Below are 57671 nucleotides of genomic sequence, written 5' to 3'. Positions count from 1 at the left end.
CTCTCTTTCCCTAAAAAACTGTTCCGCCAGTTCACTGGCAATTTTGTCAACGATCTCTTTAGATGGATTCTTAGCTTCGTTACGTAATTTGTCGGCCTGGTCAATGGCTTCGAAATTACCGGGGTAACGACTCAATATATCATTCGCTGCATCAAGGTACTGCTGAGAGATGATTGTTATTACCTCTTTTTTAACTTGTTGAATAATTGCAGATTTAACTATGCTGATAGCTTCTTGCTCAATCCTGTAGATGCGCTCAGGCTCAATAATACTGGTATGGAAGTATTTTTGTGCAAATCGTAATAAGCCCAGAGAGGTTATCTCTGTACTGTGTGGTTGTCTATTTTCAGGCTCCATACGAATAGACTTATTTATGCGGTGTGACGTCCTGAGCACTTTTTTCCTGAAGTCGAGACGTCTTTTTTTCTGTTCAGAATCGAACTCCATGGAGGTAGGCGTTAATTCACGATGATGCAACAGAGAGATGAATTTTTTATAATCACGCCGCTGTTTTTTACTGACAAGTTTTTTAAACACATCCATATTCAGCCATTTCTGACGAAGTTGAGATTTCATCTCCCCAACCACACGTTTGAATTCCTCGTAAGTATTGGTTTTACTTTTCGCAATGAAATCGATGGCGTAATCCAACAGAGAAACATAAGAACTGAAAAGCTGCTCGCCATCTTTGCTATCGATAATTCTTTTAATAAAAAACGAATTCTTATCAGCAAGAAAGTTGAAAATAGTCATGATGCCGTCACTACTTATTTTATTTTTGTTGGATGCAACTTGTAGTAGTCCAAGATATGTTGTCATCACGCCATAATTTTTTTTCTAACCTCAACATCTTCTGGATAATATCCTTCCTTAACATGACAGATAGTATTTTTTCTTGTATATCATTATTGTCCACATGGAAAATTCGTGTAGATAAATAAAGAAATTCGTAAAAATCAAGATCGCCATGTTTTGATTCGCTTTGCCCGGTAATTCTGGACATCAATACATCCAGATATGATAATTCATGATTATCAATACCAGATCTTTCCTCAATTAGCTTATCTATTACTTGTGGATTTATTTCAATATAATCAGAGAGCAACTTCGCGATCTGTTCTTCAGGTTTCAAATGGGCCAGAGTTTTTCCTGTCTTTTTGCGAAGTGCATCTGTTAATTCGCTATGTAACTTATCGGGTAATGCCGAGAGTAAAGCAGTAAAAAATGGTGCAGGCTTATAATCAGTATCTTTAGCATGCTGAGGAATATATCCTTCAGCAGTTTCAATGAGCTGTACTTTATCCTGATAATTTCCACCAACACTACGTACTACGTCATTATTACTAATGATAATATTACAATGCAAAATACGTCCAATCAATGATGGTGCATACTGGCGCATCTCTTCAGACCAAAAATCATTTAGCAAAAGATCTGTTCGTAACAAATTACGTTGAGTTGAGATAATATCATTACGGAGCCAATCGCTTTCTTTTACCAGTGTAGCAGAAGTATAAAACTGACTCAGTGCCAATTGCTCCTTTTCTTTCCTCGCTTGTAAACTTTGAGCCAACGTTTGAGGCGTTCGGATATTATTATGCTCAATACTCGCCAGAGGTTTTCTGACATCCCCATCAGCAAAAAGACGTGAAAACAAGGCCCCTAAAGATATGTATTGAGACGTTGTCACATCCGGAGCGACGTTTTTATGCTGTTCAATTTCATTACGAAGCCTGGTGGAATTGCTATATCGTAATATTTGGCTCCGTTCGGGTAAAAACTGTCGTGGTAGTTGTCTCTTATGGTCAGAAACAGGGCGTCTGAAGATGGTTTTATAAGCATTGTAACCATATGGATGGATAAGGCCTCGAATAGACTTTAACGACCCAATCATTTCATTACTATAGGTATTGGATAAAAGAATTTCTTTTATCTTATCAAGTGTCATATTTTCCGATTTATTCGTGGCATGGTACAATGCACTCCATATTGAGTGCATCCAGGGAGCAGAATTCCGCTGTAAAGCGATACGAATCACAGAAAATAGTTCATCCGGATTAACCAACGTATGAACAATTTTTTCTGCCATTTTCGGTTCCAGTAACGCGCTTCGACTCACGGTATCCAGAATACTCGCATAAAGCGCCATTGATTTATCATCCATTCCTGATAACGCTCCTGGCTTCATCAGTGGAGGCAGCAATAGTCTGATATAATAGTTAAATTTTTCCTTATCCTGACTATTTTCCGCATCAAGTAGGTACCCTACCACCTTAGACATCCGGGTTTCAGCATCAGGGATGAGCGCCAGTTCCCGAACTGTCTTTGACAGGGGGGACATATTTTCAACGGGCGTTAAGACACAGAACGCTATTCTGGCATATTTATCATTTAACCTGACACATTCCAGTCCAGCTTTGCTTGCTCTTAACTCTTCACGAGAGGGCAGAAGTTCAAGAGGCGGCAGATTTGCAGAAAATGAATCTTTGTGAACTGAAGAGGAAAATATTTTCTCATAGGCATTGACTTTTTTCTGCCTGAATGAAAAACCTATTTTGCCGACTGATGTATCGTGCCACAATCGGGATAGTAATATTTTTCTGATATTGTTTATACCCTCTACAGGATCCAATGCCTGAGCGGTATGCACCATGACACTCCACAACCGGGGTTTCCATTCATGCAAGGAATCATCACGATGATTGGTTGAGAAATGACCATCTATGAGAAGCGTAGTAACAATTGATGGCATTTTTTCATCTGAATGACGATGGAGCAATGCATCAAGACATTGTTGCAACGTCTCCGGCGTGAGATTGCCACTCGTCACAACCCGATCCAACATTTCGCAATAGCGATCCATCAGTGGAAAAGATTCGCGCGCCATCTTTTTTAACTCATAAGGATGGATATCAAAAAGTGAAGCGGCTAATAAATTGTACTCATCTCTCTTCCCCTCATGATCTAAATAAGACAACTCACTGTCTAGTTTCTCCAGTCTGGATTCCATCTGTCTTGTTATTTCATATCCGGTTACGCCAAAAGATTCCTGGTTCATTAAACGCAGTGATTGCTGCCGGTAATGACTTAAAATATCTTTTGCGTTTATCATTCCATCGACACGGGCAGGCAGCATGCCATCTCTTTCGGCTTCAGCAAGCACTGTCTCTGTCATAAGTTTACCGGCATAAGCAGCATGTAATGTCAATTTTTTGGCTTCAGGAAGACGTTTGGTTAAAGTTTTAACTTTTTGATCGTGTGCCGGTCGTTTTTTTAGCTGTACCTTATTTATCGATAATTTAATACCCTCATCATGTTCATATCCAACATTACGGGTGATAGTACCAGTATAATGAGTTGGTAAGTTCTGCTGAGCCTCATCCATTTGAGAATCATTAGCCGGGATGAACGAGCGTAAACCGGGGATTAAATGCCACAAAGATGGATCTCGAAGAATCTGATCGGCAATACGATGTCTTAAGTTCTGGATAGCTAAATCAATGAACGGCGTACCTGTTATCTTGATTTTCTGCTCTGCCGTTAATGCGTTATAAATTGCATGATAAAAACAATTTCCACCAGGAGGAATATCAATTATTTTGTTATCTGCAGTCAAAAGATCATAGTGGTCGCCATAATTAATAAGGTTTATTTCATGCCGGATAGACTGTTCTGTATTTTCTGGGTAACTAACGCAGTGATTATACTCACCTGACTCCAGTGATGGCGTAAATATATTAAGTTGTAAGCCTGTCTCCTGAAAATCTGGTAACTTCATCATCACATGGGGAATAAAATCACCTGCATCTGGAGTCCATGCGAGATTTTTCCTGATTTCCCTATCGATATAATTTCGTATTGACATTAAATCATCATTGGGTAGGATATTGTAATCTTCAACAATAAAAGCTGATTTATTATTTCCACGTATAGGCATCTGCCTGTCAATTGGTAAGTCTGATGTCTGAAGAGAATACTCATAAATGGAATCATCACGTGAAAAATAACTTCTTCGGCATGAACCAAGGATTATCCTTTTATATTGAGGGTTAGTAATCTGGATCACTCTTAAGAGTTCCTCCAGGGTTGTTACTTTATATTTTTCATCAAAAATACCTACTTTCGGTGCAATAGTCAGCATATCCATTTTATCAGGACAACTAATACGGTTTTCTAAAACAGAAAGTTGGCACAATGTCTGATCCACATCGTCGGAAGTAGAACTCAAAAGATAATTCACAACTTTCCCTGTTTCGTTTGTTCCCGCCGTTTTTTCATTATATTCTGAGTAAACAATACCGGGTCTCATAGCATCAGGCGCTGCCAGCCTGGAATAAATCTGGCAAGATTTACCGGTAGCGCCTAATGCTCTTTCTGTTATACCAACATGATTACCATCCTTCGATCCAGGTCCTTCTGTAAGGATAGTATCGTGTGGTGCTAAAAAATTCAGTTCTAAATTCTTAGGGATAGTTATTGTCTTAGTGAAACCTCGAGCAATAGCTTCTGGTTTCAGCATTGTGCCAGACTTCATATTCATGTATGTACCATGTACATCAACAAATAATATATCAGTTGGGCTGTTTTTAACACGAGTCAACAAAATACCTGTAGGTAACATTTCTGTTACGATATGACTAGCCAGATCCGGATGTAATTTAGTGAGTTCTGCAAACCGTTTTTGTTGATACCAGCGAACCCGTTTATTATACTCTTCTTTCCTTCTTATTTCTTCCGCATCAGGAACACGAGGGGGAGAGGGGCAAGGCGAAGAACAAGGCGAAGAGGAAGAAGAGGAAGAAGAGGAAGAAGAGGAAGAAGAGGAAGAAGAGGAAGTATATATGTCATCGTCATCGTCAGGTTTTATATCGCTGAGTTTTTCCGGCAAATTCTGTGCTGAGAATTCATATACAATAGTAGGGATATTAGCTTGTTGTGCCGATGTCCCCGGTACATCAACATCCATCATTTGTTCTGATGAAAGTTTTTCTCCCTCTGAATTATGTGTTAAATGCTCACATGGCAAATTACAGGGATGGTTAAAGCCATACTCTTTTTTTAAATTAGTTTCCAAATCACGTGTTGTAATGAAGTGAAAGCCAATGTTTTGGTTAAGATAATCCTGTAGGTTTCTAAGTTTCTGGTCATCTAATATATGAACATTCAGTCCCCCTTTTTGTAAAGGGAGAGAATGCATCCCTTTGTTTAATATTGCATCTATTGTAAGATTATTATTATGTAGAAATATAATTTCGCCATTTATAGTTTTATGCACATAGGCTGTGTGAAATATTTTACCACTTCTTAAATTCCTGAAATTTATTATTCCAGAGTCGACAATATGATCCTTGCTGATATGCATGAAGTAATTCCCTACAGTAATTCCCATAATTTTTTGATAGTTTTCAGAATAATTACCAGGAATAGATGAAAGGATATCTTCTGTTTCTTTGGATATCGTCCCGGCGACAACGCCAGCATTCACAGCCAGCCGGTAGCAGACTGGAATTGCAGGTCTTTCTTCTAACCTTACATTATCTATTTTTATTAATAATTGTTCTGTAGTAAGTGCTGTTATCGCGGAGGGGGCGCCATGCATTACATTTTGACTTTCAATACTATTGATAGCGGTTATTTGCGGCATGTATTCAAACCTTTTTATTGATATTTTCAATATTAATATTAGTGAGCTAAAGTCCGCAGGTGGCTGGCGGGCCCTCTGTACTGCTTAGCTTACTGAATGTCTTCTGACGGCTGATGCGGCACTTCCTTCAACCACTGATTAAGGTCGGCTTCGGTTTAAGTCCTTTAGTCAGTTCAGCAGCGAGCGCTTTGAGTTTATTTTCGTCCATAATTGCCTGTCTGCGTTGTTGGAATAAACATATCACTAACAGGTAATTACACAATTTTAATTCCCGTCTTATTTTAGATTAAGGGCGGCGATATTCACATCTCTTCCCTGCAATAATACGCTCCTGCCTTTTCAACTATTCCTGTGCTGGCTCGCCTCCTGTTCATTCGGGGCATACCACACTTCTTTCAGTGCCGTTTTCATCACATCGACTGTATTTAATGGCTGACTGGCTTCCAGTAACGCAGTGTTCATGTCCATATAGCTATTCACGCCGACAGGGTGGAGGTGTATCGCTGACGCTCAGGCAGCCAGTTGATTTTTTCGGTCATAATGCCGCAGGATGAGCAGCGTAAGCGGCGAACGGGTACATCCAGCGAGACCTTCTAACTGAGCAGGTACGTCGCAGGGAAGTATCGTGAATATGCGGAGCGACAATATGGGGTTAGGGAAGTCAGAGGCTGGAGGCGAATGAGCCGTGTATCGGGAGTAATTTTAGTGCAGGAAGAGACACTGAACCCTTTCCAGAAAGAGAAGTCAGGCTAGCATTCATAGTAACGGCAGTTTTGAAAGTTCAGGGGGTGTTCTGGCGAATACAAACCTAAACGTTCTGACTGCCGTTTTCTATTGGTTCACGCTAACCTGCGATGAACCTTTTTTATCCCTTGATCCGGGGGTGGGTGATCCGAAGTCCACTGACGATGGCGGCAAGGGTCGCCAGAAAGCCCGCCGCCAGCAGCGACACGTGGGTTCCGCTGTCACCAAACTGGTTCAACATCAGCGCTACCAGTGCGGCACCAGTACTTTGGCCTAACAGTCGCGCCGTGCCCAGCATCCCACTGGCGCCACCGCTGCGCTCACGCGGCGCGGAAGTAATAATGGTGTGATTATTCGGCGACTGGAACAGGCCAAACCCTGCGCCGCAAAGGATCATCGGCCAGATAATATTCACATCGGAGGGGGAGTCTGGCAACATGACCAGAGCAAACAATCCGGCTGCCATTATCACCATTCCCAGCGCCCCCAGCAAACCGGCATGAAGACGTTCTATCAGGTAACCGGCCAGCGGCGCCATCACCATCGTGGCCAGCGGCCAGGGCGTCAACAACAGGCCGGTTTCTACTTCGCTGCGGCCCAACACGGTTTGCAGGTAAAAAGGTAGCGAGACCATGGCCAACATTTGCGCACAGAACGAGCAAATTGACGTGCCGATCGAGAGTGAAAAAAGCGGAATGCGTAACAAGTCAATGGGTAACAAGGGGACGGTCAAAGAAAGCTGGCGGCGAACGAAGAAAAAACCAACCACGACCAGGACGAGCAGCTCTGCGCCAATCAACGCTAGCGACTGTCCCTGAGCAAAGCCGCTCAACGCAGTAATCAGCAGGCCGAATGTGAGCGCATTCATTACCGCGCTCGGTAAGTCAAAGCGAGGCTTAGCGTCATGGGCGATGTTTGCCGGTAAAAAGCGTATAGCCAGAATTAAGGCGATGATACCTAATGGGACATTAATCAGAAACAGCCATTTCCATGATGAGATGGACAGGATCGCCGCGGCGATTGTTGGACCAGCGGCGGAAGAGACAGCGACGATAAAAGAGTTAATTCCCATGCCTCGTCCCAGATGACGCTGGGGGTAGATAAGTCGAATCAGCGCCGTGTTTACACTCATTAGCGCCGCGCCGCCAAACCCCTGCGCAATGCGCGCCAGCGTGAGCATTTGCAGCGAGTCTGAAAGCGCGCAAAACAATGATGAAAGCAGAAATACCACTAAACCACATTTATAGATCCGGCGATAACCAAACATGTCGCCTAAAAAAGACAGGGAAAGTAGTGAGACGACAATCGCGATTTGGTACGCATTGACAATCCAGATAGAGCTGGCAGGGGAGGCGTGTAGATCAGTCGCAATAGTTGGCAGCGCGACATTAGCGATTGCGCCATCCAGAACCGCCATCGAAATACCGATAATAATCGTCAGGATAGCACCGTATCTCTGCGGGAGGGGCAGGCCGTCGGCCCGTGTTTTTTCCATAAGTATTTTGTAATAATGATAATTATGATCTGAATAATAATTTTAGCATCAATATTGAGGTGTTATGTCGCAGATTTGTAACGAAGTAAGCAAAGATGGATTGCGGGCGACCTGGCGTGAAATTATAATAAAAACTCGTTCTGAATTTTATAAAACACTCGTAATGAGGTGATAAATGGCAAACGCAGATCTGGATAAACAGCCTGATTCTGTATCTTCTGTGCTGAAGGTTTTCGGCATTCTGCAGGCGCTGGGTGAAGAGCGTGAAATAGGGATTACCGAGCTATCGCAGCGCGTCATGATGTCGAAAAGCACCGTTTATCGCTTTTTGCAAACCATGAAAACGCTGGGCTACGTGGCTCAGGAGGGGGAGTCTGAAAAATACTCTCTGACGTTAAAGCTGTTTGAACTGGGCGCGCGAGCCTTGCAAAATGTTGATTTGATCCGCAGTGCGGACATTCAGATGCGCGAACTGTCTCGTCTGACGAAAGAAACTATCCATCTTGGCGCGTTGGATGAAGACAGTATTGTCTATATCCATAAAATTGACTCTATGTACAATCTACGGATGTACTCACGCATTGGTCGTCGTAATCCGCTGTACAGTACGGCCATCGGTAAAGTGCTTCTGGCCTGGCGCGATCGCGATGAGGTTAAGCAGATTCTCGACGGCGTAGAGTATAAACAAAGCACCGGACGAACCATTACCAGTACTGAAGCGTTGCTGCCGCTGTTGGATAAAGTACGTGCGCAAGGCTACGGTGAAGATAATGAAGAACAGGAAGAAGGGTTACGTTGTATCGGCGTACCGGTATTCGACCGTTTTGGCGTGGTAATCGCAGGGTTAAGCATTTCGTTCCCGACGCTGCGCTTTTCAGAAGAGCGCCTACAGGAATATGTGGCTATGTTACACGCCGCCGCGCGTAAAATTTCTGAACAAATGGGTTACAACGATTATCCCTTCTAAGCAACGTTATTAGCATGACGTTAAAAAAAGCAGCCGCGAAAAATGTAGCTGCTTTTTTTATAACATCTGGTGAGATGGAATGGTCAAAGAGGATAATGACTGTCGGCTTATTTAACGGTTATTAAAACATTATTTAACGACGCTTATAAACAACAACTAATATAGGGTAATCATCCGTGATAGTTTCGCTGTGAAATTATTTATTATCGCTTAGCCATTATCCACGACAGTGGCGCTTTTTCTGAAAAGGGGACAGTCAGAAAAGCCAATGATGCCGCTATTGGTATGGACATATTGCGCCGTGGTGGTGCCACGTGCAGTCAGGTAATGGCACTGCAGGCCTAGCCCCGCAGCGTTCACTTTACTTCCCACCAGTACGCCATAGCCGCTCAGCAGCAGGCCTATCCACACCAGGGCAAACAATACAATTGCGCGAATGATCAAACGCATTACTACCTCTTTTCTTTTTTAGTTAGAATAAGAGTAGCGTGTACATTGATTGAAACAAGTGAATCATTCCTAAAAACATATAATGCCGCTACAGTTACTCCTGGTTTAGGTAACCCATGATAATTTAGCGACATAAGATGTAAGATCGGAGAGTGGAGTGAAAAAATTTCGATGGGTCGTTCTCGGCATCGTGGTGGTGGTATGCCTGTTGCTGTGGGCGCAGGTGTTTAATATCATGTGCGATCAGGATGTACAATTTTTCAGCGGTATTTGCGCCATCAATAAATTTATTCCCTGGTAAACGTTTTATACCAGAGATTTCCTTCCCGTGTAGCAGTGGTAGAATGACGTCTCTACATTGAGGTGGTGAAATGAACGATGTTTTAAACTCTGGTGCGTTTTCTCTTGCATCTTTAATAGTATCAATGGTGGTTCTGGTGGTCGGGCTGGCGATCTGGTTCTTTGTCAACCGGGCAAGTTCCCGCGCTAACGAGCAGATAGAATTGCTCGAAGCGTTATTGGATCAACAGAAGCGGCAAAACGCGTTGTTGCGCCGCCTTTGTGAAGCAAACGAACCAGAAAAAGACGCTGAACCCGCAATAGCGGCAAGCGAGCGGAAGGAGGATGAGGACATCATCCGTCTGGTTGCTGAACGATAACGCTTACCGGGGCGCAAGCAGCCAGATGCCATACGCCCCATTCCCCCTTCGGATTTGTCAGTGTTGCCGCTTGTAACTGACAATACAGTATCAACGCCTTAGATAATATATGGCTTTATATGAAACATAGTTTTATATCTATAACAAATGTGTATATGTCAATTTTGTGATATCGATCATTGTCTATTAAAAGCGAAACGTTTCTCTCTCTTTTTGTGGATTGTCATTGTTTGTTCATTATTTTAAGACATCCTGTAAAGGCGAGAAATTTCACAGGAAGCAGTGTCGAATACCTCTTTTCTTTTCTATTATTTTGATTAAAAGGTGTTTTTTAGCATTGTGATAATTTATGCATTAATCTGCATAAAAAGTGATATAAAAGATACAGCTTTTAAATGTGATTTGATGTACTGGAAGAAGCGAACTTATTGAGCTATGGTAAAAAAGTGGCAGTTCAGCAATGACGTTGTCAGGAAGTCCGCCAATTTGCAAGGATATATTTTCAGCAGTTTTGTTGCATAAACGTGCTGTCAATTTGTGAAGGTTCTCGTAATTTGTGCGACGGATCGAGACACGTTTAAAAATGGCTTGCCATAATTAACGTTGTATGTGATAACAGGCTTTGGGTTAAACGAGGTACAGTTCTGTTTATGTGTGGCATTTTCAGTAAAGAAGTCCTGAGTAAACACGTTGACGTTGAATACCGCTTCTCTGCCGAACCTTATATTAGTGCCTCAAGCAGTAATGTCTCAGTTTTATCTATGTTATGCCTGCGGGCAAAGAAAACACTCTAAGGAATTTTGCAAATGGCAAAGATTAAAGGTCAAGTTAAGTGGTTCAACGAGTCCAAAGGTTTTGGCTTCATTACTCCGGCTGATGGCAGCAAAGATGTGTTCGTACACTTCTCCGCTATCCAGGGCAATGGCTTCAAAACACTGGCTGAAGGCCAGAACGTTGAGTTCGAAATTCAGGACGGCCAGAAAGGTCCGGCTGCTGTTAACGTAACAGCTATCTGATCGACCCCACTGATTTGATGCGGTTTGTCGCGTCAGCCTCAGATATAAAGCCTCGCTAAAAGCGGGGCTTTTTAATTCAATATCCTTCAAAATGTGTCTGAATGCGCTCTCGTTAGCGATTTGTTGCAAAGGCGCGATATTATTAGCATTGTTTTTTCTGGTTTTTCCTGCCGTTTCCCGTTAAATCAATCACCTGAAAAATGATTCGGCTGGAGATCAGGTGAAAAAGAAAAGCGACGGCGATACCCGTAATTTTACGCCCATACGTTTTGCACTACTTTGCACTGCCATTCTGCTCAGTATGGCATTGCTGTTAGGGCGGGTGGCATGGTTGCAAATTGTTACGCCGTCGAAACTGGTGAAACAAGAAGATATGCGCTCGCTTCGTGAAGTGACGACGGCTTCTCCACGCGGCATGATCATCGACAGAGAAGGGCGCCCCTTAGCGGTGAGCGTTCCGGTTAATGCTGTCTGGGCCGATCCGAAAACTACCATAAGCAAAGGCGGAGTTGGCTACAATGAGCGCTGGCAGGCGCTGGCCAGCGCGCTACATCTGTCGCTCAGTACGCTTGCTGAACGGGTAAACAGCAACCCGGCAGGCCGTTTTATCTACCTGGCGCGCCAGGTTTCACCTCAGCAAGCCGAATGGATAGATAAACTGAATCTACCGGGCATTAACCTGCGGGAAGAGTCGCGCCGTTTTTACCCCGCCGGGCATGTAGCGGCCAATTTGATCGGCTTTACCAATATCGACGGGCAGGGAATAGAAGGTATTGAAAAGAGCTTTAACGCGCAACTGACGGGAAAACCGGGCTCCCGACTGGTGCGTAAAGATAAGTTTGGCCACGTTATAGAGAATATTACGGAAGTGAATCCGGTTCCTGCTCATGAACTTCAGCTTAGCATTGATGAACGTCTGCAAACGGTTACCGAAGATGCGCTGGATAACGCCGTCACCTGGAATAAAGCGGAATCCGGCGCTGCCGTATTGATTAACATCCCAACGGGTGAAATCCTCTCGATGGCGAGCTACCCGGATTTCAACCCCAACAACCGTGAAGGCGCGCAGTTGGATGATTTTCGTAACCGTGCCATCAGCGACACCTTCGAACCCGGTTCTACCGTGAAGCCATTGGTCATTATGACTGCATTACAGCAGGGCATCGTGCAACCGGACAGTGTTATCGATACCCATCCCTTTATTCTCGATGGACACCGTATCCGCGACGTCGGTTACTATCCTGAACTGACATTAACCGGCATTTTGCAAAAATCCAGTGATACCGGCGTTTCTCACCTTTCTCTGGCGATGCCGGTACAGAAATTAATGGATACTTATAAAAGCTTTGGTTTCGGCGTGCCTACCGGACTTGGTCTCACCGGAGAGAGCAGCGGGTTATTACCGAAACGCCGTTACTGGAGTGATTTGGATCGCGCTACCTTCGCCTTTGGCTATGGATTAATGGTGACGCCGCTGCAACTGGCGCACGTTTATGCCACGATTGGTAGCTTTGGTATTTATCGTCCGTTATCGATCACCAAAGTTGATCCGCCCGTGATTGGCACGCGGGTAATGTCGGAAGAACTGGTGCACGAGGTGGAACATATGATGGAGAGCGTCGCGTTGCCTGGCGGCGGCGGAACAAAAGCCGCAGTAAGAGACTACCGTATTGCGGTCAAAACCGGGACGGCGAAAAAAATTGGCGATGATGGTAAATACGTTGATAAGTATGTGGCATATACCGCAGGCGTAGCCCCGGCAAGCAATCCCAGATTTGCGCTGGTGGTGGTGATTAATAATCCGCAAAATGGGGCTTATTATGGCGGCGCGGTATCTGCGCCTGTATTCAGCCAGATCATGGGCGATGTATTGCGGCTGGAAAATGTTGAGCCAGACGGCATGCCAGCCGATTCAGATCACCTTCTGGTGATGCATGGCAGCCACGTTGCGGTTCCAGGCTCGTAAAGGATTTTCCCGGGGCGCAATTCGCGTTACACTTGCGCCCTTTAGCGCCCCCAGTCCGGAGTTGTCATGTCGTTTACCTGTCCGCTTTGCCATCAGCCGCTTACGCAGATTAATAACAGCTTTATGTGCCCACAGCGCCATCAGTTTGATGTGGCGAAAGAGGGCTATATCAATCTGCTGCCGGTACAGCATAAACGTTCACGCGATCCGGGCGACAGCGCCGAAATGATGCAGGCGAGGAGAGCGTTTCTTGATGCAGGCCATTATCAGCCGTTGCGCGATGCAGTGATTAACCTGTTGCGCGAGCGGCTGGATAAGTCGGCCACGGCGATTCTGGATATCGGCTGCGGCGAAGGGTATTACACCCATGCTTTTGCAGAGGCGTTGCCGGGAATCACCACGTTTGGACTGGACGTTGCTAAAACGGCGATCAAAGCGGCGGCGAAGCGCTATTCGCAGGTGAAGTTTTGTGTGGCGTCAAGCCATCGACTGCCCTTTGCCAATGCGTCAATGGATGCGGTGATCAGAATCTACGCCCCGTGTAAGGCGCAGGAATTGGCGCGTGTAGTGAAACCTGGTGGTTGGGTCGTTACCGCGACGCCGGGACCGCATCATCTGATGGAACTAAAAGGACTCATTTATGATGAGGTGCGTTTACATGCGCCGCATACCGAGCAGCTCGACGGATTCACATTGCAGCAGAGTACCCGCCTTGCTTATCACATGCAGCTCAACGCCGAAGCGGCTGTAGCACTGTTGCAAATGACGCCATTCGCCTGGCGAGCCAGACCGGAAGTGTGGGAACAACTGGCCGTCAGCGCCGGGCTTAGCTGCCAGACGGATTTCAACCTTCATCTCTGGCAGCGTGACAGTTAACCGTGAAAATGCGTCCAGAGGATCTGGACGCCAATCCCTATCAGTACGACCCCGCCGAGAATTTCAGCACGCTTACCCAGCATTGGGCCGATAAAGCGACCGATCATCATTCCGAGGGTGGACATGATAAGCGTGGCGCAACCGATAGCCAATGCGGTAGCGATGATGTTCACCTGCAAAAACGCCAGACCGACGCCAACCGCCATAGCATCGAGGCTTGTCGCGATAGCCGTCGTGACTAATAGCCAAAAGCTGTGGCGACGTAGCGGTGTTTCATCTTCATCACTACCGCCGCGGATACCTTCGATGATCATGCGTCCGCCCAGAAAGATCAGCAGAACAAAGGCTATCCAGTGGTTCCATTCCAGAACGAATTTACTCGCCAACATCCCCAACCCCCAGCCGATCAACGGGGTCAGCGTTTCAACCGCGCCAAAGATAAGGCCGGTACGCAACGCTTCTGAAAATTTGGGTTTATGGAGGGTGGCGCCTTTGCCAATCGATGCCGCGAAAGCATCCATCGACATGCCGAAAGCAAGAAGAACAGTAGCAGTAAAGTGCATGACAGCGTCCTGACCGGGGTATCCATTAAACACATCACCGCCCCCAGCAAACATGCATGTCGCCATCCTGTGACGAAATACACAGCAGTTGATGCGCCTATGGTCTCGCCTGACCAGCGGCGGCTGGTCCGTACGCGCCACGTTTTGCAACGAGTATGTTGACGCGTACATTTCCGGAGTCCGGAAATCGGCTACTCCCCAATTGACGGCGCAACATTAACATATTTTTAGAATATAAAACAACAGCGATAAAATATTATTTGCCTTTCAATTGAAAACGATTTTCATTTAGATTTATTCATCAATAAAACGTTAAATTAAATAACAATTGGTCAATAGAAAATATAGCCTTAGCTATATTATGATTCGAAATAAAATTCGAAAAACATAGTTGAGGCTATATCTTAACTTATTGAGTTGCAACAAGAAGCTTATATATTTTTTCCAGATCGTCGATATTGCGTACACGGATAAGCAAACGTCGTTGTTCTAAATGCATCACCAGTACGCCGTCCTCCGATAAATTCATCTCTTTAATACGGTTATATTCTATCCAGACATTGGCGAAGAAAAAGCCACGTTGTTTAAAGATGATCCGTGGCGTGCGGATCCAGAATATATAAAACCCCATTAATGCCAGCGCGCTTAGTAACCATGTGGTCATCTGCGCTCCGTGACTGGTCACGTTGTTATAGATAAGGATGGCGACCAGCCCAACAAAGATAACGCTGTCTACGCGACCACGGCGAAGCAGGGCTATAGAAAGCAGAGTGGGGCCATTGCGACGGGGCATGATGAACTGATCGTAGAGAGCATAAGCCAATAATGCGGCAATAAAGAGAATCAGCACCAGGTCCGTGATAGTCATTTATCCTCCAGAGAAATAAAAAAACGGGGCCGTTTGGCCCCGGTAGTGTACAACAGCCTTACTGGCCCAGCAGTCCGACGGAGTAGCCGGCGATGCCGATGATGAAGAAGCCCACGATAATCCACAGCGGGTTAACTTTCTTACGTAGCAGCCACATACAGGCAAAGGTCAACAGTAGTGGGACCAGACCCGGCATCAGCTGGTCGAGAATGGTTTGCACGGTGGTAACACGTGTCTGACCATCCTGACCGGTAATGGTGGAGACCACCAGCGGGATATTCACATGCGTCCACTTGTTAACCAGCGCCCCCATGACAAACAGGCCGAGAATTGACGCCCCCTCAGTCAGTTTTTGCAGGAAGCCGCCGCCCATATCTTTAACGATATCGACGCCCTTGCGGTAGCCATAAGCCACGCCATAATAACGGGTCGCCAGGCGCACCAGGTTAAACAGGATGAAAAACAGCAGCGGACCAAGCAGGCTGCCGCTCATGGCGATACCAGCACCCAGCGCCGCGAATACCGGACGGACGGTACCCCAGAAGATAGGGTCGCCGACGCCTGCCAACGGTCCCATCAGACCGACTTTGATACCGTTGATGGCACCATCGTCAATCTCCGCGCCGTTCGCACGCTTTTCTTCCATTGCCAGGGTCACGCCCAGTACCGGCGCCGCAACGTAAGGATGAGTGTTAAAGAACTCCAGATGACGCTTAATCGCCTGTTTACGCGCGTCATTATTCTCCGGATACAGGCGACGAATCGCCGGCACCATAGAGAAACAGAAGCCCAGCGCTTGCATACGTTCGAAGTTCCATGACCCCTGGAACAGGTTAGAACGAAGGAATACGCCGCGAATATCGCTCGGAGTGAGTTTTTTCTCGGTGGTAGTTTTAGTCATATCAACCATTTCGCTCACCTGTTAGTCCAGTTCGTTATCGAGATCGTTATTGCCAGCCGCCGCTGCAGGCGCGCCCGCTACACGGTTGTATTTCGGGCTCAGTTGGATGTAAAGAATAGCCATCACTGCGCCGATGACACCCAGTGCGACCAGGTTGAAATTTGTGAAAGCCGCGGTGACGAAACCGAGGTAGAAGAACGGCATCAGGTAGCCTGCGCGCATCATGTTGATAACCATCGCATAACCAACCACGACGATCATGCCGCCGGCGATGTTCAGACCGCCTGTGACAACTTCAGGAATCGCATTCAGCATCCCCTGTACTTCGCTGGTGCCTACGGAGATGGCAACGATAACCGCCGGGATAGCGATACGCATTGCCTGCAGGAACAGGGAGGAAACGTGTAGCCAGGAGAGCGCCGTCAGGTTGCCGTTTTCAGCCGCCTTGTCCGCCGCGTGCTGGAATGCCACGGTGATGGTACGTACGATAATGGTCAGTACCTGGCCTGCCGCCGCCAGCGGAATCGCCAGCGCGATACCGGCGCCAATGCTTTGGTGCCCGGCGATAACCAGAACGGTAGAGATGATGGACGCCAGTGCGGCATCAGGCGCAACGGCGGCACCGATGTTCATCCAGCCCAGAGCGATCATTTCCAGAGTACCGCCGATGATAATACCGGTTTTCATGTCCCCCAGAACGGCGCCGATTAAGGTACAGGCGATCAGCGGACGGTGGAACTGAAATTCATCAAGTACCGACTCCATACCCGCGATACATGCGACGATGAACACCAGCACAATCTGAAGAGTGGTAATCTCCATTGTACTTCTCCTATTGCTATCTTAAGTGTGAAAGCTAATTAAATGCCGGCGGTTATTTCGCCACTTTGGAAATTAAATCCATCATTTTCAGTTTCGGATCGGTGGAAACTTTACGCACCTCAAGCTCGATGCCGCGCTCGTTGAGCTTTTTAAAAGCTTCGATATCCTTTTCATCGACGGAAACGGCGTTGTTCACCTGCGTTTTACCTTGACGATAGGCCATACCGCCAATGTTCACGGAAGTGACTTTCACGCCGCCCTCAACGATGCGCTCGACGTCGGTAGGATTGGTAAAGAGAAGCATCACGCGTTCGCCGGCGTATTTCGGGTTATTGTAGACGCGAATCATCTTCGCAACGTCAACCACATGCGCTGTAACGCCCGGCGGCGCAACCTGCGTCAGCAGCGTTTTACGTACGGTATCCGCTGCGACTTCATCGCTCACGACAATAATACGACTGACATTGGTCTCTTTAGTCCAGCGGGTAGCGACCTGACCGTGAATGAGGCGGTCATCGATACGGGCAAGCCCGATAACCATATAATCATTCGGGCCCATCGGTTTTGCCGGCGCGGCAGCTTTTGGCGCGGCGGCGACTGGTGCTGGCGCGGCTTTTTCTACCGGTTTCGCTTTCAGCGCTTTTACGCCTTCGCGACCGGTTTCTACTGCCAGTGCGACCAGCTCGTCAAAGCTCGGATCGTCATCACGAGCCATAAACGTTTCGACCAGCATCGGGATGTTGACGCCGGCAATAACTTCATAGCGCTCTTTATCGACGACAATGCGGCTGGCAGCGTTAAACGGACTGCCTCCCCATGTATCGACGAGAAATAGCACGCCTTTACTGGTATCGAGTTTAGCCAACTGAGCGTTGTACTTTTCGATCAGCGTTTCGGCATTTTCGCCTGGAACGAAATCGATCCAGCCGACGTTTTCCTGTTCGCCTAACAGCATTTCGGCTGTTTTAAGTAACTGCTCTGCAGCCCAACCATGTGTGCCTATCACAATAGCAATGGTCACTTGCTACCTCCTTTATTATTGTCAACACATCAACTTGACAGATGTATTTTTGCATCGCCGTCCGCAATCGAATCGATTCAGATCCGGGTTACAACGAAAAACGCATGATTTTCGTGAATTATTTTAGATATCGAAAAAAATATTTTGTGTGATGGAGATCCGTAATTTTGTTTTCGATAATGAGAAATTTCGAAGTGTAAAATATCCTGGTTACATCTCTTTGCAAAGGAAGGTAAATCTTTGCCAAAAACCAGTTGTCTCTGTTATGTTTAGCTTCCGTTTAATTAGAATGGGGTATAGGGCAGCAGCCCGTTGTATGGATCGTCACCGACGTCATTTCACTTTTTGGCCGTTTTGCGCCTGTCAATCTGGCATATCTTGCCATAACCTTACTTTGTTTATTGCGTTACCGCCTGCATCCTTTGAGATGTTGTGGGCGCCGTTTAGTCATTCCTTAAGCAGGAGCTTGTCATGGAATTATTAATGGATCCCTCAATTTGGGTGGGTTTACTCACGCTCGTCGTCCTTGAAATTGTCCTGGGCATCGATAACCTGGTGTTTATCGCGATTCTGGCCGATAAATTGCCGCCAAAGCAGCGTGACAAAGCGCGTCTTATCGGGCTGTCGTTGGCGCTGATTATGCGTCTGGCGCTGCTGTCCATAATTTCGTGGCTGGTGACCTTAACAAAGCCGCTCTTTACCGTCTGGGATTTTACCTTCTCCGGTCGCGATTTAATTATGCTACTGGGCGGGATATTCCTGCTATTTAAAGCGACCACCGAGCTGCATGAGCGTCTGGAAAACCGCGAGCATGACGCCGGACACGGTAAAGGTTATGCGAGCTTCTGGGTCGTGGTCACGCAGATTGTCATCCTGGACGCGGTCTTCTCGCTGGACGCCGTGATTACGGCGGTAGGTATGGTGAACCATCTGCCGGTTATGATGGCGGCGGTGGTGATTGCGATGGCGGTGATGCTACTGGCGTCAAAACCGCTGACCCGTTTTGTCAACCAGCATCCGACGGTGGTGGTGCTCTGTCTGAGCTTCCTGCTGATGATCGGTTTGAGCCTGGTGGCGGAAGGGTTTGGTTTCCATATTCCGAAAGGCTACCTGTACGCGGCAATTGGTTTCTCGATCATTATCGAGGTGTTTAACCAGATTGCGCGCCGCAACTTTATTCGTCATCAGTCCACGTTGCCGCTGCGCGCGCGTACTGCGGACGCTATCCTGCGTCTGATGGGCGGTAAACGCCAGGCGAGTACGCAACATGAGACAGATAGCCCGGTCGCGATGTCGGTGTCGGAAGGCGCCTTCGCCGAAGAAGAGCGCTACATGATTAACGGTGTACTGACTCTGGCGTCGCGTTCCCTGCGCGGCATTATGACGCCGCGAGGCGAAATTAGTTGGGTGGATGCGAATCTCAGCGTAGCTGAAATCCGTCAGCAGTTGCTCTCTTCTCCGCATAGCCTGTTCCCGGTATGTCGGGGCGAGCTGGATGAAATTATCGGTATCGTTCGCGCGAAAGAGTTGCTAGTGGCGCTGGAAGAGGGCGCGGATGTGGCGGCTATCGCCGCGTCTTCTCCGGCGATAGTGGTGCCGGAAACGCTTGATCCTATCAATCTGTTAGGCGTTCTGCGTCGCGCGCGCGGTAGTTTCGTTATCGTCACTAACGAGTTCGGCGTGGTGCAGGGGCTGGTTACGCCGCTGGATGTGCTGGAAGCGATTGCCGGTGAGTTCCCGGATGCCGATGAAACGCCGGAAATCGTTGCCGATGCCGAGGGCTGGATAGTGAAGGGCGGCACCGATCTTCATGCGCTACAGCAGGCGCTGGAAGTTGACCATCTGGTGAACGAAGAGGGCGATATTGCGACGGTCGCGGGGTTAGTGATCGCCGCTAATGGCCATATTCCTCGTGTAGGCGATGTCATTGATGTTCCGCCGTTGCGGATCACCATTGTCGAGGCCAACGACTATCGTGTAGATCTGGTTCGGATTGTTAAAGAACAGCCTGTCCGTGACGAAGAGGAATAACGTCACACGCAGGAATCAAGTCTATAGATGCGGCATAGCGGGCATAACCTGTCCGTTATGCCGGGCGGGGGGCGGCGCGCTGCCCGCCAGCCACTGTGGAAATTCGCTAATTGGCATCGGCTTCGCATAGAGATAGCCCTGTAACATTTGTACGCCATGCTGGCGCAAATGTTGTGCCTGCGTCTGGTTTTCGACCCCTTCCGCAACCAGTTCAATATTCAGTCTTTGCCCCAGCGCGATGATAATATCGGTCACGGTTGAATTTACCGCATCGGTGCCGATGGCGGCGGTGAAGGATTTATCGATTTTCAAAATATCCGGACGCAGCTTTTCCAGCCAGGAGAGCGAGCTGTTTCCTGTGCCAAAATCATCGATGGCTAGCTTCACGCCTTTACGATGCAGCTCTCGCATCAGGCGGTAATCAACGTCAAGTAACGCGTCGCGTTCCGTGAGCTCCAGCACCAGTTGCTGAACAGGTTCCGCACTAAACCAGTACTGATTAAGATCCCTGAGAAGCACGCCGTGCCGGAAATGGCTTGCCGCAACATTGATGCCGATATGAAACTGGTGGCTTATGGGGAAGTAGTGCCGTTGCCGAATGGTTTCCGCAATCACATAGCGGGTAAGCGGCGCTATCAGGTTATGTTCCTCGGCGATAGGAATAAAAACATCCGGTGAGATCCAGCCCTGGCGCGGGTTGTTCCAGCGTAACAGGATCTCAACGCCGGTACACTGCTGCGTACGGGCATTGAGCAACGGCTGGCAAAATAGCTCAAACTCACGTTCGGCGAGGGCCAGATTAATCTCCCAGGAAAAACTCATTCTGCTGGCCGTCGCCAGCCAGGCGATATAACCGATCAACAGGCTAAGCAATACGGCCAGCGGTAACTGCGTCGGTAGATGCTTGAACGCCAGTTCGCCTGCCGACGGTCCGCTGACGCTGATAGTAAAAGGAAAGTGCTGCGATGAGAGCTGGTAACGCTCTTCATCTTTTTTTAATTCCGGGAGAGTATCGACCACGCCCCGACCATATAACAGGTGCCGTTTGCCGACCGTCAGGCTGGCGCTGGTAATCTGCGGCTGCTGCGGCTCAAGTAGCATGGTTGTCAGCAAGCCAATATTTACAATTTCCATCACGCCATCCTGGCCATCGGCGGAGGCGGGATACCACTGAATGAGAATCGGGCTTCCCTTGAGTAATGATTGATCCGTGGAAAGCAGCAGTAGATCGCTGGCTGCGGGAAGATCGGGCTGAAGCTGGCGCATGGGGACGTTACGGGCACCAAAAATACTTGAGCAGTAGAGTATTCCTTCTTTCACCAGCCCGATAGAACGGATGGTTTGCAGGCGGGCGGCTTGCTTACGCAACGGCAGATGCGCGGTCGCGCACGGAAGTTCAAGCAATGGTAGCAGCACGTTTCGTCCGACCTGGAGGGGATGCAAAACATTATCCAGCGCATCAACGGCATGATTCGCGAACGCGACCGTGCGATGATGATTTAAGTTCCGCTCCGAAATAAATCGGATGCTCAGCGTAAGAATGAGCGTGGTCAGTGCACAAATCGTGCAAACAATGAAACGATTACGGCGATAATGATTGATGATCCGTTGTGCTGTTTGCATGCGGGCCGCCCAATAAGCGTTGGCGACAAAAGCCAACCGCGACACAGCAAGTGTAGTGGGGAAACGTGGAGTCGACGAGGAAGAGATAAAAATTTCGCCCATCCGTAGCAGATGGGCGAAGGGGGGGGGAAACGGCGTTTAATCACACTGGACTTTAATGGCCAACCCGCCGCGTGACGTTTCGCGGTATTTTGCGTTCATGTCTTTTCCGGTTTCGTACATCGTTTCGATGACTTTATCCAACGAGACGCGCGGCGCGCTGGTTCGACGCATGGCCATACGCGCAGCGTTGATCGCTTTAACCGAAGCAATGGCGTTACGCTCGATACACGGCACCTGAACCTGACCGGCAACCGGGTCGCAGGTTAGCCCCAGGTTATGCTCCATGCCGATTTCAGCAGCAACGCAAACCTGTTCCGGGCTGGCGCCCAACAGTTCAGCAAGGCCTGCCGCCGCCATCGAACAGGCGACGCCGACTTCGCCCTGACAGCCGACTTCGGCGCCGGAAATAGACGCGTTCATCTTATACAGTGCGCCAATAGCGCCTGCCGCCAGGAAGTAGCGGGTGTAAATATCCGGACTGACAGACTCAATAAAATGGTCGTAGTATGCCAGCACCGCAGGAACGATGCCGCACGCGCCGTTGGTTGGCGCCGTCACGACGCGGCCGCCAGCGGCGTTCTCTTCGTTCACTGCCAGGGCAAACATGTTCACCCAGTCAATGACGTTCATCGGATCGCTGGAAAGTTTATCGCTGGAAACCAGCATACGACGCAACGCGGAGGCACGACGCGGTACGCGCAGCGGCCCCGGCAGAACGCCTTCGGTATTCATACCGCGATCAATACAGGCCTGCATGGTTTGCCAGACGTGACCGAAATACTCTTCAATCTCTTTCTTGCTGTGCAGCGCCAGTTCGTTTTGCATCACCATGCCGGAGAGTGAAAGGCCGGTGCTGTTGCAATACTCCAGCATTTCTTTCGCCGATTTAAATGGATAAGGCACAGTAACCTCATTCGTCGCTTCCTGACCGAAATGCGCTTCATCAACGATAAAGCCGCCGCCGATGGAATAGTACGTCTTGCTATAAATGACCGTGTCGTCATGCCAGGCGTGGATCTGCATCCCGTTTTCATGTAGCGGCAAATTGCCATTATGAAAACGCATTCCGTCATCTTTAGGGAAATCGACTTCCTGACGTCCCTGGGCCAGCAACAGACGCTCGCGCGTTTCGACGTCGCGAATAAAACCGGGGATACTATCAATATCCACGGTAGCGGGTTCATTACCCGCCAATCCCATAATAATGGCGATATCAGTATGATGACCTTTTCCCGTCAGCGACAGCGAGCCGTAGACATCGACAGCGACGCGGGTAACGTTATCCAATAATCCTTTTTCGACCAGGTCATCGACGAACTGTTTACCGGCCTTCATCGGGCCAACAGTGTGGGAAGAGGAGGGACCAATCCCTACCTTAAACATGTCGAATAGGCTAATCACGATAATACTCCTGACAGGGCAACCGGGGCTTCCGGTTACGATGTTATAACTGCGCATAGTGTAAGAGGGAACGCCGCTATCAGCTTAACTATTCACATGAATTAAACTAATGAATAACTGCGTTTTTACTAATATTGCGGCAGTAATCTCAAGTCGTGTCTTGCGCGCGTAAAGTTAAGTATATACACGTTATCCCTCAGGCTGCCTCTGTGGAGGCTGCGAGTGGGATGCGCTCGCTTGCCGCCTTGAAGCAACTTGAATGACTTTGTATATAGTCAGGGCTTCACGCCGATTTGCAGCGCCAGCTCACGAAGAATGTTTGCGGTCATGCCCCAGACGAAATAATGCTCATACCAGGAGAGCCATACGCGGTGCGAAGTACCGCGACGGTAAACATCGAGCGGATGATATCGACCCAGTTGCAACGCTTGCGCCAGCGGCATTTCAAACACCGCAGACACTTCGTCTTCACTTGCGTGCCAGGGAAGGTTGGGGGGAATAATGCCGACCACTGGTGTGACCTGAAAACCGGTCACGCTGTCTACCGGTGGTAAAACGCCAATCACTTCCACGGCTTGTGGCGGGATGGCGACTTCCTCCTGCGCTTCGCGAAGCGCTGCGGCGATAAGCGAAGCATCAGTACTGTCCACGGCCCCGCCGGGAAAGGCGACCTGTCCGGCGTGTTTGCGCAAATGAATAGCCCGCTGGGTCAACAGCAGCCCCGGCTGGGGGCGGCGAACCACAGGGATCAGTACGGCGGCCTGACGTTGATTTAACGTTTCATGAGTCATCTGCGGGCGCAAAAGCTGAAAGCGCGATAAGAAATGATCGAGCGTCAGACGGCTGGTATCCACGTATTAGTTCTCCAGTGGGTGCAGGATACGATTAACTTTATCAAAAGTTTCCTGATATTCCGCTTCTTCCTTGCTATCGGCCACGATACCGCCTCCGGCTGAGCAATAGAGTTGGCCCTGTGTCGCCGTGACGGTGCGGATGGTAATACTGGTATCCATGTTGCCGCAGAAACTCAGATAACCGATGCTACCGCACCAGGCGTTGCGTCGCTGCGGCTCCAGTTCGTCAATAATTTCCATCGCCCGCACTTTAGGCGCGCCGGTAATGGAGCCACCGGGGAAGGCGGCGCGCAGCAGGTCGGTGGCATGAAGCGAGTCCGGTAAACGGGCGGTAATGGTGCTGACCAGATGGTGAACGGCAGGAAATGGTTCGACGACGAACAGTTCCGGCACCTTCACCGAACCCGGCACGGCGACCCGGCCAATGTCGTTACGCATCAAATCGACGATCATCAAATTTTCGGCGCGATCTTTCATTGAGTTGGCCAGTTTCTGCGCTTGCTGATGATCCGCCTGCGGATCGTTAAGCCGTGGGAGCGTACCTTTGATCGGGCGCGTCTGGATATGACCGTTCTCCAGTTGGATAAAACGCTCGGGAGAAAGACTCAATATGGCGCCGTCATGCAGACGAAGAAAGGCGCTAAACGGAGCGCGATTTGCGCGGTTAAGGCGTTCGAAAGCCTGCCACTCATCACCTTCGTAGCTCGCCTGAAAACGTTGGGAAAGATTGACCTGATAACAGTCTCCGCTGTGCAACCAGGCCCGCACCTGACGAAATTTTTCGCCGTACTCGCAACGCGTCATATTGGACTGCCAGGCTGAGGTAAGCGTAAAGGGCGTTCGGGTCGGCGCGCGCTGGCTGGTGAGCCAGCGATATCGGGCGTCTGCATCGTGATAGCTTATCAGCGACACCACCTGTTTTTGGTGATCGACAATCAACGCCCAGTCGTAAATGCCAATTGCCATATCCGGTAAAGCGATATCGTGTGCGGCAGTATCGGGCAGAGTTTCGAAACGCCGCCCTAAATCGTAACCAAACAGACCCAGCGCGCCACCCTGAAAGGGTAAGTCAGGGTCAGGCTGAGGATGGAAAGGCAGCGCCTCTAGCTGTGTCTGCAAAACGTGTAACGGATCGTCGAGAGTGACGGTGGTCGTGCGCGCAGTACATACCGTGGTGTCCTGTGCGCGCGTGGTCAGCATGGTGACAGGATCGGCGACCAGAATATCAAAACGGTTATAGGGATGAATGGCATCACCGGAATGCAGCAGCATCGCCCAGGGCAAATGGTTTACGGGCGCAAAATAGTGTTCAGCGGCGTCCGGACGCCAGGGTAAGGTAATAACAGTGGGAGATAACGTCTTCATCATTCCTGACTCGTTACAACACTACTGGCTTACCGCCGGGTAGCGTGAAATAATTAGCGCTAACAATTTAGCAGGAGTTAATCATGTTTGCAGGTTTACCTTCACTCAGTCATGAACAACAGCAAAAAGCCGTAGAACGTATCCAGGAATTGATGTCACAAGGTATGAGCAGCGGAGAAGCAATTGCCCAGGTCGCGGGCGAACTTCGCGCCAACCATACCGGTGAACGGATAGTGGCGCGTTTTGAGGATGAAGACGAATAACCGGCTTATACCGCCGCGACAATCTTAATCTCAACTTTATATTTCGGGTTCATCAGCCCGGCCTGTACGGTACAGCGTACCGGCGCATGACCTGCGACGACCCACGCATCCCACGCCTTATTCATGGCGGCAAAATCCGCTTTATCGCTCAGAAAAATAGTGGCATCCAGAATACGTGACTTACTGGAGCCCTGTTTTTCCAGCACAGCATCAATCTGCGCCAGAGTATTCGCCGTTTGCTCAAAAGCATCGGCGTCCAGGTTTTCCGGCACGCCGGTATACCACAGCGTATTATTGTGGATCACTACGTCTGACCAACGATCTTCGGCATCAATACGCACGATAGACATTATTTATTCCTCATTTGCTTTCCACTTGAATGGCGCAAGACTGCCACAATGTGGCGCCGCCGTCACCTCTGTAACTGGCGTAAGCCTCTCCACCCTGACATAATCCCTGTGCAAATTAACAGGGGGCAGTGTGACGGACGATTTTGCAGCAGATGGCCAACTGGCTAAAGCGATAACCGGTTTTAAACCACGCGAACCACAGCGACAAATGGCGGTTGCCGTAACACAAGCGATTGAAAATGCGCAGCCTCTGGTCGTTGAAGCCGGCACCGGAACCGGGAAGACCTATGCTTACCTCGCTCCGGCGTTGCGCGCCGGGAAAAAAGTCATTATTTCGACCGGGTCGAAAGCGTTGCAGGATCAACTCTACAGCCGCGATCTGCCGACGGTAGCAAAAGCGTTGGCGTTTACCGGTAAGACGGCCCTGTTGAAAGGACGTTCAAACTACCTCTGCCTGGAGCGGCTGGAACAACAAGCGCTGGCGGGCGGCGATTTACCGGTACAAACGTTAAGCGACGTGATATTGCTGCGCTCCTGGTCAAATCAGACGCGGGATGGCGATATCAGCACCTGTGTCAGCGTGGCGGAGGATTCCCAGGCCTGGCCGCTGGTCACCAGTACCAACGACAACTGCCTTGGCAGCGATTGTCCGCTCTACAAAGAATGCTTTGTGGTGAAAGCGCGTAAAAAGGCGATGGACGCGGATGTGGTGATTGTAAACCACCACCTTTTTCTTGCGGATATGGTGGTTAAAGAGAGCGGATTTGGCGAACTCATCCCTCAGGCTGAAGTAATGATCTTCGATGAAGCCCACCAACTGCCTGACATCGCCAGCCAGTATTTCGGACAATCGCTCTCCAGCCGCCAGTTACTGGATTTAGCAAAAGACATCACCATTGCCTACCGGACGGAACTGAAAGACACTCAACAGTTGCAAAAATGCGCCGATCGCCTTGCCCAGAGCGCGCAGGATTTTCGTCTGCAACTGGGGGAGCCTGGCTACCGGGGGAATTTGCGTGAACTGTTAGCCGACCCACGTATCCAACGGGCATTTTTACTGCTGGATGATACGCTGGAGCTTTGTTACGACGTGGCGAAGCTGTCGCTCGGCCGTTCGGCGCTGCTGGATGCGGCTTTTGAACGCGCCACGCTATATCGTTCACGGCTGAAACGCTTAAAAGAGATCAATCAGCCGGGATACAGCTACTGGTATGAGTGCACCTCGCGGCACTTCACCCTGGCGCTGACGCCGCTCACCGTGGCGGACAAATTCAAAGAGGTGATGGAACAGAAGCCCGGTAGCTGGATTTTTACCTCAGCCACGTTGTCGGTAAATGATGATCTCCACCATTTTACCGCCCGTCTGGGAATTGAGCAGGCAGAATCCATGCTGCTGCCCAGCCCATTCGACTATACGCGCCAGGCGTTACTCTGCGTACCGCGTAACCTGCCGCAAACCAACCAGCCCGGCGCGGCGCGACAGTTGGCGGCCATGCTAAGGCCGATTATCGAAGCCAATAACGGGCGATGTTTTATGCTATGCACCTCGCACGCCATGATGCGCGATCTGGCGGAGCAGTTTCGCGCCACCATGACGCTGCCAGTATTGTTGCAAGGGGAAACCAGTAAAGGCCAACTGTTACAGCAATTTGTTAGCGCGGGCAACGCGCTGCTCGTCGCCACCAGCAGCTTCTGGGAAGGGGTGGACGTGCGCGGCGATACGTTATCTTTAGTGATTATCGACAAATTGCCGTTTACCTCCCCGGACGACCCGCTGTTAAAAGCGCGAATGGAAGACTGTCGTTTGCGCGGCGGCGATCCGTTTGACGAGGTTCAACAGCCCGATGCGGTGATTACGCTGAAGCAGGGGGTGGGGCGGCTGATTCGCGATGCGGACGATCGCGGGGTGTTAGTGATTTGTGATAACCGGCTGGTGATGCGGCCCTATGGTGCCACGTTTCTCGCCAGCCTGCCTCCTGCGCCGCGCACGCGTGATATCGCCCGTGCTGTTCGCTTTCTTGCGATTCCATCCGCCGAGTAATTTGTTACGGAGTATGGTAAGATGCGCGCTATTTTATTGATCTAAGCACGAAACCTCATGCGAATTCTGGCTATCGATACCGCCACAGAGGCCTGTTCTGTCGCCCTGTGGAACAACGGTACTATCAATGCTCACTTTGAGCTTTGTCCACGAGAACACACTCAACGTATCCTGCCCATGGTGCAGGAGATTCTGGCCGCCAGCGGTGCCTCGCTCAATGAGATAGATGCGCTGGCGTTTGGGCGCGGTCCGGGCAGCTTTACCGGCGTGCGTATCGGCATTGGAATTGCGCAAGGGCTGGCGTTAGGGGCAAATCTGCCAATGATCGGTGTTTCGACGCTTGCCACGATGGCGCAGGGCGCGTGGCGTAAAACCGGCGCGACCCGCGTACTCGCCGCGATTGACGCGCGAATGGGCGAGTTGTACTGGGCGGAATACCAGCGTGATGCGCAGGGCGTCTGGCAGGGCGAAGAGACGGAAGCGGTGCTGAAACCGGAACGGGTCGGCGAGCGGTTGAAACAGCTTTCCGGCGAGTGGGCGACGGTAGGAACGGGTTGGTCCGCATGGCCCGATCTGGCGAAGGAGTGTGGCCTGGCGCTTTACGATGGTGAGGTGTCGCTCCCGGCAGCGGAAGATATGTTGCCCATCGCCAGTCAAAAACTGGCGGCAGGAGAGACCGTTGTCGTGGAACATGCCGAGCCGGTTTATTTGCGTAACGAAGTGGCGTGGAAGAAACTTCCCGGCAAAGAATGACTCTCACTACTATTACCCCCCATACTTTATGCTGTGGGGTGGAATAGACGTCGAGAAAAAGGAGTCGCATCATGGCGGTTCAAAAACGGTTAATAAAAGGGGCGCTGGCGTGCGCTTTTGCGCTTATGCTGAGCGGTTGCGTGACTATCCCGGATGCCATTAAAGGTTCGAGTCCGACGCCGCAGCAGGATTTGGTACGGGTCATGAATGCGCCGCAGCTCTATATCGGGCAAGAGGCGCGTTTCGGCGGTAAAGTTGTGGCGGTACAAAATCAGCAGGGAAAAACCCGGCTTGAAATCGCTACCGTACCGCTCGACAGCGGCGCGCGTCCTGTTCTGGGCGAAGCCTCGCGCGGCAGAATTTTTGCAGATGTGAATGGTTTTCTGGACCCGGTGGACTTCCGTGGCCAGTTAGTTACCGTTGTCGGCCCGATAACCGGAACGGTTGACGGCAAAATCGGTAATACGCCGTATAAATTTATGCTGATGCAGGCTACCGGCTATAAACGCTGGCATCTTGTTCAGCAGGTCGTCATGCCTCCACAGCCGATCGATCCGTGGTTTTACGGCGGACGCGCCTGGCCTTATGGCTATGGTGGTTGGGGATGGTATAACCCTGGACCCGCAGAGGTTCAGACGATAGTAACAGAGTAACTCTTTGTTTTATCAATGAAAGAAACAGCGGCTGGGCCGCTGTTTCTGCATTCATAGAGACATAATAAAAATAAATAGTGACGCGCTTCGCAACCTTTCAGTTGCGTAATTAATAAACTGGTACGCTGAGTTAATATAATGTTAACGACTTGTTTATTAACTGGGGTTGTGATGACGACGAACACTCATTTTAGAGGTGATGCATTGAAGAAGGTTTGGCTTAACCGTTATCCCGCTGATGTTCCGGCGGAGATCAACCCTGACCGTTATCAATCCCTGGTTGAACTGTTTGAACATGCGGCGACGCGCTATGCCGATCAGCCTGCGTTCGTCAATATGGGGGAGGTAATGACCTTCCGCAAATTAGAAGAACGTAGTCGGGCATTTGCGGCTTATTTACAACAAGGGCTGGGACTCAAAAAAGGCGACCGTGTTGCGCTGATGATGCCAAACCTGTTGCAGTATCCCGTCGCGCTATTTGGTATTTTACGCGCCGGCATGATTGTGGTGAACGTTAACCCGCTTTACACGCCGCGCGAACTTGAGCATCAACTTAACGATAGCGGCGCGGCGGCCATTGTTATTGTTTCTAACTTTGCCCATACGCTGGAAAAAGTGGTCGAGAAAACGTCGGTACAGCACGTTATTCTGACGCGGATGGGCGACCAGCTTTCTACCGCTAAAGGTACGGTTGTTAACTTTGTCGTGAAATACATCAAGCGTCTGGTGCCGAAATACCACTTGCCAGACGCAATCTCGTTTCGCAGCGCGCTACAGCATGGCTACCGTATGCAGTACGTAAAACCGGAGGTTGTCGCCGAAGATCTGGCTTTCCTGCAATATACCGGCGGTACGACGGGCGTGGCGAAAGGCGCGATGCTGACTCATCGCAATATGCTGGCGAATCTGGAGCAGGTGAAAGCGACCTATGGGCCGTTGCTTCATCCGGGGAAAGAGCTGGTGGTGACCGCGCTGCCGCTGTATCACATTTTTGCCTTAACCATGAATTGTCTGCTCTTTATTGAGCTGGGCGGGCAAAACCTGCTGATTACCAATCCGCGTGATATCCCCGGCCTGGTCAAGGAGCTGGCGAAATATCCATTTACGGCGATGACCGGCGTTAACACGCTGTTCAACGCCTTGCTCAATAATAAAGAGTTTCAGCAGTTGGATTTTTCCTCGCTGCATTTGTCAGCCGGCGGCGGGATGCCGGTGCAAAACGCCGTTGCGGAACGTTGGGTTAAACTGACCGGGCAATACCTGCTGGAAGGCTACGGGCTGACCGAGTGCGCCCCGTTGGTGAGCGTCAACCCGCATGATATTGATTATCATAGCGGCAGTATCGGCCTGCCGGTACCGTCAACAGAAGCCAAACTGGTGGATGACGATGACAATGAAGTCGCGCCGGGTGAGGCCGGAGAGCTTTGCGTGAAAGGCCCGCAGGTTATGTTGGGATACTGGCAGCGTCCTGACGCGACGGATGAAATCATTAAAGATGGCTGGCTGCATACAGGCGATATTGCGGTTATGGATGAAGAAGGCTTTCTGCGGATTGTCGATCGCAAGAAAGATATGATTCTGGTTTCCGGTTTTAACGTTTATCCAAACGAAATTGAAGATGTGGTGATGCAGCATTCTGGCGTGCAGGAGGTTGCAGCGGTTGGCGTGCCTTCCGGCAGTAGCGGCGAAGCGGTGAAGATTTTTGTGGTTAAGAAAGATCCCGCATTGACTGACGATGCGCTGATTACCTTCTGCCGTCGCCATCTGACCGGATATAAAGTGCCCAAACAGGTGGAGTTTCGCGAGGAGTTGCCAAAATCTAACGTTGGGAAAATTTTACGACGAGAACTGCGTGACGAAGCCCGTGGCAAAGTAGACAATAAAGCCTGAGCGTTAAGTCAGCTAACGAGAGACGCCGGTTAAACCGGCGTTTTTTTTGGCGCGAACCAAAGAGAACACGATTTGAATTACCAAATGATTGAAACGGACGATGCGCTGGCGAGCCTGTGTGAGGCTGTCCGCGCATGTCCGGCTATTGCTTTAGATACTGAATTTGTCCGTACCCGTACCTATTACCCACAGTTAGGATTGATCCAGCTATTTGATGGGACAAATGTCGCCCTGATCGATCCGCTCGGCATCAGCGACTGGTCGCCGTTAAAAGCAGTGCTGCGCGATACGGGAATCACCAAATTTCTGCACGCGGGCAGCGAAGATCTGGAAGTATTTCTTAATGCGTTTGGTGAACTGCCGGCACCTCTGATTGATACGCAAATTCTGGCGGCGTTTTGCGGGCGTCCGCTGTCGTGGGGGTTTGCGTCGATGGTGGAAGAGTATACGGGCGTGGCGCTGGATAAAAGCGAGTCTCGTACCGACTGGTTAGCCCGGCCTTTAAGCGAACGTCAGTGTGAATACGCGGCGGCGGATGTCTGGTATCTGTTACCGATCGCTAAAAAGCTGATGATTGAAACTGAAGCCGCAGGATGGTTGCCTGCCGCGCTTAATGAGTGCCGATTGATGCAGCAGCGTCGTCAGGAGATTCAGGCGCCGGAAGAAGCATGGCGGGATATCACCAATGCCTGGCAACTGCGTACCCGCCAGTTAGCCTGTCTACAACTTTTAGCTGACTGGCGTCTGCGTAAGGCACGTGAGCGCGATATGGCGGTGAACTTCGTTGTGCGTGAGGAAAACCTGTGGGCGGTCGCGCGTTATATGCCGGGCAGTCTCGGTGAGCTGGATAGCCTGGGCCTTTCCGGCAGTGAGATTCGTTTTCACGGCAAAACGTTGATATCGCTGGTGGCGAAAGCGCAGGCGCTACCGGAAGAGGCATTGCCGGAACCGCTGTTGAATCTGATGGACATGCCGGGCTATCGCAAAGCGTTTAAGGCCATCAAAGTGCTGGTGGCGGAGGTAAGCGCGGCGCATCACGTCAGCGGCGAGCTACTGGCATCGCGTCGGCAGATTAATCAGTTGCTTAACTGGCACTGGAAATTAAAACCGCAAAATGGGCAACCGGAATTGATTTCCGGCTGGCGCGCCGAACTGATGGCGGAGAAGTTAACTCTTCTGTTGCAGGAGTATCCGCGTTAACGACGGTAATTGTCAGGAAAACGGCCAGTGAAATAAATGTCCGTATCCGGAGTAATGCAAAAAAATAAAAAAGGCAGATTCTTCTGCCTTTTTTAATCCAGGAATTTTCCCATAAAAGAGCTTATTTTGACTCTTCGGCTTCCGGCAGCGTTACGTTAAGTTCAAGGATGGAGATATCGCCATCTTTTTGCTCAAGCTGGACGGTAACCATTTCCGGATCGATTTGTACGTATTTACAAATGACCTCAAGAATATCTTTGCGTAACTGCGGTAAATAATGCGGTTCGGCATCGCTACGGCGACGTTCCGCGACAATGATTTGCAACCGCTCTTTTGCAATATTAGCGGTACTCTTTTTCCGCGAGAGAAAAAAATCCAGTAATGCCATAATTTATCCTCCGAACAGGCGTTTGAGGAAACCTTTCTTCTCTTCTTCAATGAAGCGGAAAGGACGTTCTTCTCCCAACAGACGATCTACGGTATCTGCATAGGCTTTACCCGCATCCGCAGTGGCGTCAAGAATCACCGGTTCGCCCTGGTTAGATGCGCGCAGTACGGATTGATCTTCCGGGATCACCCCGACGAGTTTAATACGCAGAATCTCCAGTACATCTTCCATGCTGAGCATGTCGCCTTTATTTACGCGGCCTGGATTGTAGCGCGTCAACAGGAGATGTTCTTTAATCGGCTCTTCGCCATTTTCTGCGCGACGAGATTTCGATGCCAGAATACCCAGAATACGGTCCGAGTCACGAACAGAAGAGACTTCCGGGTTGGTCGTGATGATCGCTTCATCGGCAAAATAGAGCGCCATCAGCGCCCCGGTTTCGATACCCGCCGGCGAGTCGCAAACGATGAACTCAAAGTCCATCGCTCTCAGTGAGTCCAATACTTTAGCGACGCCTTCGCGCGTCAGCGCGTCTTTATCCCGAGTCTGCGACGCCGGAAGAATGAAGAGATTTTCAGTACGCTTATCTTTGATCAGCGCCTGATTCAGTGTCGCATCGCCCTGAATGACGTTTACAAAATCGTAAACGACACGACGTTCGCACCCCATAATCAGATCGAGGTTACGCAGTCCGATATCAAAATCAATGACGACAGTTTTCTTTCCCTTCTGGGCCAAACCTGTAGCGATGGCCGCGCTGGAGGTGGTTTTGCCAACGCCCCCTTTACCCGAAGTAACAACAATAATGCGTGCCATAAAAATTCCTTGTTAAAAAGGGATCAATTCAACGGTTGAACTGTCAAAGCGTTGTCTGCTAAACGCAGGCGCGCCGCTTTGCCATAAAATTCTGCCGGGATTTTATCACTCAGCCAGTAAACACCTGCGATAGAGACCAGTTCTGCCGTCAGATGGGTACAAAAAATTTGCGCTTCCCGATCGCCGCTCGCCCCTGCCAGCGCGCGACCTCTCATCATGCCATAGACATGGATATTGCCGTCAGCGATAAGCTCTGCGCCAGCGCTGACGTGACTTGTAACAATCAGATCACATTGTGGAGCATAAATGCGCTGACCGGAACGAACCGGAACATCAATTAATCGCGTTTTTGTGATGGGATTAGCGTTTTGCGGCGGCTCGCTGGGCGTTGCCGGCTCAACGGGCGCCGGTCGAACCGCTTTCTCTTTACCTTCGGTCAGTAAAGGAAGACCCATCCGATCGATTTCTGCTTTCAGGCTGGCGTCTTTACAGCCGCTCACGCCGATAATGCGTAAGCCAGTTGAGGTCACGATCTTATGCAGTTCCGGCCAGTTTACCGGGCTTTCAAGACCGCTAACGTTAATAACGACAGGGGCGTGTTTTAAAAACGCAGGAGCCTGCGCTATTTTGTCTTCTAACGCCTGACGAATAACCTCTGGTTCCGCTTCATGCAAATGAACCACTGATAAGGTGAAGCTACTGCCTTTAAGCTCGATTGGCGTGTTTGACATCCTGGCCTTACTCAATTTGCTATTTATCATCTCCGATACGGAGTGATATTCCGAAGTCCAGAAGGCATGTTATAGTCAGTATTATATTGAGGCAAGTCACCATCCCGTTAATTCAGAGTAAAAGTATGTTTTGTGTGATCTATAGAAGTAGCAAGCGCGATCAAACCTATTTGTATGTCGAAAAAAAAGACGATTTTTCGCGGGTGCCTGAAGCGTTGATGAAAGGATTCGGTCAGCCGCAGTTAGCGATGATGCTGCCGCTTGATGGACGTAAAAAATTAGTCAATGCTGAGCTCGAAAAAGTAAAACAGGCGTTAAGCGAGCAGGGCTATTATTTACAATTGCCGCCGCCGCCGGAAGATTTGCTGAAACAACATCTTTCTTCGGTAGGACAAAATACGTCGCCCGCTGACCGTTAAACGGTATTCGGCGCCGCGCCTGAATTCCATCATGATCTTAGGGGAAAATATGTATCAACATCGTAACTGGCAAGGCGCCTTGCTTGATTACCCGGTAAGTAAAGTGGTCTGCGTGGGCAGTAATTACGCAAATCACATCAAGGAGATGGGCAGCGCGACGCCGGAAGAACCCATGCTTTTTATCAAGCCGGAAACCGCATTGTGTGATATTCGCCAGCCGCTGGCGATTCCGGCGGATATGGGCGCTGTTCATCATGAAGTTGAACTTGCTGTGCTGATTGGCGCAACGCTCCGCCAGGCGACCGAAGATCATGTACGTAAAGCGATAGCCGGTTATGGCGTGGCGCTTGATTTAACCCTGCGCGATATTCAAGGGAAAATGAAAAAGGCCGGACAGCCCTGGGAAAAAGCCAAAGGTTTTGATAACGCATGTCCGATTTCAGGCTTCATCCCTGTCGCGGCCTTCTGCGGCGATCCGCAAAATACGGTTATCGGACTTAACGTTAATGGCGAGGTTCGCCAGCAAGGGTCGACCGCGGATATGATTCATCCTATTGTGCCTCTTATCGCCTATATGAGCCGCTATTTTACGCTCAAAGCCGGGGACGTGGTGCTAACCGGCACGCCGGCAGGCGTGGGGCCATTATTAAGCGGCGATGAGCTGGACATTCGTTTTAATGGCGAAACGTTGTCTACCCGCGTTCTGTAAAATCTGCTTGCCGCCTTCAGCGGCGGTAAAACTTGCATCTGCAGGCCAGACTGGTTATAAGGTGCAGCTTTAGTGCAATGGCGGATACTTTAATGAGCGATACACCTTTCTGGCAACGTAAAACCCTGGATGAAATGACCGATGCCGAGTGGGAGTCGCTGTGCGATGGCTGCGGTCAATGCTGCCTGCATAAGCTGATGGATGAAGATACAGATGAAATCTACTTCACCAACGTGGCGTGCAGGCAATTAAATATCAAAACGTGCCAGTGCCGTCATTATGAGCGCCGTTTTGAATTTGAACCCGACTGTATCAAACTCACTCGCGAAAACTTGCCAGACTTTGAATGGTTGCCGATGACCTGCGCCTACCGTTTGTTAGCGGAAGGTAAGCCCTTGCCGGTGTGGCATCCGCTGCTTACTGGATCGAAAGCCGCTATGCATGGCGAGCGAATTTCTGTTCGTCATATCGCGGTTAAAGAATCTGAAGTGCGGGACTGGCAGGATCATATTTTAAACAAACCGTCGTGGGCAGAATAAGTCTTCGGCAAAACGGCTGATTGTTTACAATTCTTTAATTTATGCCGGGCGGCCCCTGAAAACAGGAATTGTGTGCAAATTCCGTCACCTGGCGTTATCACCACCTCTTAATCGTCTCCGATACTCCTTGCCGCTGCGCTCGCGCACGTATGGCGGCGACCCTATACTTTCAAAGCAGTATATCGCTGCCTATCCTGAGGAGTTACCCATGAATAACCAACCGTTGCGTGTTTCGAAGGATCAGCCCAGGAAGCCTGATAAGACACCCGAAGACGAAGGAAAAAATACAAAGAAAAATCAAAAGTAGTGATATAGGGTATCTTTAATAACTATGGTTCGTTGGAGGCTTTATGTCTGAACGTCCTGATTTAGTCGATCCATTACCAGAAGATGAACCGCTTCCTGGTGAAAATATTCCGGATACGCCAGAGGGAGACGATCCTCTCGACCCGGATACCCAAAATGAGGTTGAAGATCCTCGTAGATAGCGTCTTGTGCTATTAACCAACCGCCTGATGCAGTTGCCTGACTTTAGTGGGCAGCCTATACCAGGCGGTTTTTTTTGCGTCATCCAAAGCGAAACATCCTGATAACCCTCAGAAAGATAGCCTATAATTTTTTGTACGTTAAAATAGTAGCGCGTCCATGACGACACTGTCTTATTTGCGCTTAGCCGTTTGCGAGTTCAAAGGAGGAAATCAATGAACAGCGAAGAGTTGACACGTAAAGCAGAAGAAGAAATCGCGGCACTCATTACCAAAAAGGTCGCCGAACTACGGAAGAAAACCGGGCAAGAAGTTTCCGAAATAGAGTTTGCGCCGCGAGAAACGATGAAAGGGCTTGAAGGGTACAACGTTAAAATTAAACTACTCTAGCGTTTAATCCGCGTTATTAACAACCGGGCTACTGGGCGGAACGCTGCCCAGTGGTGATCGGTTTACCAATATCAGGCTTTTTTCTGTTGATACAGTTCTTCGCCCTGATGGTCTTCCTCCACCCAAAAATGAATGTTGAACCGCGCATCATCGCTCAGTTCTACCCGATGCCAGTATTGCGGCGGGCTGGTGGCGAATTGTCCGGCATTAATCACTACTTTCACTTCTGGTTCTGTCGCGGCTTCATTCGCAAAGCCATAGTAGGTCACGGTGCCTTCCATCACGCAAAGTTGTCCGAAAACGCCTGCCGCTGTGTTGTGATGAGAGAGTAATGCCGCCGGAACATTCTCTTTGGTGAAAAAGGGCGTGGAGCGTTTAACTTTCCAGCTTGCCGGGATGCGTAAGTGGAACATAAGACATCTCCCTGGTGTGTCGTTTAAAAGATATATTAAACACACACCTTTAAATGACTGGCAAACAACGCATCGGGCAAAAAAAACGCTCCCGAAGGAGCGTGTGTATCAACGACCGAACAGGTCGCGTTTTTTAGGCTTAAACGCCTGGGCTATGACGACGGCTATCGCCACCACAAGATAGGCGGCAAAGATCCCTAACAGCCATTGCGGCATCTCCAGCGTTAAAAACGACCACTGGCGCTCGGCGCAATCGCCGGATGCCACAAACACCTGCGGCAGCCATTTACCCAACGGCAACCAGTCTGGAAAGCGCGCCATAAAATCACAGGTCATGAACGGCGAGGGGTGCAACTGAATCATCGTATGTTCATACGCCAGTTGTAGACCCCGCCAGGCGCTGTAAATCCAGATAACCATTGCCACGTATCGCAGCGGCGTTTTCGGCGCTATTGCGCCGACCAGACCCGCGCCCATCACGCCAAACAGGGCGCAACGTTCGTAAATACATAGCACGCAAGGTTTAAGTAACATGACGTGCTGGAACCATAACGCCACCATTTCCAGCGCCAGGGCGGTTAACGCCATCAGTAACCAGGCGCCCCGACCCCGTGAGCACTGGTTTAAAAATCGCAACATAATAATTTCCCTGCAACATGCGTAGAGACCGCAGTGTAAACCAATTCAATTCGTGCGCCACTAGCGGGAAATGAAATAATGTGTAATTGGATAATTATCAGGCAAAAAGCGAAACCGGGCAGTGTATTGCCCGGTCAAACGTTACGAAAGCGTTGCTAACCATCCTGCCTGGGTCATCCATTCGGTGACCGGCGCAAGAGTGAATTCGACGCACAGTAGCCCTACCAGCGTCAGTACGATAGTGTACGGTAACGCCATCCAGACCATACGGCCATAGGAGAGACGGATTAACGGCGCCAGCGCGGAGGTCAGCAGAAATAAGAATGCCGCCTGACCATTTGGCGTCGCTACCGATGGCAGGTTAGTACCGGTATTGATGGCTACGGCTAACAGCTCAAACTGTTTTAAGCTGATGGCGCCGTTTTCCATTGCCGCCTTCGCTTCGTTGATATAAATGGTGCCAACAAAGACGTTATCCGAGATAGAGGACAACAGGCCGTTAAAGAGATAGAACAGCGTTAGCTGCGCGTGTTCAGAGGCTTGCAAAACGAACTGAATAATCGGCGCGAAAAGATGTTGATCGATAATAACCGCCACAATTGAGAAGAAAACGGTTAACAGCGCAGTGAACGGCAGCGACTCGGTAAACGCTTTGCCGATGGCGTGTTCATCGGTTACACCCGTTAACGCGGTGGTCAGAATAATTACCGACAGACCAATCAGTCCCACCTCCGCGAGATGGAGGGCGAGGGCGGTAACCAGCCAGACGCCAATAATCGCCTGGACTATTAGCTTAATTTTATCCTGGCGGGTGCGCTGCTTACGGCTTTGGTCGTCGAATTGCTGCAAGACGCCGCGGACTTTCTCCGGCAATGTTTCGCCATAGCCAAACCAGCGCATCTTCTCGACCAGCATACAGGTTAACAGCCCACATACCAGTACAGGGACGGTGACAGGCGACATCCGCAAAAAGAAGTCGCCGAAATGCCAGCCAGCCGCTTTAGAAATGATCAAGTTTTGCGGCTCCCCGACCATGGTCATGACGCCGCCCAGCGCCGTACCCACGCCCGCATGCATCATCAGGCTACGCAAGAAGCCGCGGAATTGTTCCAGCACCGTTTTGGAATGCTGCTCAATATGGCTGTCATCCAGCATATCGTTCTCTTCGCCGCGCGATGAGGCCACACGATGGTAAATCCCGTAAAAACCGACGGCGACGCTGATCACTACCGCGACGACGGTAAGTGCATCAAGGAAAGCCGACAAGAACGCGGCGGCGACGCAAAAAGCCAGCGACAGGACCATCTTCGAGCGGATACTGAGTAACAGACGGGTAAAAATAAACAGCAGTAACTGCTTCATAAAATAGATACCCGCCACCATAAACATCAGCAGCAGCAAGACTTCCAGGTTGGCGGCAACCTCTTCACGCACATGGGCGGCGCTGGTCATGCCGATGATGACGGCTTCAATGGCCAGTAACCCGCCGGGCAGCAGGGGGTAACACTTTAACGCCATCGCCAGGGTGAAGATAAACTCTGCCACCAACAGCCAACCGGCAACAAAGGAATCAGCGAAGAAAATGAATGGGTTGATAATTAAAAAGACCAGTAGTGCCAGTTTGTACCAGTCAGGCGACTGGCCTAAAAAGTTGCGCCACATGGCGCGACCCCAGGAGATCTCCATGAAAGTTTCCCTTACCTAAAAAATAAAATAGCGTTTTTATGTTTAAACACAGAGAGTAGCGAGCGCGGCGAATGCAAGCAAGTCCTTAACGATATTGGCAGGCGATATCAGAAATGGTGTCTTGATCCCCTTTTTCTTCATCGCGTCCGCTATCAGGTGCTACGCCCGTCTGGTATGATGAGTGTAACTATGTTTTGCTGTGTAATGGAAATCTCACTATGGTCATTAAGGCGCAGAGCCCGGCGGGTTTCGCGGAAGAGTATATTATTGAAAGTATCTGGAATAACCGCTTTCCTCCCGGCACGATCTTACCGGCAGAACGAGAACTCTCCGAACTGATCGGCGTGACGCGCACGACATTACGCGAGGTATTACAGCGGCTGGCGCGAGATGGCTGGCTGACCATTCAGCATGGCAAACCGACAAAGGTCAATAATTTTTGGGAAACGTCAGGGTTGAATATCCTTGAAACGCTGGCCCGTCTTGACCATGAAAGTGTTCCACAACTGATCGACAATTTGTTGTCGGTGCGTACCAATATTTCTACTATCTTTATTCGTACTGCGTTGCGTCAACACCCGGATAAGGCGCAGGAAGTGCTGGCCACTGCGCACGAAGTGGCCGATCATGCCGATGCATTCGCCGATCTGGACTATAACATCTTTCGTGGTCTGGCATTCGCCTCTGGCAATCCTATCTACGGCTTGATCCTGAACGGCATGAAAGGGTTATACACCCGCATTGGTCGCCACTATTTCGCCAATCCGGAAGCGCGCAGTCTGGCATTGGGCTTCTATCATAAATTATCGTTGTTATGCGAGCAGGGCGCGCACGACCAGGTGTATGAAACGGTGCGGCGTTACGGACATGACAGCGGCGAGATTTGGCATCGGATGCAGAAAAATCTGCCCGGCGATTTAGCGATTCAGGGACGATAATCCAGCGATGCCCGGTAGGCGCAAACGCTACCGGGCAGCATCACAATTACAGAGTGTTCATGCGCGGCGGGCGACGTTCAAGCAGTTCTACGCTGCCATCCTCATTTTGTTGCTCCAGCATTACATCAAAGCCCCATAACCGATGCACATGTTTCAGCACCTCTTTGCGGCCTTTATCCAGCGGCGCGCGGTTATGCGGGATATACCGTAACGTCAGCGATCTGTCGCCGCGTAAATCGACATTCCAGACCTGAATATTCGGCTCCAGGTTGCTCAGATTATACTGTGACGACAGTTTTGAGCGAATCTCCCGATAACCTTCTTCGTTATGAATGGCGGAGATCTCCAGATAATTATGCCTGTCATCATCAAGTACCGTGAAGAAACGGAAATCACGCATCACCTTTGGCGACAGGAACTGGCTGATAAAGCTTTCATCTTTAAAATCGCGCATGGCGAAGTGCAGCGTTTCCAGCCAGTCGGAACCGGCAATATCTGGAAACCAGTATTTATCTTCATCCGTGGGCGACTGACAAATACGCTTGATATCCTGGAACATGGCAAAGCCGAGCGCATAGGGGTTAATTCCGCTATACCAGGGGCTATTATAGGGCGGCTGGAATACTACATTGGTGTGGCTGTGTAAAAACTCCAGCATAAAGCGTTCCGTCACTTTGCCTTCATCATACAGATGATTCAGGATGGTGTAATGCCAGAAGGTCGCCCAGCCTTCGTTCATGACCTGCGTCTGTTTCTGCGGATAAAAATACTGGCTGACTTTACGCACAATGCGCAGAATTTCGCGTTGCCACGGCTCCAGCAACGGGGCGTTTTTCTCCATAAAATAGAGCAGGTTTTCCTGCGGTTCAGAGGGAAAACGGCGTGCTTCGGCGACAGTTTTCTCTTCCTCGCGTTTTGGCAGCGTGCGCCACAGCATATTCACCTGGCTTTGTAGATACTCTTCCCGGCTTTTTTGTCGCGCTTTCTCTTCCTGCAATGAGATTTTCTGCGGGCGCTTATAGCGATCGACGCCGTAATTCATCAGCGCGTGGCAGGAGTCGAGCAGTTTTTCTACTTCATCCACTCCGTAGCGTTCTTCACAGCGGGTAATGTAATTACGGGCGAAAATCAGGTAATCGACGATAGAGCTGGCATCCGTCCAGCTTCGGAATAGATAATTATTTTTAAAAAAGGAGTTGTGTCCGTAACAGGCGTGCGCCATTACCAGCGCCTGCATGGTGATGGTGTTCTCCTCCATCAGATAGGCAATACAGGGATTAGAGTTGATCACAATTTCATAAGCCAGTCCTTGTTGACCATGCTTATACAGGCGTTCAGTCTCAATGAACTTTTTGCCAAACGACCAGTGCGGATAGTTGATCGGCATTCCGACGCTGGAGTACGCGTCCATCATCTGTTCGGAAGTGATGACTTCAATTTGGTGCGGGTAAGTATCCAGTTTGTAGAGTTTCGCCACGCGGTCTATCTCTGCCAGATAGACATCCAGCAGATCAAATGTCCAGTCGGGTCCATCGCTCAAACGTGTGGTGTCCTTGTTCATCGAATCAATCGTAACCATTCGCGCACCCTCATTGTTGGCGACGCTCTCTGTATGGAGCGCCTCCTTTCAAGCATAGAACACCATGTTAAAAAACGACTTGATCGCGAAAATTTTTCTTTGCGATTTCCGCCACTCTGAACGGCAAAAAAGCGGGCATTGGCATCATTTTATGCTGTATAGAAATGAGGCGTAGCAGGAGATCCCAAACCAGTGGGATCGCTTGCCTTTAGGGTATATGTGAAGCACGTCACCATAAAAAAGTCATATGTTGAATAATATTTTCATCTGGGTTATCAAGATGTAATCAGAAGATTATTCTTTTACTATTAACGGAGTGGCTATGCGAGTTGTCATCCTGGGGAGTGGCGTAGTTGGCGTGACCAGCGCCTGGTATTTAAGTCAGGCGGGACATGATGTCACCGTCATCGATCGCGAATCCGGCCCGGCGCAAGAAACCAGCGCGGCGAATGCCGGACAAATTTCACCGGGATATGCGGCGCCGTGGGCGGCACCTGGCGTACCGCTGAAGGCGATAAAATGGATGTTCCAGCGCCATGCGCCGCTGGCGGTGCGTCTGGATGGCACCGCGTCTCAACTGAAGTGGATGTGGCAAATGCTGCGTAACTGCGATACCCGGCATTACATGGAAAATAAAGGCCGCATGGTGCGTCTGGCGGAATATAGCCGCGACTGTCTGAAAACGCTACGCGCCGCGACCGGTATCGAATATGAAGGCCGCCAGGGGGGAACGCTACAGCTCTTCCGCACCGCGCAACAGTATGAGAACGCCACCCGTGATATCGCGGTGCTGGAAGATGCTGGGGTGCCGTATCAGCTCCTGGAATCCAGCCGACTGGCGGAAGTTGAGCCCGCTCTGGCTGAGGTTGCGCATAAATTGACCGGCGGACTGCGCTTGCCGAATGATGAAACCGGGGACTGTCAGCTCTTTACCCAGCGTCTGGCGCACATGGCGGAGCAGGCAGGCGTAACCTTTCGCTTTAATACTCCCGTGGAAAAATTACTGTACGAAAATGAACAGATTTACGGCGTGAAATGCGCCGATGAGATCATTAAAGCAGATGCGTATGTCATGGCGTTTGGATCGTATTCGACGGCGATGCTTAAAGGTATTGTTGATATTCCGGTATATCCGCTGAAAGGCTATTCATTAACCATTCCAATCGTCGAGCCAGACGGCGCGCCAGTATCGACGATTCTTGATGAAACCTACAAAATCGCCATTACGCGTTTTGATAAGCGTATTCGCGTGGGGGGAATGGCGGAAATCGTGGGCTTTAATACCGACTTACTGCAACCGCGCCGCGAGACGCTGGAGATGGTTGTGCGCGATCTCTTTCCGCGCGGTGGCCATATTGAGCAGGCCACATTCTGGACCGGCCTGCGGCCCATGACGCCGGACGGCACGCCGGTAGTGGGACGCACCCGTTATAAAAATCTGTGGCTTAATACCGGACACGGCACGTTAGGCTGGACGATGGCCTGCGGTTCAGGCCAGTTGTTAAGCGATATCTTGTCGGGTCGTACGCCAGCGATACCCTACGACGATCTGAGCGTTGCGCGATACCGTTCCGATTTTACGCCCACCCGTCCGCAACGTTTGCATAGCGCGCATAACTGATAAAGGAAGTGAAATGACCCGCCCTATACAGGCCAACCTTGATTTACAGGTAATGAAACAAAATTTGGCTATTGTGCGCCGGGCGGCCCCAGAGGCGCGCGTCTGGTCGGTAGTGAAAGCCAACGCCTACGGCCACGGTATTGAACGCGTCTGGAGCGCGTTGAGCGCCACAGATGGTTTCGCTATGCTCAACCTTGAAGAGGCGATTACCCTACGTGAGCGCGGGTGGAAAGGGCCGATATTGATGCTGGAGGGTTTTTTCCATGCGCAAGACCTGGAGGCGTATGACACTTATCGGCTGACCACCTGCATCCACAGTAACTGGCAGTTGAAAGCGCTGCAAAATGCGCGGCTTAACGCGCCGCTGGATATCTATGTCAAAGTTAACAGCGGCATGAACCGACTCGGTTTTCAGCCTGAGCGGGCGCAGACCGTCTGGCAGCAATTGCGGGCAATGCGCAATGTCGGTGAAATGACAATGATGTCACATTTTGCCCAGGCCGATCATCCGGAAGGTATCGGGGAGGCGATGAGGCGTATTGCGCTGGCGACGGAAGGCCTTCAGTGTTCATACTCGTTATCAAATTCGGCAGCGACGCTGTGGCATCCCCAGGCGCATTATGACTGGGTCAGGCCAGGCATTATTTTGTACGGCGCGTCGCCGTCAGGACAGTGGCGGGATATTGCCGATACCGGACTAAAACCCGTGATGACGTTGAGTAGCGAAATTATTGGCGTGCAGACGCTGAGCGCGGGTGAAAGGGTAGGCTATGGCGGGGGGTATTCTGTGACTCAGGAACAACGCATTGGCATCGTAGCGGCGGGTTATGCCGATGGCTATCCACGCCATGCGCCGACCGGGACGCCTGTGCTGGTGGACGGTATCCGTACCAGAACAGTAGGCACCGTTTCAATGGATATGCTGGCGGTGGATTTGACGCCGTGTCCGCAGGCGGGGATCGGCACGCCGGTTGAATTATGGGGCAAAGAAATTAAGGTCGCTGCTGCGGCAGGCACTCTGGGCTATGAGCTACTGTGCGCCGTAGCGCTGCGCGTGCCTTTTGTGACAACGTAACGTTACTCAAACTAAGATATCGACCGGTTCACCTGGTGGGCCGGTCGACGTTTTCAGGCGACCTTATTCTGCTTCGTCTTCGGCGACGCGTACCCCAATCTTGCGTACCACGTTATCTTCTTTTTCAGCTACCGTCCAAATCATGCCGCCAAACTCCACCTGATCGCCGACGACCGGCGCGGCGCCCAGCAGTTGCTGTATGATTTCACCCAGGGTTTGTTGTTTATCCCGGTATTCCGTTCCTTCTTCCAGCCCGTAGATAAGCGCCACGTCGGCGAATTTCGCATTCGCTTCGAGGATAAAATCGCCAAAGAAACGCTGATCTAATGAAACTGGCGGCGACTGGCTAAACAATTTGCCCAGCGCTGGCAGATCGCGCTCCCGGCCAATCACGCATAGTACGTCGCCTTCCCGCAGGCGAGTACTGCCAGTGGGATGAAACAGTTCATTATTGCGAAATAGTGCGGCAATGCGGGTTTCGTTCGGCATATGCAGGTCGCGCAACGCCGCGCCGACGCACCATTTGTCCGCGCTCAACTGATAGATGAATTGCTCCCACGGATTATCAGGATGGATGTCAAGCCCCACGCGCGATACTGGCCAGCCAACCGGAGGCACGACCACTTTGGCTCTTTTCGCCGCCCATGACAGCGATGTTCCCTGCAGGAGCAGCGACACCAGTACCACAAAGAAAGCGACATTAAAGAACAGGCGAGCGTTTTCAAGCCCGGCCATCATCGGGAAAACGGCGAGAATAATCGGCACCGCGCCGCGCAGTCCGACCCAACTGATGAAAATGCGTTCCCGAAGATTGAAGCCGCGAAATGGCAGCAGGCCGGTAAACACCGACAGTGGGCGGGCGAAGAAAATCATCCAGATAGAGAGAATGAGCGCAGGGACGGCAATCGGCCATAGATCGGAAGGCGTCACCAGCAGCCCCAGTACCAGGAACATCGCGATCTGCGCCAGCCAGGCCAGTCCGTCAAAGTTTTGCAGAATGCCGTAACGGTTGCGAATCGGGCGGTTTCCTAACAGGAATCCGCACAGATAGACCGCGAGAATACCGCTGCCTTCAAGCGCGGTCGTCAAGGCAAAAATCAGAATACCGCCGCTGAGCGCCAACATCGGATACAGGCCGCTGGGCAGGGAAATTCGATTAATCATCTGTTGTAACAGATAACCCCCGCCCAGGCCAAAAACAATACCGAGACCGAACTGCTGGATAATATGGACGGCAAACATCCAGTCCAGACCGGTTTCATGTTTCTGGATCATCTCAATTAATGTAATGGTCAGAAAAACGGCCATCGGATCGTTACTACCCGACTCGATCTCCAGCGTAGAGCCTACACGTTCGTTTAGCCCTTTACCGCCAAGCAGAGAAAAGACCGCCGCAGCGTCAGTGGAACCGACTATTGCGCCAATGAGCAGACCTTCGATAAGATCCAGATGAAACAGCCAGGCGGCCATCATACCTGTTAGCCCCGACGTGATCAGCACGCCGAGCGTCGCCAGCGACAGCGCGGGGCCCAGCGCTACCCGGAAAGAGCTGGCCTGAGTGCGCATTCCGCCATCGAGTAAAATAATCGCCAGCGCCAGGTTACTGACCATATAAGCGAAAGGATAATTATCGAAAGGAATACCGCCGATGCCATCCACACCGGCTAACATCCCAATGGCGAGGAAGATGACCAGAATCGGGATACCTAGCCGCGATGAGAATGAACTTAACAGGATACTGCTGGTTACAAGGATGGAACCTAAAATAAATAGACTAATAATTGTTGCAGCATCCAACGTTTTCTATCTCCTGACTTACGCGACTTCGTATTATTTAACATTAACATAATAACGGCCGGGACAGCGTTTTACTTAGCCTGTCGGCGGTTTTTTTACAATTGCAGCGTAGGATGACCGGATAAAGTGAGTTGAGTACCCTGGCGCGTATTTTTAAGCGTAGCGTTTGCCCCGATAGGGAGCGTCACTGTACGCTGTTCATGCCCGAAGTCGAGACCGGTAATCAGCGGAACGGACAGACGGGAACGTAAAAACGCGTAGACGCTCTCCAGAGAATAGCCCGCGTCATACTCGTTGGGCGTCGCACCGCTAAAGCTGCCGAGAATGATGGCGCTCTGACGGTTTAAAATTCCGGCGTACTCCAGTTGCAAAAGCATACGCTCGACCCGGAAAGGATGCTCATTGACATCTTCCAGCACTAAAATTCCTTTATCGATAGTCGGCATCCAGGGCGTACCGATAAGGGAAATCAACATCGCCAGATTTCCGCCCCATAAGGTGCCTTGTACGTCGCACTGAGGGCCGTCGCCTTGCCACTCTACGGTAAATTGCGCCTTGCGTAGCGCCAGCCAGAAATGTTGCTCGGTGAACGTATTCAGCGTTTCGGCGCCAAAATTTGCCGCCAGCATAGGACCGCTAAAGGTGATGACATTGGCCTGCGCCAGGAGTCCAGCCTGAATCGCCGTAAAATCGCTATGACCGCAAATGAGTAAGGGGGCGCGCTGTTGCCGGGAGGCGATCGCTTGCCAGTCAATACGGTCCAGTAAGCGGCTGGCACCATAGCCACCGCGCACCGGCATGACAATCGTATCCGGCGTGGCCAGAGAGGCCAGCGAATTAACGTCGGCCAACCGTTCCGCGTCCGTACCGGCAAAACGCTGATAGCGGCGGCGAATCACCTCGTCATTCTCCACCTGATGACCTGCGTCGGTCAGGCGCTGAACGCCGCGTAACGCGGCCTGTTGGTTAATACAGTAGCCTGAGGGGGCGATTAAATGAAACAGAGACATGGCAATTCCTTGCTGACAATAGAATGCAAATGTATATCATGCCGCATATATTAGGCGATGTCCCTCGTTGTGCAGCGTTTCTGTATGACGCAATGAGGGCGGCAGCCTGAGTGCCTGGCCGGGGTGGTTTCGTCCCTGGCCGACAAGAGGTTAATGAGCGCGCCAGACCTGTGTGACAGGGCGATGGTCAGCGGACATTGCGCCTCAGCGACAAGTTCCGGCTATAAGGATAGATGACGTGAAATTAAGATGGTTTGCTTTTTTGGTAGTAATACTGGCTGGCTGTAGCTCAAAACAGGATTACAGGAATCCGCCGTGGAATGCCGAAGTGCCTGTAAAGCGTGCGATGCAGTGGATGCCCATCAGTGAAAAAGCCGGAGCGGCATGGGGGGTTGATCCGCATTTAATCACCGCGATTATCGCTATTGAATCCGGCGGCAACCCTAATGCGGTCAGTAAGTCCAATGCGATTGGCCTGATGCAGCTAAAGGCGTCGACCTCCGGGCGCGACGTTTACCGTCGTATGGGCTGGCGTGGCGAACCGACCACCGGCGAGCTGAAAAACCCTGAGCGTAACATCTCAATGGGCGCGGCGTATCTGAGCATTCTGGAAAATGGGCCGCTGGCCGGCATCAAAGATCCGCAGGTGATGCAATATGCGCTGGTCGTCTCTTATGCTAACGGTGCAGGCGCGTTATTGCGTACTTTTTCATCCGACAGGAAGAAGGCGATAGAAAAAATTAACGATCTGGATGCGGACGAGTTTTTTGAACATGTTGTTGATAATCATCCCGCGCCGCAGGCGCCGCGCTATATCTGGAAGCTTCAGCAGGCGCTGGACGCCATGTAGTTTAGCGTGAAGATTATTCTCGTACTTTATTCGCTCTTTCTCGGGCGTCGCGCTCAAGCGAAAAAATAATCCGCTGTAACTCCCGCTCCACCGCCGGGCTAACGTTAAGGAAACGAAAGCTCAGGCGGGGAGTGGTGATCGTTTCATTTTTCCCATCAATCACTTTACGTTCGCTGATGGCGATAAGCTGGGCGTCAACGTGAAAAATCCCCCATTGCCCCATGTTCAGTTCAACCTGCGAAAAGCGTGCGCCTTCCGTTAATCCGTCGGGGATGGCGGATTCCAGTAGCGCGCCCATGCCGCCAAGAGAAAGATCAAACAGGCGAAAACGTAACGTATGGGTGTCCGGTAGCGTGGTGACGCCGTAGTAAGGCGGATACAGCGGTGCGCCAATGCGAAAATACTCCCGGCGCTGGACAAACCACAGTGAGGACGGCAGGGGCGTGATAAAGGCCGGAAGCTGCTGATAGTGACCTGCGACGAGCTGCGGCAACGTGAACTCGACTTTTGCGCCCTGCGTTTCTGCGATAATGGCTACCTGCCCGGCGCGTAATACGGCGCTATTTTCATATTCCTGGCTGCCGTAATCCATGATGAGTTTTTCCGGGTCTACCGCCAAAATTTTACTGATGAATTGCCCCTTCGCCCATGAAATACGCAGTGGAACCTGATTTTTATTTAAATCCCGTAGCACGCCTAATATCGCTAATGGATTTTTTTTCAGGAACTGCTCATTGTAACCACTCACACGAAATAACCCCTGATACACAGACTATCGTTGGGTTATCGGCATCTGTTGAAAGAACTTAATAGCGATAAATAAATTTTTACGCTCACGAGATAAATCAATGTTCAGAAGTGCGGCGTCCGACTTTGCCTATACTTAAAACGTTTTTACTGGAAAGAGGATCTGCAAATGGGAATTATCGCCTGGATTATTTTTGGTTTGATTGCCGGCGTTATCGCCAAATTGCTTATGCCGGGGCGCGATGGCGGGGGATTTATCCTGACCTGTATTCTCGGTATCGTCGGGGCGGTCGTTGGCGGATGGCTGGCGACGATGTTTGGTATTGGCGGCAGTATCAGCGGCTTTGATCTGCACAGTTTCCTGGTCGCCGTGGTAGGCGCGATCGTGGTGCTGGTGATTTTCCGCCTCCTGCGACGCGGCTAACCGCTGCAGAACGTTTAAGCGTTGACCCGGTCAGTGCCGGGTCAACCTACTATAAACGCGCGTTACTGCGTCGCCGCGGACGACGTTTTTGTTGGCGTCGCGCTTAACGATGCCGGACGAGTAGACGGTACGCTATCACACGGTTTTTCCTGCGGACAAATCAGATCGAGCATTTTCAGCGTCACGCCGTTGGTCCAGCCAAAGCCGTCCTGAAGGGGATATTCGCCGCCGCCTCCGCCGGTTCCGGTACTGCTGACGTCATATTTATATTTTTCGACCAGTTTTTTCTCGCGATCGTAGGTATGCTGCACATTGGTTAAAAAGCGCCAGGTCACTTCCATTGCCACGTTATCCTGCCCATAATTTTGCAATCCTTCGGTGGCGACCCATTGTAACGGCGCCCAGCCGTTTGGCGCATCCCACTGCTGTCCGCTTTTCACCGAGGTGGTAGCCAGACCGCCAGGCTGTAGCAGATGTGCCTGGGCCGCTGCCGCCACTTTCGCGGCGCGCTCTTTCGCGGCGGCGTTTACATAGAGCGGGAACAGTGCGGCAGCGGTGAGTTGGTTACGGATTTTATTACTCTTCAGATCGTAGTCGGCATACCAGCCTTCTTTGTTATTCCACAGATGCATTTCAATGGCTTTTTGCCGCGCGTTGGCCAGCGCGTCATAGTGCGAGGCTTTGGCCTGATCGCCCGCCGCAGCGCTGGCGCGGGCGAGGGTTTTCTCCAGCTTATACAGCAGAGCGTTAAGATCGACAGGGACAATCGTGGTGGTTCGGATGGTACTGAGCTGCTGCGGATTATCCATCCAGCGGGAGCTGAAATCCCAGCCAGAGGCGGCGGCAGAGCGGAGGTCTCGATAGATCTCGGTTGCCGGGCGGTTGGGGTTGCTTTTGGCGGTAGCGATATCTTCAACCCAGGATTCAGGGCGGGGCGTATCCCGATCGTCCCAGTAGCGGTTGAGAACGCTGCCGTCCTCCAGTTTGACGACGCGTTGGTTTTGTTGCCCTGGCTGCAATGTCTCAACGCCTTCCATCCAGTAGGCGTACTCTTTTTGTAGCTGCGGCAGGTATTCTTTCAGCGCATCGTTACCTTCATGTTGCGCCAATAACTCAACCATAAACGCAAAGAAAGGCGGCTGCGAACGACTCAGGTAGTAGGTACGGTTGCCGTTAGGAATATGCCCCCAGGCGTCAATTTCGTAACCAAAGTTCGCCACCATATCCGCAACTTTATCCCAGTGCCCGCTTTCCGCCAGCCCCAGCATCGTAAAGTAGCTATCCCAGTAGTAAATTTCTCTGAATCGCCCACCCGGTACGACATAGGACTCAGGCAACGGCAAGAGCGAGTCCCACTTTTCGACGTTTTTAGTTGAACGGGTCAGCACCGGCCACAGGCCATCAATATGTTCACGCAATGACTGCCCGGCAGGCGGGACATATTTTTCACCCGCTTTCGGCAGGGTGAAGTTAACATCAACAAAATGACGCAAATCGAAGCCGGACAGGTTCCGCTGCATACGATAATCCGCAAGAATCATGAGCGGATCGCTATTAGGTATGGCGTCAGCAAAGGTTTTCTGATCGGGGAAGAGTTTTGCATTCTGGACATCATTAAAGAGCGGGCCAAGCAAAATATCCGGCGGCGGTGGAGTTTCGGTGTCGGAAGAAGAGTCTGCGGCCGTCGCCGAAAACGATGCAAATGTCAGCAGCGTCCCTGCCAGCGCCAGTTTTATGGCTTTTTCCAGCAGAACAGAACGGCGAATCTCGGGGGGTATCATCAAGTTATCTCCTTAGCGGTGAGCCAAAGCCAACGGCATTTACCATGACAAAACCTTAGCCTACGATGACCAGATACGCGTGATTGAACCGCTATTTTGCGAACAAACAGACATTTTATTCAGACAGAATTTATCGACGCGCGCGTGGAAAATGGGGTATACAGACAAAAAATCCACGCCGGGACGTGGATTTTAGCGCAATGACTTGTAGCCTTAACCCGGATAGATACCGCGATCTTTACGGGCCAACAGAATGCGCTCACAGGCGACAATATAGGCTGCGGTTCGCAGAGAGCAGGATTTCTCAGCCGCTTTCTCCCAGACATGGACGATCGCGTCGGTCATGATTTTGTCCATGCGCGCGTTGATCTCTTCTTCGCTCCAGAAGAAGCTGGCCATATCTTGTACCCATTCGAAGTAGCTGACGGTTACGCCGCCGGCGTTACAGACCACGTCAGGCACCACAAGGATACCACGGCTGGCCAGAACATCATCAGCATCCGGATAGGTCGGGCCGTTTGCCCCTTCCAGCACCAGCTTACAAGTCAGGGCTTCCGCGCGCTGACGGGTTATCTGACCTTCAAGCGCCGCCGGGATCAGGATATCCATCTCCAGACGCCAGAATGCATCGCTGGCGATAGTTTCTGCGCCCGGGAAACCGGCTATCTGTTTGTGTTCTATCTGCCATGCCGTGAGCGCCTTCATGTCAATACCGGTGGCGTTAAACAGGGTCGCGGTATGATCCTGAATCGCTACGACACGGGCGCCAGCGCCGGCAAACAGACGCGCAGCTTCGCTGCCGACGTTACCAAAACCCTGAACCGCAACGCGAGCGCCTTCAACGGCGATATTTGCCCGACGCGCGACTTCCAGGCCGCTGACGAAAACGCCGCGCCCCGTCGCTTTTTCACGGCCCAGCGAACCACCGAGATGGATAGGTTTACCGGTGACGACGCCAGTGACCGTAGTGCCGTGATTCATGGAATACGTATCCATCATCCAGGCCATCACTTTACCGTTGGTGCCGACATCCGGCGCAGGAATATCTTTCTGTGGCCCGATGATAATGCCGATCTCGCTGGTATAGCGGCGGGTCAAACGCTCCAGTTCACCTTCCGACAGCGAGAACGGATCGACGCGGATGCCGCCTTTGGCGCCGCCATACGGCAGGTTTAGCGCCGCACATTTGATGGTCATCCATGCTGACAGGGCCATCACTTCATTGAGATCAACGTCAGGATGGTAGCGAACACCGCCTTTACCCGGACCTCGGGAGAGGTTGTGCTGCACGCGATATCCTTCGAAATGACGAATAGTACCATCATCCATTTGCACCGGAATATCGACGATCAGAGCGCGTTTCGGGTGGCGCAGAGTATCCACCCAAGGGGATAACTCGCCCAGATAAGGGGCCACACGCTCGATTTGTTGCAGGTAGGTATTCCAGGCAGATGTGCTGCTATCTGAAGCGTAAGATAACTTATCCATGATAAACCTTAGTGATAAAAGTAATATGTTCTTTAATTGACCGTGGTACATAGTAGATCACACCATGTAGCGATAAATTTAACACTTTTTTAAACAATTGACTCAGATCAAAAACGGCAGGCGGTTGGATTTTCGCTATGATTTTGGGTGGGAAGTGGTTAATTATCCGGGATAAGAGGTGATATGTTGCTAACTATGCGATTAATTGCTTAAATATGCACAATGTGTTAAAGGCGGCTATTTGTCATAATTATGACGCACCTCTAAAAGTAAACGTTATGATAACGACATGTATCAATGTTATGTCGTCCTGTCGGCGGGGAAACGTCTTCGCCAGGCGCGTAAAAAGATAAAAATAACCGGAGTCAGACGACGCTGGCCCCGGTTTACCTCTTTATTGTTGACGCGATTCAAGCCATATCAGCGCCAGCGTCGACAGTGAGCACATCAGCAGAATGCCGACAAACCACAGTAAATACCACATCGCTCCCGCTCCCTAATAAAGTTCATGATCGTTGCGGCGGAGGGTCTCCAGGTTGATACGCCCCAACATTTTGTAATAGCTCCACAGCGTATAGAGCAGTACGATCGGCAGAAAAATCAGCACAATCACCAGCATGATTTCGAGCGTCATCTGGCTGGAGGTGCTGTCCCACACCGTCAGGCTGGAGAGAGGACTAACACTCGACGGCATCACAAAAGGAAATAGCGTTATTCCGGCGGTAAAGATGACGCAGGCCTGGGTCAGGGAAGCGAACAGAAATCCACGAATAGTCCGACCGCGAAGGCAGGCATAGAAGGCCAGAATCGGCAGTAGCATACCGAGCAACGGGATGATGAGCAGTAGCGGCGAGCGTATAAAGTGATTCATCCAGGCGCCAGGGAGTATCGCCACGCTTTTTAAGAGCGGATTGGAAGGACCGTTGGCATCTTGCGCGAGTAAGACAAAGCCATCAATGCCGGCCCACAGCCAGTACCCGGCCAGCAGGAAGCAGAGCACGACCAGCAGTGCGCTGTGGCGGGTGGCCGACAGCGCCCGTTGACAAATAACGCCCTCTGTTTTCAACTGTAACCAGACGCCTCCTTGCATCACCACCAATGACAGACTCAATAATCCACACAGTAGGGCAAAGGGCGAGAGTAACTGCCAGAAGGTGCCAAAATAGTCAACATGAAGCTGCGGCGTGAAGGCAAACGGCACGCCTAAAAACAGGTTGCCGAACGCGATACCGAATACGACTGGGGGAACCAGGCTGCCGATAACCAGACCGGTATCCCACAGTGCACGCCAGCGGGCATTGGCGATTTTACCCCGATAATCAAAGGCCAGCGGGCGAAAGAAGAGGGCACACAGCACCAGGATCATCGCCACATAAAAACCGGAAAACGCGGCGGCATAGACCCGTGGCCAGGCGGCGAATAATGCCCCGCCCGCGAGGATCAACCATACCTGGTTTCCTTCCCAGTGGGCACCCACGCTATTGATCAATACCCGGCGTTCGTCATCGTTGCGCGCTATCAGCGGGAGCAGGCAACCGACACCCATATCAAACCCGTCAGTTACCATAAATGCCACCAGGATGACGCCGATCAGCAGCCACCAAATGAACCGCAACGTTTCATAATCCAACATGATTGTCTCCTTTATCCCTGTTGTTGCGCTTGTTGTTGACGTTGCATGGCGCTCGGCCCAAGACGCGCGTACTTCTGCATCAGATAGACTTCCGCGATTAAAAACAGGGTGTAAAGTCCGAGGATAAGCCCCATTGAGAAGGCCAACTGGCCTGGCGTCAGCGTGGAGTGAGCGTACCAGGTCGGCAGAATGTCCTGAATCGCCCAGGGCTGACGGCCAAACTCCGTCATAAACCAACCGGCTTCAATGGCAATCCACGGTAACGGCAGGCTCCAGAGCGCCATACGCAATACCCAGCGATGCTGGTCGATACGCATTCGCAGAGTCTGTATCAACGCAATCAACATCACCACTAACAGCAGCGAACCGCAGCCGACCATAATACGGAAACTCCAGAACACTGGTGCCACTTGAGGAATAGCGCCACGCTGGGCCGCACGATACTGCTCCGGTGTTACATGGTTCATATCCGGGGCATATTTCGCCAGCAGAATGCCGTACCCCAGATCGCCCTCAACGGCGTGAAAAGCATTCAGTACCTGCGGTGAGCGATTGCCTTGCGCTATCTCCTGCATGAGTAGCCAGGCCTCCCGGCCACGCTTCAGGCGCGGCAGAGTGTCGTCCATCAGGTTTTTTAATCCCGGAACCGGCGTATCCAACGAATGGGTGGCCAGAATACCCAGCAGAGCAGGGATCTTCACGGCAAATGCATTACGCTCCTGTTCCTGCTGCGGCCAGGCAATCAGATGAAACGGCGCGGGCGCGGGTTCGGTTTGCCATTCGCCTTCCATCGCCGCCAGTTTCACCGGCTGAACCCGGGCGACCTCGTAGGCCGAACTGTCCCCCAGTTGCAGGGTTCCCAGAATGGCCAGGGTGCCGAATACTGAGCCGATAGCAAACGAGCGTAAGGCCACCTCACGCTCGCGACCACGTAGCAGATACCAGGCGCTGATGGACATAATAAACATGGCGCCGGTGACATAACCGGACATAACGGTATGGACAAATTTCACCTGGCTCACCGGGTTAAAGACCAGATCGCTGAAGCTGCTCATTTCCATCCGTAACGTATCGATGTTGAAGTGAGCGCCGGTAGGATGCTGCATCCAGCCATTGGCGTTCAGAATCCATAATGCTGAAATATTGGAGCCGAAGGCCACCAGCCAGGTGACCAGCAGGTGTTGGTATTTATTCAGCCGCTGCCAGCCGAAAAAGAACAGGCCGACAAAAGTAGATTCGAGAAAGAAGGCCAGTAACGCTTCCATCGCCAGCGGCGCGCCGAAAATATCGCCCACATAGTTGGAATAGAGCGACCAGTTAGTCCCGAACTGAAACTCCATGGTCAGGCCGGTAGCCACACCGAGAGCAAAATTGATCCCGAAGAGCTTGCCCCAGAAACGCGTCATATCGCGGTAGACGGTTTTCCCTGTGACCACATAGATCGTCTCCATGACGGCCAGCAAAAAAATCAGCCCAAGCGTAAGGGGAACAAATAAAAAGTGATACAGCGCGGTCAGTGCAAACTGCCAGCGCGATAAGTCAATGACATCCCACATGCTAACTCCTGTAGGCAGAAAGAGAGTAAAAAGCTAATCAGTACCGGACACCGGTTACGTTCCTGTTGAGAGCGTTAGCGCGTCTCCAGCCATCGGCAGACTTCATCCAGGCGCTGGCGCGAATCGGCCAGATCTTCCGGGGCCGCCAGTACCAGCTCCGGCAAAGGACAAATCTCATAGCTGTCGAGCAACAGCCCTTTAAGGGCGTCCAGACAGCGCACATGCCAGAGATGGCGCAATGCCGTGGCGTTGATTTGACTTTCGCCATACCCGGAGATGCGAATCTGGATGTTCCCGTGTCCGCATAAGCGCGCCAGAAAAAGACGATCGGCCTCGCTGAGCGGCAGTTGGGTCAAATTGATACTGTGGGGTTGCATCGCCGGATCGCGTACGTGCGCCAATAATTCATGGGCCAGCGGCAGTCCATTCATCAGACCGGCGACAGGCGGAGGCAGCAGAGTGTCGTCAGGCAGCGTATCGGCAGTAGCCACTTGCCACAATGTCAGGGGCGCGCTACCCGCTTCCAGACGATCCGTCAGCAGACGTCGGTTGTGCAGATGGCGTACCCGCCAAAGGCCGCAGAAGATGGTCTCCTGGATCTCGCTTTCACTCCCGTCCGGATGCTGAATGCGTACCGAGACTTCGCCTTCGCCCAATAGCGTATTGAGGAATGAGAGATCATCGGCATTCAGGGGAGATAACTCCCATCCCAGCACGTCACCGACTTCCGGGATGCGCCGGGCAAGCTGACCTCGTAGATCGGTCAACAATGCCATCACCGCCGGGCTGTGAGCGCAGTGCTCGAGCGCCGCCATACTTGGGTCGCCATTGACCTGACAGGTGAGCGGTAAGGGATTCATTGAGAAACTGGCGTCATCAGGCTGCGTACCCGGCCCCAGCAGATGAAAAAAGGCGTTGCTCATTGTGCCGCCTCCTGCGCTGCGGGAGTGTCAACTATCGAACGCATCAGAGTGAGCAGTTCAGCCCAGGGATGAATACCGCTGAGCGCGCCGCGTAGCTCGCCGTCTGTAAAAACCAACGTCGCCGGAAACTGACGTACATTAAAGCGATCGCCGATAGCTTCGCTTTGTTCAAGGTCGGCCACCGCCACCTGCCAGTCAAACTGCGGGAACTCGCGCAGGAGTTCGGCGATCATCACCGGGTTATCGCTGACTTCCGGCGTACGCCGCGGATCGCGACTTAACAGGATGACGCCATCTCCAACCTGTTTGATCCAGTCGTCTACCGTGGAAGCCTCTACCGGTTGCCATCCCCGGGTTAACAGGCGTTGCCATAGCGCAGAAAATGGGGTGTCATTCGCCACTTCTCTTACCCTCCAGACGTGTCTGATACTGACGTATGCGCACTCCTTCATAGTTTTCCATCGACAGGCATTCATAGTTCAGGCAGCGTGCGGCTTCGTTTGCCTGCGGTACGAT

At 51.0% G+C, this 57671-nt stretch carries 58 protein-coding genes (2 of these 58 running past the window's edge); 25 read left to right on the top strand and 33 right to left on the bottom strand.

Annotated features, from left to right (window positions below; all coding sequences use genetic code 11):
* The 4 genes from ACE15A_RS12495 to ACE15A_RS12480 form a co-directional block, all read right to left on the bottom strand.
* A protein-coding gene (locus ACE15A_RS12495) for a hypothetical protein (RefSeq protein WP_053507872.1) crosses the window boundary here: on the bottom strand, positions 1-819 show its 5' portion. The gene continues 1842 nt to the left of window position 1, outside the view; only the first 819 of its 2661 coding nucleotides appear in the window; it begins with the start codon at positions 817-819; the stop codon falls past the left edge of the window.
* On the bottom strand, positions 773-5644 hold the full coding sequence (locus tag ACE15A_RS12490; RefSeq protein ID WP_137330514.1) for a putative adhesin: 4872 nt from the start codon (positions 5642-5644) through the stop codon (positions 773-775). The genes ACE15A_RS12495 and ACE15A_RS12490 overlap by 47 nt, the downstream gene beginning before the upstream one ends.
* Before the next feature lie 339 nt (positions 5645-5983).
* Positions 5984-6112, bottom strand: coding sequence for a hypothetical protein (locus ACE15A_RS12485; RefSeq protein ID WP_254888655.1), 129 nt, complete (start codon positions 6110-6112; stop codon positions 5984-5986).
* 397 nt (positions 6113-6509) lie between these two features.
* The gene (locus tag ACE15A_RS12480) at positions 6510-7883 is read right to left on the bottom strand and encodes an MFS transporter (protein WP_053507874.1); all 1374 of its coding nucleotides are present in this window, start codon (positions 7881-7883) and stop codon (positions 6510-6512) included.
* A gap of 175 nt (positions 7884-8058) precedes the next feature.
* Between ACE15A_RS12480 and kdgR the strand changes: the two genes are divergently transcribed.
* Complete coding sequence (gene kdgR / locus ACE15A_RS12475) at positions 8059-8850, top strand: DNA-binding transcriptional regulator KdgR (RefSeq protein ID WP_023247723.1); 792 nt, start codon at positions 8059-8061, stop codon at positions 8848-8850.
* Between the two features lie 210 nt (positions 8851-9060).
* On the opposite strand, the gene ACE15A_RS12470 is transcribed toward kdgR, so the two are convergent.
* On the bottom strand, positions 9061-9300 hold the full coding sequence (locus ACE15A_RS12470; protein ID WP_023247722.1) for a YobH family protein: 240 nt from the start codon (positions 9298-9300) through the stop codon (positions 9061-9063).
* 157 nt (positions 9301-9457) lie between these two features.
* On the opposite strand from ACE15A_RS12470, the gene mgrB reads away from it, so the two are divergent.
* The 6 genes from mgrB (at position 9458) to rlmA (ending at position 13817) form a co-directional block, all read left to right on the top strand.
* Positions 9458-9601 carry a PhoP/PhoQ regulator MgrB gene (gene mgrB / locus ACE15A_RS12465; protein ID WP_000714547.1) on the top strand — a complete coding sequence of 48 codons (144 nt, stop codon included), beginning with the start codon at positions 9458-9460 and terminating at the stop codon, positions 9599-9601.
* Between the two features lie 70 nt (positions 9602-9671).
* The gene (locus ACE15A_RS12460; RefSeq protein WP_023247721.1) at positions 9672-9959 is read left to right on the top strand and encodes a YebO family protein; all 288 of its coding nucleotides are present in this window, start codon (positions 9672-9674) and stop codon (positions 9957-9959) included.
* Between the two features lie 650 nt (positions 9960-10609).
* Complete coding sequence (locus tag ACE15A_RS12455; protein WP_001537930.1) at positions 10610-10753, top strand: DUF2627 domain-containing protein; 144 nt, start codon at positions 10610-10612, stop codon at positions 10751-10753.
* A gap of 12 nt (positions 10754-10765) precedes the next feature.
* Complete coding sequence (gene cspE, locus ACE15A_RS12450) at positions 10766-10975, top strand: transcription antiterminator/RNA stability regulator CspE (RefSeq protein WP_001062678.1); 210 nt, start codon at positions 10766-10768, stop codon at positions 10973-10975.
* 220 nt (positions 10976-11195) lie between these two features.
* On the top strand, positions 11196-12941 hold the full coding sequence (ftsI, locus tag ACE15A_RS12445; RefSeq protein ID WP_053507875.1) for a peptidoglycan glycosyltransferase FtsI: 1746 nt from the start codon (positions 11196-11198) through the stop codon (positions 12939-12941).
* A 66-nt stretch (positions 12942-13007) separates the two neighbouring features.
* A complete protein-coding gene (gene rlmA, locus ACE15A_RS12440) occupies positions 13008-13817 on the top strand; it encodes a 23S rRNA (guanine(745)-N(1))-methyltransferase (protein WP_023247719.1) in 810 nt (269 codons plus the stop codon).
* On the opposite strand, the gene mntP is transcribed toward rlmA, so the two are convergent.
* The 5 genes from mntP to manX all read right to left on the bottom strand — a co-directional run bounded on the left by mntP (position 13814) and on the right by manX (position 17992).
* Entirely contained in the window at positions 13814-14380 is a 567-nt protein-coding gene (gene mntP, locus ACE15A_RS12435; RefSeq protein WP_023247718.1) for a manganese efflux pump MntP, read from the bottom strand. The two genes, rlmA and mntP, sit on opposite strands and share 4 nt — an antisense overlap.
* A 409-nt stretch (positions 14381-14789) precedes the next feature.
* A complete protein-coding gene (locus ACE15A_RS12430; protein WP_053507876.1) occupies positions 14790-15248 on the bottom strand; it encodes a DUF986 family protein in 459 nt (152 codons plus the stop codon).
* Positions 15249-15306: 58 nt separating this feature from the next.
* On the bottom strand, positions 15307-16158 hold the full coding sequence (locus tag ACE15A_RS12425) for a PTS mannose transporter subunit IID (RefSeq protein ID WP_024149642.1): 852 nt from the start codon (positions 16156-16158) through the stop codon (positions 15307-15309).
* A gap of 12 nt (positions 16159-16170) precedes the next feature.
* Positions 16171-16971 carry a PTS mannose transporter subunit IIC gene (gene manY / locus ACE15A_RS12420; protein ID WP_000406918.1) on the bottom strand — a complete coding sequence of 267 codons (801 nt, stop codon included), beginning with the start codon at positions 16969-16971 and terminating at the stop codon, positions 16171-16173.
* Between the two features lie 52 nt (positions 16972-17023).
* Entirely contained in the window at positions 17024-17992 is a 969-nt protein-coding gene (gene manX, locus ACE15A_RS12415; protein WP_053507877.1) for a PTS mannose transporter subunit IIAB, read from the bottom strand.
* Positions 17993-18143: 151 nt separating this feature from the next.
* Here manX and ACE15A_RS12410 point away from each other — a divergent pair, with 151 nt between their 5' ends.
* A complete protein-coding gene (locus ACE15A_RS12410) occupies positions 18144-18476 on the top strand; it encodes a protein YoaL (protein ID WP_371113464.1) in 333 nt (110 codons plus the stop codon).
* The gene (yoaE, locus tag ACE15A_RS12405) at positions 18464-20023 is read left to right on the top strand and encodes a CNNM family cation transport protein YoaE (protein ID WP_023247715.1); all 1560 of its coding nucleotides are present in this window, start codon (positions 18464-18466) and stop codon (positions 20021-20023) included. The genes ACE15A_RS12410 and yoaE overlap by 13 nt, the downstream gene beginning before the upstream one ends.
* Before the next feature lie 21 nt (positions 20024-20044).
* Here the strand turns inward: yoaE and ACE15A_RS12400 are convergent, their stop codons facing one another.
* The 4 genes from ACE15A_RS12400 to pabB form a co-directional block, all read right to left on the bottom strand.
* Complete coding sequence (locus ACE15A_RS12400) at positions 20045-21646, bottom strand: EAL domain-containing protein (RefSeq protein WP_023247714.1); 1602 nt, start codon at positions 21644-21646, stop codon at positions 20045-20047.
* Positions 21647-21784: 138 nt separating this feature from the next.
* On the bottom strand, positions 21785-23149 hold the full coding sequence (sdaA, locus tag ACE15A_RS12395) for an L-serine ammonia-lyase (RefSeq protein WP_023185515.1): 1365 nt from the start codon (positions 23147-23149) through the stop codon (positions 21785-21787).
* Between the two features lie 275 nt (positions 23150-23424).
* Positions 23425-24003 (bottom strand): CoA pyrophosphatase, encoded by a 579-nt coding sequence (locus tag ACE15A_RS12390; protein ID WP_023247713.1) that lies wholly within the window; start codon positions 24001-24003, stop codon positions 23425-23427.
* 3 nt (positions 24004-24006) lie between these two features.
* A complete protein-coding gene (gene pabB / locus ACE15A_RS12385; RefSeq protein ID WP_072158641.1) occupies positions 24007-25371 on the bottom strand; it encodes an aminodeoxychorismate synthase component 1 in 1365 nt (454 codons plus the stop codon).
* Positions 25372-25451: 80 nt separating this feature from the next.
* On the opposite strand from pabB, the gene ACE15A_RS12380 reads away from it, so the two are divergent.
* Positions 25452-25631 (top strand): YoaH family protein, encoded by a 180-nt coding sequence (locus ACE15A_RS12380; RefSeq protein ID WP_000457328.1) that lies wholly within the window; start codon positions 25452-25454, stop codon positions 25629-25631.
* Positions 25632-25636: 5 nt separating this feature from the next.
* On the opposite strand, the gene ACE15A_RS12375 is transcribed toward ACE15A_RS12380, so the two are convergent.
* Complete coding sequence (locus tag ACE15A_RS12375) at positions 25637-25981, bottom strand: RidA family protein (RefSeq protein WP_000029548.1); 345 nt, start codon at positions 25979-25981, stop codon at positions 25637-25639.
* Positions 25982-26111: 130 nt separating this feature from the next.
* Between ACE15A_RS12375 and ACE15A_RS12370 the strand changes: the two genes are divergently transcribed.
* The 5 genes from ACE15A_RS12370 to rnd all read left to right on the top strand — a co-directional run bounded on the left by ACE15A_RS12370 (position 26112) and on the right by rnd (position 32518).
* Positions 26112-28022 carry an ATP-dependent DNA helicase gene (locus ACE15A_RS12370; protein ID WP_380910755.1) on the top strand — a complete coding sequence of 637 codons (1911 nt, stop codon included), beginning with the start codon at positions 26112-26114 and terminating at the stop codon, positions 28020-28022.
* A gap of 57 nt (positions 28023-28079) precedes the next feature.
* On the top strand, positions 28080-28775 hold the full coding sequence (tsaB, locus tag ACE15A_RS12365) for a tRNA (adenosine(37)-N6)-threonylcarbamoyltransferase complex dimerization subunit type 1 TsaB (RefSeq protein ID WP_053507879.1): 696 nt from the start codon (positions 28080-28082) through the stop codon (positions 28773-28775).
* 71 nt (positions 28776-28846) lie between these two features.
* Positions 28847-29428, top strand: a complete 582-nt coding sequence (locus ACE15A_RS12360; RefSeq protein ID WP_000290594.1) for a Slp family lipoprotein — start codon at positions 28847-28849, stop codon at positions 29426-29428.
* 204 nt (positions 29429-29632) lie between these two features.
* Complete coding sequence (fadD, locus tag ACE15A_RS12355) at positions 29633-31318, top strand: long-chain-fatty-acid--CoA ligase FadD (protein WP_023247710.1); 1686 nt, start codon at positions 29633-29635, stop codon at positions 31316-31318.
* Positions 31319-31390: 72 nt separating this feature from the next.
* Positions 31391-32518 (top strand): ribonuclease D, encoded by a 1128-nt coding sequence (gene rnd, locus ACE15A_RS12350; RefSeq protein WP_023247709.1) that lies wholly within the window; start codon positions 31391-31393, stop codon positions 32516-32518.
* Positions 32519-32639: 121 nt separating this feature from the next.
* Here rnd and minE read toward each other — a convergent pair whose 3' ends face one another.
* The 3 genes from minE to minC are packed head-to-tail and all read right to left on the bottom strand — an operon-like array spanning position 32640 to position 34453.
* Positions 32640-32906 carry a cell division topological specificity factor MinE gene (gene minE, locus ACE15A_RS12345; protein ID WP_001185666.1) on the bottom strand — a complete coding sequence of 89 codons (267 nt, stop codon included), beginning with the start codon at positions 32904-32906 and terminating at the stop codon, positions 32640-32642.
* 3 nt (positions 32907-32909) lie between these two features.
* Positions 32910-33722: a septum site-determining protein MinD gene (minD, locus tag ACE15A_RS12340; RefSeq protein ID WP_023247708.1), complete on the bottom strand. Its 813-nt coding sequence runs from the start codon at positions 33720-33722 to the stop codon at positions 32910-32912.
* Between the two features lie 23 nt (positions 33723-33745).
* Positions 33746-34453 (bottom strand): septum site-determining protein MinC, encoded by a 708-nt coding sequence (gene minC / locus ACE15A_RS12335; RefSeq protein ID WP_000072523.1) that lies wholly within the window; start codon positions 34451-34453, stop codon positions 33746-33748.
* Positions 34454-34578: 125 nt separating this feature from the next.
* Between minC and ACE15A_RS12330 the strand changes: the two genes are divergently transcribed.
* The 5 genes from ACE15A_RS12330 to ACE15A_RS12310 all read left to right on the top strand — a co-directional run bounded on the left by ACE15A_RS12330 (position 34579) and on the right by ACE15A_RS12310 (position 36995).
* Positions 34579-34872, top strand: a complete 294-nt coding sequence (locus ACE15A_RS12330; RefSeq protein ID WP_001525604.1) for a YcgL domain-containing protein — start codon at positions 34579-34581, stop codon at positions 34870-34872.
* Positions 34873-34921: 49 nt separating this feature from the next.
* Positions 34922-35581: a fumarylacetoacetate hydrolase family protein gene (locus ACE15A_RS12325; protein WP_053507941.1), complete on the top strand. Its 660-nt coding sequence runs from the start codon at positions 34922-34924 to the stop codon at positions 35579-35581.
* Positions 35582-35673: 92 nt separating this feature from the next.
* Complete coding sequence (locus ACE15A_RS12320) at positions 35674-36120, top strand: YcgN family cysteine cluster protein (protein WP_053507942.1); 447 nt, start codon at positions 35674-35676, stop codon at positions 36118-36120.
* 350 nt (positions 36121-36470) lie between these two features.
* A complete protein-coding gene (locus ACE15A_RS12315; protein ID WP_001519337.1) occupies positions 36471-36608 on the top strand; it encodes a hypothetical protein in 138 nt (45 codons plus the stop codon).
* 213 nt (positions 36609-36821) lie between these two features.
* Positions 36822-36995, top strand: coding sequence for a GnsA/GnsB family addiction module toxin (locus tag ACE15A_RS12310; RefSeq protein WP_023247706.1), 174 nt, complete (start codon positions 36822-36824; stop codon positions 36993-36995).
* Positions 36996-37066: 71 nt separating this feature from the next.
* Here the strand turns inward: ACE15A_RS12310 and ACE15A_RS12305 are convergent, their stop codons facing one another.
* The 3 genes from ACE15A_RS12305 to nhaB all read right to left on the bottom strand — a co-directional run bounded on the left by ACE15A_RS12305 (position 37067) and on the right by nhaB (position 39733).
* Positions 37067-37408, bottom strand: coding sequence for a DUF1971 domain-containing protein (locus tag ACE15A_RS12305; protein WP_053507880.1), 342 nt, complete (start codon positions 37406-37408; stop codon positions 37067-37069).
* 108 nt (positions 37409-37516) lie between these two features.
* Entirely contained in the window at positions 37517-38047 is a 531-nt protein-coding gene (gene dsbB / locus ACE15A_RS12300; RefSeq protein WP_000943479.1) for a disulfide bond formation protein DsbB, read from the bottom strand.
* Positions 38048-38188: 141 nt separating this feature from the next.
* A complete protein-coding gene (gene nhaB / locus ACE15A_RS12295; protein WP_023247703.1) occupies positions 38189-39733 on the bottom strand; it encodes a Na(+)/H(+) antiporter NhaB in 1545 nt (514 codons plus the stop codon).
* 218 nt (positions 39734-39951) lie between these two features.
* Between nhaB and fadR the strand changes: the two genes are divergently transcribed.
* Positions 39952-40671 (top strand): fatty acid metabolism transcriptional regulator FadR, encoded by a 720-nt coding sequence (fadR, locus tag ACE15A_RS12290; protein ID WP_023247702.1) that lies wholly within the window; start codon positions 39952-39954, stop codon positions 40669-40671.
* 46 nt (positions 40672-40717) lie between these two features.
* Here the strand turns inward: fadR and ACE15A_RS12285 are convergent, their stop codons facing one another.
* On the bottom strand, positions 40718-42250 hold the full coding sequence (locus ACE15A_RS12285; RefSeq protein ID WP_053507881.1) for a SpoVR family protein: 1533 nt from the start codon (positions 42248-42250) through the stop codon (positions 40718-40720).
* A 322-nt stretch (positions 42251-42572) separates the two neighbouring features.
* Between ACE15A_RS12285 and ACE15A_RS12280 the strand changes: the two genes are divergently transcribed.
* Positions 42573-43871 (top strand): D-amino acid dehydrogenase, encoded by a 1299-nt coding sequence (locus ACE15A_RS12280; protein WP_053507882.1) that lies wholly within the window; start codon positions 42573-42575, stop codon positions 43869-43871.
* A 13-nt stretch (positions 43872-43884) separates the two neighbouring features.
* Positions 43885-44946 (top strand): catabolic alanine racemase DadX, encoded by a 1062-nt coding sequence (gene dadX / locus ACE15A_RS12275; protein WP_064055945.1) that lies wholly within the window; start codon positions 43885-43887, stop codon positions 44944-44946.
* A gap of 63 nt (positions 44947-45009) precedes the next feature.
* Here the strand turns inward: dadX and ACE15A_RS12270 are convergent, their stop codons facing one another.
* Complete coding sequence (locus ACE15A_RS12270; RefSeq protein ID WP_053507884.1) at positions 45010-46743, bottom strand: potassium/proton antiporter; 1734 nt, start codon at positions 46741-46743, stop codon at positions 45010-45012.
* 95 nt (positions 46744-46838) lie between these two features.
* Positions 46839-47753, bottom strand: coding sequence for a muramoyltetrapeptide carboxypeptidase (ldcA, locus tag ACE15A_RS12265; protein ID WP_053507885.1), 915 nt, complete (start codon positions 47751-47753; stop codon positions 46839-46841).
* 238 nt (positions 47754-47991) lie between these two features.
* Here ldcA and emtA point away from each other — a divergent pair, with 238 nt between their 5' ends.
* Complete coding sequence (emtA, locus tag ACE15A_RS12260; RefSeq protein ID WP_023247696.1) at positions 47992-48603, top strand: membrane-bound lytic murein transglycosylase EmtA; 612 nt, start codon at positions 47992-47994, stop codon at positions 48601-48603.
* Between the two features lie 13 nt (positions 48604-48616).
* Here emtA and ycgR read toward each other — a convergent pair whose 3' ends face one another.
* Positions 48617-49351 carry a flagellar brake protein YcgR gene (gene ycgR, locus ACE15A_RS12255; protein WP_023247695.1) on the bottom strand — a complete coding sequence of 245 codons (735 nt, stop codon included), beginning with the start codon at positions 49349-49351 and terminating at the stop codon, positions 48617-48619.
* 168 nt (positions 49352-49519) lie between these two features.
* Between ycgR and ACE15A_RS12250 the strand changes: the two genes are divergently transcribed.
* Positions 49520-49774 carry a GlsB/YeaQ/YmgE family stress response membrane protein gene (locus tag ACE15A_RS12250; protein ID WP_053507886.1) on the top strand — a complete coding sequence of 85 codons (255 nt, stop codon included), beginning with the start codon at positions 49520-49522 and terminating at the stop codon, positions 49772-49774.
* Between the two features lie 62 nt (positions 49775-49836).
* On the opposite strand, the gene ACE15A_RS12245 is transcribed toward ACE15A_RS12250, so the two are convergent.
* The 8 genes from ACE15A_RS12245 to hyaD form a co-directional block, all read right to left on the bottom strand.
* On the bottom strand, positions 49837-51555 hold the full coding sequence (locus tag ACE15A_RS12245; RefSeq protein WP_053507887.1) for an alpha,alpha-trehalase: 1719 nt from the start codon (positions 51553-51555) through the stop codon (positions 49837-49839).
* Positions 51556-51768: 213 nt separating this feature from the next.
* A complete protein-coding gene (locus ACE15A_RS12240; RefSeq protein WP_001664093.1) occupies positions 51769-53043 on the bottom strand; it encodes a Glu/Leu/Phe/Val dehydrogenase in 1275 nt (424 codons plus the stop codon).
* A gap of 394 nt (positions 53044-53437) precedes the next feature.
* Positions 53438-53527, bottom strand: coding sequence for a cytochrome bd-II oxidase subunit CbdX (gene cbdX, locus ACE15A_RS12235; protein ID WP_023247692.1), 90 nt, complete (start codon positions 53525-53527; stop codon positions 53438-53440).
* 12 nt (positions 53528-53539) lie between these two features.
* Entirely contained in the window at positions 53540-54676 is a 1137-nt protein-coding gene (gene appB, locus ACE15A_RS12230; protein WP_129382435.1) for a cytochrome d ubiquinol oxidase subunit II, read from the bottom strand.
* An 11-nt stretch (positions 54677-54687) separates the two neighbouring features.
* Positions 54688-56232 (bottom strand): cytochrome bd-II oxidase subunit 1, encoded by a 1545-nt coding sequence (gene appC, locus ACE15A_RS12225; RefSeq protein WP_053507889.1) that lies wholly within the window; start codon positions 56230-56232, stop codon positions 54688-54690.
* Positions 56233-56306: 74 nt separating this feature from the next.
* Positions 56307-57155, bottom strand: coding sequence for a hydrogenase expression/formation protein (locus ACE15A_RS12220; RefSeq protein ID WP_053507890.1), 849 nt, complete (start codon positions 57153-57155; stop codon positions 56307-56309).
* A complete protein-coding gene (gene hyaE / locus ACE15A_RS12215) occupies positions 57152-57556 on the bottom strand; it encodes a hydrogenase-1 operon protein HyaE (RefSeq protein ID WP_023247688.1) in 405 nt (134 codons plus the stop codon). The genes ACE15A_RS12220 and hyaE overlap by 4 nt, the downstream gene beginning before the upstream one ends.
* Positions 57546-57671: the 3' portion of a hydrogenase 1 maturation protease gene (gene hyaD / locus ACE15A_RS12210; protein WP_000993796.1), read on the bottom strand. It continues 471 nt past the right edge of the window; only the last 126 of its 597 coding nucleotides appear in the window; the start codon falls outside the window, past its right edge; its stop codon occupies positions 57546-57548. The genes hyaE and hyaD overlap by 11 nt, the downstream gene beginning before the upstream one ends.

The sequence above is a fragment of the Salmonella sp. HY31 genome, assembly GCF_042604575.1.
Classification (GTDB): domain Bacteria; phylum Pseudomonadota; class Gammaproteobacteria; order Enterobacterales; family Enterobacteriaceae; genus Salmonella; species Salmonella diarizonae.
The sequence above is the reverse complement of the archived record's forward strand: the minus strand, read 5'-3'. Positions and strand labels throughout refer to the sequence as shown.

Coding starts and splice junctions, on each gene's coding strand:
- ACE15A_RS12490 (WP_137330514.1), bottom strand. CDS start 5,644: ATGCCGCAAATAACCGCTATCAATAGTATTGAAAGTCAAAATGTAATG.
- cbdX (WP_023247692.1), bottom strand. CDS start 53,527: ATGTGGTATTTACTGTGGTTTGTCGGCATTCTGCTGATGTGCTCACTG.
- ACE15A_RS12250 (WP_053507886.1), top strand. CDS start 49,520: ATGGGAATTATCGCCTGGATTATTTTTGGTTTGATTGCCGGCGTTATC.
- ACE15A_RS12245 (WP_053507887.1), bottom strand. CDS start 51,555: ATGATACCCCCCGAGATTCGCCGTTCTGTTCTGCTGGAAAAAGCCATA.
- mntP (WP_023247718.1), bottom strand. CDS start 14,380: ATGCACTTTACTGCTACTGTTCTTCTTGCTTTCGGCATGTCGATGGAT.
- pabB (WP_072158641.1), bottom strand. CDS start 25,371: ATGATGAAGACGTTATCTCCCACTGTTATTACCTTACCCTGGCGTCCG.
- ACE15A_RS12430 (WP_053507876.1), bottom strand. CDS start 15,248: ATGACTATCACGGACCTGGTGCTGATTCTCTTTATTGCCGCATTATTG.
- ACE15A_RS12485 (WP_254888655.1), bottom strand. CDS start 6,112: ATGGACATGAACACTGCGTTACTGGAAGCCAGTCAGCCATTAAATACA.
- fadR (WP_023247702.1), top strand. CDS start 39,952: ATGGTCATTAAGGCGCAGAGCCCGGCGGGTTTCGCGGAAGAGTATATT.
- ACE15A_RS12310 (WP_023247706.1), top strand. CDS start 36,822: ATGAACAGCGAAGAGTTGACACGTAAAGCAGAAGAAGAAATCGCGGCA.
- manY (WP_000406918.1), bottom strand. CDS start 16,971: ATGGAGATTACCACTCTTCAGATTGTGCTGGTGTTCATCGTCGCATGT.
- ACE15A_RS12455 (WP_001537930.1), top strand. CDS start 10,610: ATGTGTGGCATTTTCAGTAAAGAAGTCCTGAGTAAACACGTTGACGTT.
- rlmA (WP_023247719.1), top strand. CDS start 13,008: ATGTCGTTTACCTGTCCGCTTTGCCATCAGCCGCTTACGCAGATTAAT.
- ACE15A_RS12320 (WP_053507942.1), top strand. CDS start 35,674: ATGAGCGATACACCTTTCTGGCAACGTAAAACCCTGGATGAAATGACC.
- kdgR (WP_023247723.1), top strand. CDS start 8,059: ATGGCAAACGCAGATCTGGATAAACAGCCTGATTCTGTATCTTCTGTG.
- ACE15A_RS12240 (WP_001664093.1), bottom strand. CDS start 53,043: ATGGATAAGTTATCTTACGCTTCAGATAGCAGCACATCTGCCTGGAAT.
- ACE15A_RS12305 (WP_053507880.1), bottom strand. CDS start 37,408: ATGTTCCACTTACGCATCCCGGCAAGCTGGAAAGTTAAACGCTCCACG.
- dsbB (WP_000943479.1), bottom strand. CDS start 38,047: ATGTTGCGATTTTTAAACCAGTGCTCACGGGGTCGGGGCGCCTGGTTA.
- minD (WP_023247708.1), bottom strand. CDS start 33,722: ATGGCACGCATTATTGTTGTTACTTCGGGTAAAGGGGGCGTTGGCAAA.
- minC (WP_000072523.1), bottom strand. CDS start 34,453: ATGTCAAACACGCCAATCGAGCTTAAAGGCAGTAGCTTCACCTTATCA.
- ACE15A_RS12330 (WP_001525604.1), top strand. CDS start 34,579: ATGTTTTGTGTGATCTATAGAAGTAGCAAGCGCGATCAAACCTATTTG.
- yoaE (WP_023247715.1), top strand. CDS start 18,464: ATGGAATTATTAATGGATCCCTCAATTTGGGTGGGTTTACTCACGCTC.
- ACE15A_RS12400 (WP_023247714.1), bottom strand. CDS start 21,646: ATGCAAACAGCACAACGGATCATCAATCATTATCGCCGTAATCGTTTC.
- ldcA (WP_053507885.1), bottom strand. CDS start 47,753: ATGTCTCTGTTTCATTTAATCGCCCCCTCAGGCTACTGTATTAACCAA.
- ACE15A_RS12315 (WP_001519337.1), top strand. CDS start 36,471: ATGTCTGAACGTCCTGATTTAGTCGATCCATTACCAGAAGATGAACCG.
- ACE15A_RS12380 (WP_000457328.1), top strand. CDS start 25,452: ATGTTTGCAGGTTTACCTTCACTCAGTCATGAACAACAGCAAAAAGCC.
- ACE15A_RS12375 (WP_000029548.1), bottom strand. CDS start 25,981: ATGTCTATCGTGCGTATTGATGCCGAAGATCGTTGGTCAGACGTAGTG.
- ACE15A_RS12460 (WP_023247721.1), top strand. CDS start 9,672: ATGAACGATGTTTTAAACTCTGGTGCGTTTTCTCTTGCATCTTTAATA.
- minE (WP_001185666.1), bottom strand. CDS start 32,906: ATGGCATTACTGGATTTTTTTCTCTCGCGGAAAAAGAGTACCGCTAAT.
- nhaB (WP_023247703.1), bottom strand. CDS start 39,733: ATGGAGATCTCCTGGGGTCGCGCCATGTGGCGCAACTTTTTAGGCCAG.
- ACE15A_RS12220 (WP_053507890.1), bottom strand. CDS start 57,155: ATGAGCAACGCCTTTTTTCATCTGCTGGGGCCGGGTACGCAGCCTGAT.
- ACE15A_RS12480 (WP_053507874.1), bottom strand. CDS start 7,883: ATGGAAAAAACACGGGCCGACGGCCTGCCCCTCCCGCAGAGATACGGT.
- ACE15A_RS12285 (WP_053507881.1), bottom strand. CDS start 42,250: ATGGTTACGATTGATTCGATGAACAAGGACACCACACGTTTGAGCGAT.
- ACE15A_RS12410 (WP_371113464.1), top strand. CDS start 18,144: ATGGAGATCCGTAATTTTGTTTTCGATAATGAGAAATTTCGAAGTGTA.
- tsaB (WP_053507879.1), top strand. CDS start 28,080: ATGCGAATTCTGGCTATCGATACCGCCACAGAGGCCTGTTCTGTCGCC.
- ACE15A_RS12325 (WP_053507941.1), top strand. CDS start 34,922: ATGTATCAACATCGTAACTGGCAAGGCGCCTTGCTTGATTACCCGGTA.
- dadX (WP_064055945.1), top strand. CDS start 43,885: ATGACCCGCCCTATACAGGCCAACCTTGATTTACAGGTAATGAAACAA.
- appC (WP_053507889.1), bottom strand. CDS start 56,232: ATGTGGGATGTCATTGACTTATCGCGCTGGCAGTTTGCACTGACCGCG.
- ACE15A_RS12470 (WP_023247722.1), bottom strand. CDS start 9,300: ATGCGTTTGATCATTCGCGCAATTGTATTGTTTGCCCTGGTGTGGATA.
- cspE (WP_001062678.1), top strand. CDS start 10,766: ATGGCAAAGATTAAAGGTCAAGTTAAGTGGTTCAACGAGTCCAAAGGT.
- appB (WP_129382435.1), bottom strand. CDS start 54,676: ATGTTGGATTATGAAACGTTGCGGTTCATTTGGTGGCTGCTGATCGGC.
- ACE15A_RS12280 (WP_053507882.1), top strand. CDS start 42,573: ATGCGAGTTGTCATCCTGGGGAGTGGCGTAGTTGGCGTGACCAGCGCC.
- ACE15A_RS12360 (WP_000290594.1), top strand. CDS start 28,847: ATGGCGGTTCAAAAACGGTTAATAAAAGGGGCGCTGGCGTGCGCTTTT.
- ACE15A_RS12425 (WP_024149642.1), bottom strand. CDS start 16,158: ATGGTTGATATGACTAAAACTACCACCGAGAAAAAACTCACTCCGAGC.